This window comes from Pannus brasiliensis CCIBt3594 (assembly GCF_036688125.1).
Classification (GTDB): domain Bacteria; phylum Cyanobacteriota; class Cyanobacteriia; order Cyanobacteriales; family Microcystaceae; genus Pannus; species Pannus brasiliensis.
The window spans coordinates 1-57,671 of record NZ_JBAFSM010000006.1 but is presented as its reverse complement, the minus strand read 5'-3'; the positions used below and the strand labels follow the sequence as shown (position 1 = coordinate 57,671).

At 48.3% G+C, this 57,671-nt stretch carries 55 protein-coding genes, 1 tRNA gene and 1 pseudogene (1 of these 57 running past the window's edge); 34 read left to right on the top strand and 23 right to left on the bottom strand.

Going from position 1 to position 57,671, the window contains the following annotated elements; genetic code table 11:
• From V0288_RS04765 to V0288_RS04705, 13 genes are all read left to right on the top strand, one after another.
• A protein-coding gene (locus tag V0288_RS04765; RefSeq protein ID WP_332863885.1) for a hypothetical protein crosses the window boundary here: on the top strand, positions 1-510 show its end. The gene continues 2,742 nt to the left of window position 1, outside the view; only the last 510 of its 3,252 coding nucleotides appear in the window; the start codon falls outside the window, past its left edge; it ends in the stop codon at positions 508-510.
• A 68-nt stretch (positions 511-578) separates the two neighbouring features.
• The gene (locus tag V0288_RS04760) at positions 579-1,616 is read left to right on the top strand and encodes a hypothetical protein (RefSeq protein ID WP_332863884.1); all 1,038 of its coding nucleotides are present in this window, start codon (positions 579-581) and stop codon (positions 1,614-1,616) included.
• A gap of 230 nt (positions 1,617-1,846) precedes the next feature.
• Positions 1,847-3,256 carry a hypothetical protein gene (locus tag V0288_RS04755; protein ID WP_332863883.1) on the top strand — a complete coding sequence of 470 codons (1,410 nt, stop codon included), beginning with the start codon at positions 1,847-1,849 and terminating at the stop codon, positions 3,254-3,256.
• Between the two features lie 22 nt (positions 3,257-3,278).
• Entirely contained in the window at positions 3,279-4,478 is a 1,200-nt protein-coding gene (locus V0288_RS04750) for a coiled-coil domain-containing protein (RefSeq protein WP_332863882.1), read from the top strand.
• A gap of 173 nt (positions 4,479-4,651) precedes the next feature.
• Positions 4,652-5,359 carry a hypothetical protein gene (locus V0288_RS04745; RefSeq protein WP_332863881.1) on the top strand — a complete coding sequence of 236 codons (708 nt, stop codon included), beginning with the start codon at positions 4,652-4,654 and terminating at the stop codon, positions 5,357-5,359.
• On the top strand, positions 5,352-6,215 hold the full coding sequence (locus V0288_RS04740) for a hypothetical protein (RefSeq protein WP_332863880.1): 864 nt from the start codon (positions 5,352-5,354) through the stop codon (positions 6,213-6,215). The genes V0288_RS04745 and V0288_RS04740 overlap by 8 nt, the downstream gene beginning before the upstream one ends.
• 2 nt (positions 6,216-6,217) lie before the next feature.
• Complete coding sequence (locus tag V0288_RS04735; RefSeq protein ID WP_332863879.1) at positions 6,218-7,117, top strand: hypothetical protein; 900 nt, start codon at positions 6,218-6,220, stop codon at positions 7,115-7,117.
• Positions 7,118-7,124: 7 nt separating this feature from the next.
• Entirely contained in the window at positions 7,125-9,566 is a 2,442-nt protein-coding gene (locus V0288_RS04730) for a peptidoglycan-binding domain-containing protein (protein ID WP_332863878.1), read from the top strand.
• A gap of 13 nt (positions 9,567-9,579) precedes the next feature.
• Positions 9,580-11,172, top strand: a complete 1,593-nt coding sequence (locus V0288_RS04725; RefSeq protein ID WP_332863877.1) for a hypothetical protein — start codon at positions 9,580-9,582, stop codon at positions 11,170-11,172.
• A gap of 100 nt (positions 11,173-11,272) precedes the next feature.
• Positions 11,273-12,331 (top strand): hypothetical protein, encoded by a 1,059-nt coding sequence (locus V0288_RS04720; RefSeq protein ID WP_332863876.1) that lies wholly within the window; start codon positions 11,273-11,275, stop codon positions 12,329-12,331.
• A 121-nt stretch (positions 12,332-12,452) separates the two neighbouring features.
• Positions 12,453-13,640, top strand: coding sequence for a vWA domain-containing protein (locus V0288_RS04715; RefSeq protein WP_332863875.1), 1,188 nt, complete (start codon positions 12,453-12,455; stop codon positions 13,638-13,640).
• Positions 13,641-13,930: 290 nt separating this feature from the next.
• A complete protein-coding gene (locus V0288_RS04710) occupies positions 13,931-14,632 on the top strand; it encodes a DUF3120 domain-containing protein (protein WP_422661897.1) in 702 nt (233 codons plus the stop codon).
• 85 nt (positions 14,633-14,717) lie between these two features.
• Complete coding sequence (locus tag V0288_RS04705; RefSeq protein WP_332863874.1) at positions 14,718-15,740, top strand: adenylate/guanylate cyclase domain-containing protein; 1,023 nt, start codon at positions 14,718-14,720, stop codon at positions 15,738-15,740.
• 52 nt (positions 15,741-15,792) lie between these two features.
• On the opposite strand, the gene V0288_RS04700 is transcribed toward V0288_RS04705, so the two are convergent.
• The 3 genes from V0288_RS04700 to acsF form a co-directional block, all read right to left on the bottom strand.
• A complete protein-coding gene (locus V0288_RS04700; protein ID WP_332863873.1) occupies positions 15,793-16,323 on the bottom strand; it encodes a zinc ribbon domain-containing protein in 531 nt (176 codons plus the stop codon).
• Between the two features lie 150 nt (positions 16,324-16,473).
• Positions 16,474-16,605 (bottom strand): hypothetical protein, encoded by a 132-nt coding sequence (locus tag V0288_RS04695; RefSeq protein WP_332863872.1) that lies wholly within the window; start codon positions 16,603-16,605, stop codon positions 16,474-16,476.
• An 11-nt stretch (positions 16,606-16,616) separates the two neighbouring features.
• The gene (gene acsF, locus V0288_RS04690) at positions 16,617-17,693 is read right to left on the bottom strand and encodes a magnesium-protoporphyrin IX monomethyl ester (oxidative) cyclase (RefSeq protein WP_332863871.1); all 1,077 of its coding nucleotides are present in this window, start codon (positions 17,691-17,693) and stop codon (positions 16,617-16,619) included.
• A gap of 801 nt (positions 17,694-18,494) precedes the next feature.
• On the opposite strand from acsF, the gene V0288_RS04685 reads away from it, so the two are divergent.
• A complete protein-coding gene (locus V0288_RS04685) occupies positions 18,495-19,829 on the top strand; it encodes a hypothetical protein (RefSeq protein ID WP_332863870.1) in 1,335 nt (444 codons plus the stop codon).
• A 121-nt stretch (positions 19,830-19,950) separates the two neighbouring features.
• Here V0288_RS04685 and V0288_RS04680 read toward each other — a convergent pair whose 3' ends face one another.
• The 6 genes and pseudogenes from V0288_RS04680 to V0288_RS04655 all read right to left on the bottom strand — a co-directional run bounded on the left by V0288_RS04680 (position 19,951) and on the right by V0288_RS04655 (position 26,967).
• The gene (locus V0288_RS04680) at positions 19,951-21,807 is read right to left on the bottom strand and encodes a GTPase family protein (RefSeq protein ID WP_332863869.1); all 1,857 of its coding nucleotides are present in this window, start codon (positions 21,805-21,807) and stop codon (positions 19,951-19,953) included.
• A 183-nt stretch (positions 21,808-21,990) separates the two neighbouring features.
• A pseudogene (locus V0288_RS04675) lies at positions 21,991-22,447 on the bottom strand (DUF29 domain-containing protein).
• On the bottom strand, positions 22,447-22,914 hold the full coding sequence (locus tag V0288_RS04670) for a DUF29 domain-containing protein (protein ID WP_332863868.1): 468 nt from the start codon (positions 22,912-22,914) through the stop codon (positions 22,447-22,449). The pseudogene V0288_RS04675 and the gene V0288_RS04670 overlap by 1 nt, the downstream one beginning before the upstream one ends.
• 11 nt (positions 22,915-22,925) lie before the next feature.
• Positions 22,926-23,912, bottom strand: a complete 987-nt coding sequence (gene msrP / locus V0288_RS04665; RefSeq protein ID WP_332863867.1) for a protein-methionine-sulfoxide reductase catalytic subunit MsrP — start codon at positions 23,910-23,912, stop codon at positions 22,926-22,928.
• Positions 23,913-23,998: 86 nt separating this feature from the next.
• Positions 23,999-25,384 carry a cytochrome P450 gene (locus V0288_RS04660; RefSeq protein ID WP_332863866.1) on the bottom strand — a complete coding sequence of 462 codons (1,386 nt, stop codon included), beginning with the start codon at positions 25,382-25,384 and terminating at the stop codon, positions 23,999-24,001.
• Between the two features lie 209 nt (positions 25,385-25,593).
• Positions 25,594-26,967 (bottom strand): cytochrome P450, encoded by a 1,374-nt coding sequence (locus V0288_RS04655; RefSeq protein WP_332863865.1) that lies wholly within the window; start codon positions 26,965-26,967, stop codon positions 25,594-25,596.
• Positions 26,968-27,119: 152 nt separating this feature from the next.
• On the opposite strand from V0288_RS04655, the gene purD reads away from it, so the two are divergent.
• Complete coding sequence (purD, locus tag V0288_RS04650; RefSeq protein ID WP_332863864.1) at positions 27,120-28,385, top strand: phosphoribosylamine--glycine ligase; 1,266 nt, start codon at positions 27,120-27,122, stop codon at positions 28,383-28,385.
• Positions 28,386-28,399: 14 nt separating this feature from the next.
• Here the strand turns inward: purD and V0288_RS04645 are convergent, their stop codons facing one another.
• Positions 28,400-28,567, bottom strand: a complete 168-nt coding sequence (locus tag V0288_RS04645) for a hypothetical protein (RefSeq protein WP_332863863.1) — start codon at positions 28,565-28,567, stop codon at positions 28,400-28,402.
• Positions 28,568-28,672: 105 nt separating this feature from the next.
• Here V0288_RS04645 and V0288_RS04640 point away from each other — a divergent pair, with 105 nt between their 5' ends.
• Positions 28,673-29,011 (top strand): YnfA family protein, encoded by a 339-nt coding sequence (locus V0288_RS04640; protein WP_422661902.1) that lies wholly within the window; start codon positions 28,673-28,675, stop codon positions 29,009-29,011.
• A 36-nt stretch (positions 29,012-29,047) separates the two neighbouring features.
• On the opposite strand, the gene V0288_RS04635 is transcribed toward V0288_RS04640, so the two are convergent.
• Positions 29,048-29,587 (bottom strand): DUF2267 domain-containing protein, encoded by a 540-nt coding sequence (locus V0288_RS04635; protein ID WP_332863862.1) that lies wholly within the window; start codon positions 29,585-29,587, stop codon positions 29,048-29,050.
• 202 nt (positions 29,588-29,789) lie between these two features.
• Between V0288_RS04635 and pyrR the strand changes: the two genes are divergently transcribed.
• Entirely contained in the window at positions 29,790-30,323 is a 534-nt protein-coding gene (gene pyrR / locus V0288_RS04630; RefSeq protein WP_332863861.1) for a bifunctional pyr operon transcriptional regulator/uracil phosphoribosyltransferase PyrR, read from the top strand.
• 291 nt (positions 30,324-30,614) lie between these two features.
• The gene (locus tag V0288_RS04625; protein ID WP_332863860.1) at positions 30,615-33,212 is read left to right on the top strand and encodes a bifunctional acetate--CoA ligase family protein/GNAT family N-acetyltransferase; all 2,598 of its coding nucleotides are present in this window, start codon (positions 30,615-30,617) and stop codon (positions 33,210-33,212) included.
• A 26-nt stretch (positions 33,213-33,238) separates the two neighbouring features.
• Here the strand turns inward: V0288_RS04625 and V0288_RS04620 are convergent, their stop codons facing one another.
• Positions 33,239-34,159, bottom strand: coding sequence for an RpnC/YadD family protein (locus V0288_RS04620; RefSeq protein ID WP_332863859.1), 921 nt, complete (start codon positions 34,157-34,159; stop codon positions 33,239-33,241).
• Between the two features lie 517 nt (positions 34,160-34,676).
• Here V0288_RS04620 and V0288_RS04615 point away from each other — a divergent pair.
• A complete protein-coding gene (locus V0288_RS04615; RefSeq protein WP_332863858.1) occupies positions 34,677-35,408 on the top strand; it encodes a hypothetical protein in 732 nt (243 codons plus the stop codon).
• 120 nt (positions 35,409-35,528) lie between these two features.
• On the opposite strand, the gene V0288_RS04610 is transcribed toward V0288_RS04615, so the two are convergent.
• Both V0288_RS04610 and V0288_RS04605 read right to left on the bottom strand, forming a co-directional pair.
• A complete protein-coding gene (locus V0288_RS04610; RefSeq protein ID WP_332863856.1) occupies positions 35,529-35,921 on the bottom strand; it encodes a retropepsin-like aspartic protease in 393 nt (130 codons plus the stop codon).
• On the bottom strand, positions 35,914-36,132 hold the full coding sequence (locus V0288_RS04605; protein ID WP_332863855.1) for a hypothetical protein: 219 nt from the start codon (positions 36,130-36,132) through the stop codon (positions 35,914-35,916). Before V0288_RS04605 ends, V0288_RS04610 begins: the two co-directional genes overlap by 8 nt.
• A gap of 186 nt (positions 36,133-36,318) precedes the next feature.
• Between V0288_RS04605 and V0288_RS04600 the strand changes: the two genes are divergently transcribed.
• The 3 genes from V0288_RS04600 to V0288_RS04590 are packed head-to-tail and all read left to right on the top strand — an operon-like array spanning position 36,319 to position 37,128.
• Positions 36,319-36,456: a hypothetical protein gene (locus V0288_RS04600; RefSeq protein ID WP_332863854.1), complete on the top strand. Its 138-nt coding sequence runs from the start codon at positions 36,319-36,321 to the stop codon at positions 36,454-36,456.
• Between the two features lie 31 nt (positions 36,457-36,487).
• Positions 36,488-36,763 carry a hypothetical protein gene (locus V0288_RS04595; RefSeq protein ID WP_332863853.1) on the top strand — a complete coding sequence of 92 codons (276 nt, stop codon included), beginning with the start codon at positions 36,488-36,490 and terminating at the stop codon, positions 36,761-36,763.
• Positions 36,760-37,128 carry a hypothetical protein gene (locus V0288_RS04590; RefSeq protein WP_332863852.1) on the top strand — a complete coding sequence of 123 codons (369 nt, stop codon included), beginning with the start codon at positions 36,760-36,762 and terminating at the stop codon, positions 37,126-37,128. Before V0288_RS04595 ends, V0288_RS04590 begins: the two co-directional genes overlap by 4 nt.
• Here V0288_RS04590 and V0288_RS04585 read toward each other — a convergent pair.
• Positions 37,123-37,377 carry a hypothetical protein gene (locus tag V0288_RS04585; protein ID WP_332863851.1) on the bottom strand — a complete coding sequence of 85 codons (255 nt, stop codon included), beginning with the start codon at positions 37,375-37,377 and terminating at the stop codon, positions 37,123-37,125. The genes V0288_RS04590 and V0288_RS04585 overlap by 6 nt on opposite strands.
• Before the next feature lie 206 nt (positions 37,378-37,583).
• Here V0288_RS04585 and V0288_RS04580 point away from each other — a divergent pair, with 206 nt between their 5' ends.
• Positions 37,584-39,002, top strand: coding sequence for a hypothetical protein (locus V0288_RS04580; protein WP_332863850.1), 1,419 nt, complete (start codon positions 37,584-37,586; stop codon positions 39,000-39,002).
• A gap of 1,480 nt (positions 39,003-40,482) precedes the next feature.
• On the opposite strand, the gene V0288_RS04575 is transcribed toward V0288_RS04580, so the two are convergent.
• The 3 genes from V0288_RS04575 to V0288_RS04565 form a co-directional block, all read right to left on the bottom strand.
• Entirely contained in the window at positions 40,483-40,704 is a 222-nt protein-coding gene (locus V0288_RS04575; RefSeq protein ID WP_332863849.1) for a hypothetical protein, read from the bottom strand.
• A 3-nt stretch (positions 40,705-40,707) separates the two neighbouring features.
• A complete protein-coding gene (locus tag V0288_RS04570; protein ID WP_332863848.1) occupies positions 40,708-41,349 on the bottom strand; it encodes a hypothetical protein in 642 nt (213 codons plus the stop codon).
• 119 nt (positions 41,350-41,468) lie between these two features.
• Entirely contained in the window at positions 41,469-42,293 is an 825-nt protein-coding gene (locus V0288_RS04565) for a hypothetical protein (RefSeq protein WP_332863847.1), read from the bottom strand.
• Between the two features lie 65 nt (positions 42,294-42,358).
• On the opposite strand from V0288_RS04565, the gene V0288_RS04560 reads away from it, so the two are divergent.
• The 6 genes from V0288_RS04560 to V0288_RS04535 all read left to right on the top strand — a co-directional run bounded on the left by V0288_RS04560 (position 42,359) and on the right by V0288_RS04535 (position 48,694).
• Positions 42,359-43,039 carry a peptidoglycan DD-metalloendopeptidase family protein gene (locus V0288_RS04560; RefSeq protein ID WP_332863846.1) on the top strand — a complete coding sequence of 227 codons (681 nt, stop codon included), beginning with the start codon at positions 42,359-42,361 and terminating at the stop codon, positions 43,037-43,039.
• An 86-nt stretch (positions 43,040-43,125) separates the two neighbouring features.
• Complete coding sequence (locus V0288_RS04555) at positions 43,126-43,461, top strand: hypothetical protein (protein ID WP_332863845.1); 336 nt, start codon at positions 43,126-43,128, stop codon at positions 43,459-43,461.
• Positions 43,462-43,900: 439 nt separating this feature from the next.
• Positions 43,901-46,216, top strand: a complete 2,316-nt coding sequence (locus V0288_RS04550) for a hypothetical protein (RefSeq protein WP_332863844.1) — start codon at positions 43,901-43,903, stop codon at positions 46,214-46,216.
• A gap of 1,377 nt (positions 46,217-47,593) precedes the next feature.
• A complete protein-coding gene (locus V0288_RS04545) occupies positions 47,594-47,851 on the top strand; it encodes a hypothetical protein (RefSeq protein ID WP_332863843.1) in 258 nt (85 codons plus the stop codon).
• Positions 47,852-47,993: 142 nt separating this feature from the next.
• Entirely contained in the window at positions 47,994-48,248 is a 255-nt protein-coding gene (locus V0288_RS04540; protein ID WP_332863842.1) for a hypothetical protein, read from the top strand.
• Positions 48,249-48,394: 146 nt separating this feature from the next.
• Positions 48,395-48,694 (top strand): hypothetical protein, encoded by a 300-nt coding sequence (locus tag V0288_RS04535; protein WP_332863841.1) that lies wholly within the window; start codon positions 48,395-48,397, stop codon positions 48,692-48,694.
• Between the two features lie 467 nt (positions 48,695-49,161).
• On the opposite strand, the gene V0288_RS04530 is transcribed toward V0288_RS04535, so the two are convergent.
• Positions 49,162-49,235: transfer RNA gene (locus V0288_RS04530), tRNA-Pro, on the bottom strand.
• A gap of 39 nt (positions 49,236-49,274) precedes the next feature.
• The gene (locus V0288_RS04525) at positions 49,275-49,793 is read right to left on the bottom strand and encodes a GNAT family N-acetyltransferase (protein ID WP_332863840.1); all 519 of its coding nucleotides are present in this window, start codon (positions 49,791-49,793) and stop codon (positions 49,275-49,277) included.
• 147 nt (positions 49,794-49,940) lie between these two features.
• Here V0288_RS04525 and hisC point away from each other — a divergent pair, with 147 nt between their 5' ends.
• On the top strand, positions 49,941-50,987 hold the full coding sequence (gene hisC / locus V0288_RS04520; protein ID WP_332863839.1) for a histidinol-phosphate transaminase: 1,047 nt from the start codon (positions 49,941-49,943) through the stop codon (positions 50,985-50,987).
• Positions 50,988-51,215: 228 nt separating this feature from the next.
• Here the strand turns inward: hisC and lepB are convergent, their stop codons facing one another.
• On the bottom strand, positions 51,216-51,821 hold the full coding sequence (gene lepB, locus V0288_RS04515; RefSeq protein WP_332863838.1) for a signal peptidase I: 606 nt from the start codon (positions 51,819-51,821) through the stop codon (positions 51,216-51,218).
• A 100-nt stretch (positions 51,822-51,921) separates the two neighbouring features.
• Between lepB and V0288_RS04510 the strand changes: the two genes are divergently transcribed.
• From V0288_RS04510 to V0288_RS04500, 3 genes are all read left to right on the top strand, one after another.
• On the top strand, positions 51,922-53,238 hold the full coding sequence (locus V0288_RS04510; RefSeq protein WP_332863837.1) for a dihydroorotase: 1,317 nt from the start codon (positions 51,922-51,924) through the stop codon (positions 53,236-53,238).
• 120 nt (positions 53,239-53,358) lie between these two features.
• Positions 53,359-54,666 (top strand): TRM11 family methyltransferase, encoded by a 1,308-nt coding sequence (locus V0288_RS04505; RefSeq protein ID WP_332863836.1) that lies wholly within the window; start codon positions 53,359-53,361, stop codon positions 54,664-54,666.
• Complete coding sequence (locus tag V0288_RS04500) at positions 54,663-55,415, top strand: PaeR7I family type II restriction endonuclease (RefSeq protein ID WP_332863835.1); 753 nt, start codon at positions 54,663-54,665, stop codon at positions 55,413-55,415. The genes V0288_RS04505 and V0288_RS04500 overlap by 4 nt, the downstream gene beginning before the upstream one ends.
• A gap of 185 nt (positions 55,416-55,600) precedes the next feature.
• On the opposite strand, the gene V0288_RS04495 is transcribed toward V0288_RS04500, so the two are convergent.
• Positions 55,601-56,236: a DUF4335 domain-containing protein gene (locus V0288_RS04495; RefSeq protein ID WP_422661901.1), complete on the bottom strand. Its 636-nt coding sequence runs from the start codon at positions 56,234-56,236 to the stop codon at positions 55,601-55,603.
• Between the two features lie 8 nt (positions 56,237-56,244).
• Positions 56,245-56,871 carry a DUF3038 domain-containing protein gene (locus tag V0288_RS04490; protein ID WP_332863833.1) on the bottom strand — a complete coding sequence of 209 codons (627 nt, stop codon included), beginning with the start codon at positions 56,869-56,871 and terminating at the stop codon, positions 56,245-56,247.
• A 111-nt stretch (positions 56,872-56,982) separates the two neighbouring features.
• Here V0288_RS04490 and V0288_RS04485 point away from each other — a divergent pair, with 111 nt between their 5' ends.
• Complete coding sequence (locus tag V0288_RS04485; protein ID WP_332863832.1) at positions 56,983-57,501, top strand: adenine phosphoribosyltransferase; 519 nt, start codon at positions 56,983-56,985, stop codon at positions 57,499-57,501.
• Positions 57,502-57,671 lie beyond the last annotated feature (170 nt).

The following is a 57,671-nucleotide window of genomic DNA, read 5'->3' as shown; positions in this document are numbered from 1 at the left end:
AGTCGGATGATGAGTGAAGCTTCCGGCTTCCCGGACACCAACGAGATCAGCTACATAAGTGAACGTCCCAAAGATGAGGTAGCCTGTGGACTGGTACTAGACCGAACTCCCCTGGGAGGGCTAACCAGCAAGAAACCCGAACCGGTTATCGCGGGGGAGGATTGCGTGGTTAACGGTCAACCGATCGAGTGGAAAGACTATTTGGAATTGGAAGGCGATATCAAGGGTTTCGACATCCCTCGGTTAACCGAGATCCCTCAATTCCTGAACGAGTTTAACAGCGCGGTCAAGGAGTTAGACATTCAGGGATTGAAACCCCTACCCGCTTTCAAAAATGGCGAGCTAGAGTCTAGCTACAAAGATCGCTTGTGGCGCGAGGTTCAAAAAGAACTGAGAACCAATCTAATTCAGATCCGGGGGGATTCCGAAAACATCCGCATCGAGCCGCCCTTTATCTTGGGATTAAAAGCTCTTCTGCGAGTCTTAGGGAAGGAGTGGGCCGGCAAATAAAAACGAGAAGCTCGGGGAGATAGGACTATTTCCTACTCCCCCTATGGAAACCGAAGAGGGTAACGATTATGTTTAATTGTCCAATTTGTGATTCTGAATCTAACGAGGGACAAGAAACTTGTTTTACCTGTAGCTATCCCCTGAATGTAAACGGCGATTCGCAATTCATAAATTCAGAATTAGTTACTTGGGCGAGAAAGCTATGGCAAGAAAATAATTTTCTCAAGAAAAAACAAGAAAAATACGATAGCACTATCACTCAAGATACAAGTAATGAATTTTTAGAAAAAATAAAGATTGAACTGTTCACTCCCTTACAGGATCGATTACAGGTTTATAACGAAAGACTAGATAGATTAGAAAAATCTGAACCAACAGATCAATCGCTCTCTTTTCGCCTAGATTCGCTCCAAGAACAGGTGAATTGTTTTATTTCAGAGCGAGAAAATGGCTTGATCAATATTCAGAGACAAGTTGCCCAGATCCATCACGAGCAATCTCAGATAGAAAATCAATGGAAAAAACTTACCGACAATCTTTCTATTACTCAAAATCAATTGAATGAAATGCAAGATCGACTAGAAGAACTAAAATACAATATAGAACTCAACAATAGTATTAATAACTCAAAAAGTGCCAGAGATCTCTCTCAAGGCTCCACCGATACTTATCAAAGTGTTGGTTCCACGATCGAGATCGAGAACTTTTCATCGATGGAAAACCGTGGCTATATTGGTTTAGAAGAATCTCGCTTGGTCAAAAGATATAATCGAGATCTAAGCTCATTTTCACAACAATATGTAGAAGAAGTCAACGCAACCGAAGAAAGCCTTAACAACCTAAGAATCGGGAGTAACTCAAGCGTGATTTTTGAAAGAAAACGGAGAGGAAATTATTGGATTGTCAAGGAAAATGGCTATGAATATTTAGTACCGAGTAACAATCTAAGACTGAACCAGCATAACTACAAAACGGTTGAAGATCTATTCGAGTGTATTAATTTCAAGCTAGATAGCAATTTTCAACTCGTAAAACCGGCTAGAGTCTCCCCTTTGCCCGGAGGGGAAACCTGGCAGTTAGAGGAACGCGGCATCCTGCAATTTTAGTGTATCGGAATCGGTGACTCCCTATGAAAAAAATCAGCTATATTAAATTGTCCCTATCTTTACTCCTAGTTTCTACCGCGTTAACGGGATGCAAACCGGGGCTTTTTTCAAGCGGTAAATCTAATCCCGATAGTTCCACGGCGAAAATCGATCGTTCCTCTCAAGATAACTCGAAAATCGATAAAGCTCTTAACGACTTTATCTCCGAACAGAACAAGTTTTTAGGGCAGTTGAAAAATGCGATTGGTAATAAAAACAGTCGAGAAACGCTCACCAGTGCTAATCTGGATAAAACACTAGAAGCTTTTAAGACGGAAGTTAAAAACTTTCGGGAACAACAATTATCGAGGGGAAACCAGAAAGAAACCGTTGAAGAGGCATTGAACGAGATCGAAACAACCTTAACGGAAATCTCGCAAAAAGTCATCGATCCTTTAAAAAATGATTTTACGGAAACCTCGATCGAAAACCTTCAAAAAAAATTAGAGCAGTTAGGCTTTTTTCCATCGCAACAAGAATATGGCACGTATGGCCCAAAAACCTACAAAGCGATCGATGATTTTTTTCAAGCCAAGCAAAAGAATTTAGAAGAAAAACTTCAAATTATTAAATCAAATGTTAACCCGAACGCCTCCGCTCCAAACTTACAAGAACTATCCGATCGAGCGACACAATTAGAACTGGAATTAGAAACAGAAAAAGCGAAGGCGATCGGAATTGCCAATCGAGTGGCACAATTAGAAAAAGAAAAAACGATCGCTGTTGGAATTGCCGTATTAGCTTTCTTGGTGAGCGGTATCTCTTTTTTGAGAAGCCTCAAAGGGATCGATCGTCGCTCTCCGAAAGCTTCCAGATCGAAAAATATCAGGAATAAACCCGATATAAAAACAATTTTTCCCCAACTAAATATACCGCTTTTTGGGAAAAATCAAAACCAACAATCTGAAACTCCGGGAGTAGAAAATACAGAAATTCAAGCGGATGTACCGAAGGATATTCGGCTCGATATTCAAAGCTATAATCACCTTTATAATGAAATTTATAATGAGCTTGATCAAGAATTTTCTCAAAAACTTCAAAAAATAAAGCGATCGATCGAGTCGATCGAGTCAAAAGTTACGGACTTAGAAAATCGGACTCAAAAAACGACGAAATCCCAATCGAGGAATTACCAACCCCCTCAGATAGAAGAAGAAAAAGAACAAGCTAGAATATCACCTTGGTCATCTTATCCAGAGCCAGTAAGTACCCCGCCCGCGCGATCGGTCCCTACTTTTTCCAATCCTCAATGGGTCGATACTTATAATCGTCAGTCTCCTTCTTTATCTCTTACCGAAGTCTCTCCCACTGAAGAGAGTCTAAATAATCGTCGGTTGGGAAGTAGCCAACCGATTATTCTGGAAACTAGCCGTCGAGGTCACTACGGGATTTATATCGATGGGAACGAACATTATCTCGTACCTAGCCAACATTTTAGAATCAATCAACACAACTATAAAACGGTTGAAGCGTTATTTGAATGTCGGAACTATACTCCCGACTCCCCTGGAAATTTTCGGCTTCTCAAACCCGCGGTCGCTTATCCGATAACGGGTGGGAAAAGTTGGCAGTTATACGAACCGGGCATTTTACAGTTTTAGCGAGTAAACTCGATCGACAGGAGTGAATAAAGAAATCAAACCGATGATTAAACTCGATTTTGCCGTAGCGGAAATTATCGAAATTTATAATTCTGTTCCCAAGATTTTGACGAATAAAGTGGTCAAGGTCGCGGTCGATCCTTCTCGGCTGAGTAGCGATAGTAAGATCCCGATGCTGACCGAACAGAAAAATGGGAACTATTGGATAGTGCTAGTAGAGGACGATACTTACTGGTTGTTACCCAAACACGGGATACGGATCAATCAATTTAATCTAGAAACCGTGAGATCTCTCTTCGACTGTCAGGAATACCAACTTTCGGAACACGGGGATTTTATTTTACTCCAGCCCGCCGAGGTAACGATAATGCCCGACGGGAAAGAGTGGAGATTAGACACGAAAGGGATTCTCAATTTCGATCCGAGTTATCCCGCGGCCGAATCGCGAGCGCGAATTCAGCAAGCCCGACAAGAAATCGATCGCCTTCAATCCGAGTTAGCCGAGACGAAAAAACAAAACGAACAACTCAACGCGCGGGTCGCGGAATTAGCTTACGATAAGTTGCAGAATATCCCCGCTGATTTAGTCACGCGGGACGAGTTTACCGCCCAAAGTCAACAGCTAGATAGTTTGGAAGAAACTCTCAAAACTACTATCCAACGAGTTTCTCAATTAGAAAAATCGATGAAAGATGAAAGTTTACGCGAGAAACCGATCGATTCAAAATCTAAGAAGTATTCCCCCCCTCAGAGAAAAGAAGAAAGGGAACAACCTAGAATAGCTCCTCGGTCATATTATTCAGAGCCAGTAAGCCCCCGCCCCGCGCGATCGGTTTCGACTTTTTCCAATTCTCAATGGGTCGATACTTATAATCGTCAGTCTACTTCTTTATCTCTTACCGAAGTCTCTCCCACTGAAGAGAGTCTTAATAATCGCCGATTGGGAAGTAGACAACCGATTATTCTGGAAACTAGCCGTCGAGGTCACTACGGGATTTATATCGATGGGAACGAAAATTATCTCGTACCTAGCCAACATTTTAGAATCACTCAAAACAACTATAAAACGGTTGAAGTGTTATTTGAATGTCGGAACTATACTCCTGACCCCTCTGGAACCCACTCCTCTGGAAATTTTAAGCTTCTAAAACCTGCGATTGTTTATCCGATAACGGGTGGAAAAAGTTGGCAGTTATACGAACCCGGTATTTTGCAGTTTTAATTCAACGTGTATATTGATGATATCGGTTCATGATCGCTCTCGATCGAAAGGTCTCTTTCCGCTGATCTCTAATCCTTTTCAAGTTTCTATCTTCCAAAATCTCGAAACGTTTAGCTAATCATTCACGTATGAGTGTAATTATTATTGGGAATCGAAGTGTTGGAAAAACCAGTATGGTTGTCACCCTAGCGAAAGGGACGAATAATGTTAAGGTCATTCCTTCTAACCCGGAAAGTAAAATTGCCCAATTGCTGAAGATCGAGAAACCCGCGGGAACCGATCGCAAAGAAGAAGAATCTCTCCTGCTGAGAATTAACCTTCCTTCCGGTCGGGAACGCGAGGTTAAAGTTCGCTGGATCGATACTCCAGGTGAAGCTTGGTCTAAGACCGAATGGCGCGAGAGTCAGCCGGATGTCTATAAAGATTTACTTCGATCTCTCGGTCAAAGTCAAGCGGTTTTGTTGTTATTACCTCCCTATCGTTATCAAACTCGCTCTCAAGATTTAGATAACCAGGATGATACCGCTGAATTTCTCGATCCCGATACTTGGAAAGCGGAAATCAGCGAACGATTAGCCTTACTACGCGAGCATTGTCCCCGAGTACAACACATTTTGATCTCGATTCATAAAGCCGATCTATTTTATAATCTAGACGACGAAGAGAATAGATGGCAATACGATCCCGATCGCTCCTTCCGTTGGGCCGAACACGATCGACATATCCGAGAGACCTACTTTTTCCTAGCCGAAGACATTATCCGAGACCACAACTCTCATCCCCCCTATCTCAGCCCGAAATTTTTTGTCACTACCATTCACCGTCCCACTCTACTAGAATTACCTTGGATCTATTTAGGAGCCTATTTAGCCAATGCCTAAAGCGTCTACCGAAATTCGCGTGATCGGGGCGAGAAGTTCCGGGAAAACCACCTATCTCGCCACCCTAGCCGCTTGTCCCCAAGGATTGAACCGCAAATATCCCGGTTTAGAGGTGATCGCCCGCAACGATGAAGCCGAAAAATTGCGAGAACTAGCCTTAAATATCCTCTGTAATCAAAAAAAATTAGCGGGAGACCTTTTCAATTCCGAACAATTACACAACTTACGCTATTATGATTTTTTGCTAAAAATACCGGAAAATAAACATCGATCGAGCCTCAACCTAGAGGTAACGGCTAGGGACTTTCCAGGAGAATTTTTTGAAGATATTCCGATCTCCCACAAGTGGAAAAAAATCCAACCTTGGATCGATGATCTATTTACGACCACGAGCTGGATGGTGATGATGACCGATTGGGAACCCGAACGCGATACCTCTCTATATCAACCCGCGTTTACCAAGCTTTGTCAAGAAATTCGCGAGCGAGAATTCCGGGAGACGGAGTTAAAAAACCTGCGGATCGCGGTCGTTATGGCTAAATGCGAGCGCGGGGAACTCTGGCCCTGTCGTCTCGATCCCGACGAAGACCTATTTGAAGTGCGATTGCCCGAAACCTATAAATTACTCACGAAAACCTTTTCTCCCTCCCGATTACAATTCTTTGCCTGTTCCGCGTTCGGGGTTTTGGGAGATCGTCGGGATCGAGAGTTCGATCCCCGTCCCAACTGTTACCTACCCGACGACGGTTCCCCGGAAGATCGGAATGCCTATTTACGAGATTCCGATCGATGGTATCCCTACGGATTGATTCCTCCGCTATACTGGTTAGCGACCGGCATTCGACTCGAAGAGTGATCATGTGGAATTTCTGGCAAAAAGAAAACCCTTCCGACGCGAATCCTACCGAATTCCGGATTATCGGGCCGAGGCGATCGGGCAAAACCACCTATCTATCCGCGTTAGCCTATTGGCCGAACGCGAAGTCCGATAGTCCGATCGAAAAGGTCATTCATTTAGACGATGATACGGCTAAACTTGTCGGGATGGCGAAAGATATTTTAGAAAGTAACGCCATGCTTAGAGCGACCTATCTAGATGACGATCCGGACAATCTTCCCTCTTACAACATCTCGATTAAGATGAAACCTACTTTCGGGGGAGGAGGGCAATGGATTCACGTCACTTGTAAAGATTTTGCTGGAGAATTATTTGACAAACTTCGGAAGGGGAAAACAGCCGAGACAGAACTTTATCTAGAAGAATGCGCGGATGCTCTCGGGTTATTAATTTTGCTGGATGGCACTTTTTTCACGGAAGATGATCAATACGCCCGAGGACTAGAAACTCTAAAAAATCAATTAAAATGGCGTTTAAAAAACAAAAAAAAATCTTTATCTGACTACCGGGTCGCGGTCGTTTTTAACAAAGCCGAACAATCTCAAATTTGGATTCATCGTCACAATATTCATAAATTTATGAAGCTTAAATTCAAGAAAACCTATCAATTGATAGAAGGTTGGGGAAAAGAATGGCCTTGCCCCGTCAACTATTTTTTCTGCTCGGCTTTCGGAATGAAACCGGGGATAACCCCCGATACTCCCCCGAAAGCGAACGTTCAAGTAATCAGCCGCGAAAATGGGGTTACTTCTGGAGTGATCGAGGAAGCTAGAGTATGGAGACCCTTGGGTTTAGTCGCCCCGATTTATTGGTTGCACACGGGCATCGATCATCCTAAACTAAGAGACGTGGAGGAGTAAAAAATTAATGAGCGAACATTTAACGGTCAAAGAGTTTTCTCGAAAGTTACTCGAACCGAAACAAGACGGAGAACAATGGGTATCTACCGGTTTTGATAAAGAAATCGGATTGAGAACCGCCCAAGTTCCTTCCTGCATTGAAAACGCGGTTAATAACCACTGGTTTCGGATTAATGATAGTTATCCCCCGGCGGAAGGAGAAATCGCGTTAATCGCTAGGGAAATAGAACAGTATGCCGTTTTAGCCGTGGCTTCTCCTTTGATAGATGATAGCGAACGTCCTCTCGTGGGCTATCGTTATTTTTGGCTGGAAAAACCCGCGGATGGTGAAATTGACGCGGTAGGAACTCTATTAATCTGGTGGACAAGAAACGATCGCCCCCGCTTCGGGCTAAAATCTTTCCAAGAGATCGAGAGTATTCAAAGACAACATTATCAACAAGATTTTTATTCTACCAAGATCTACGCCTCCTATGATCTTCAGAGAAATTTACAATTTGAAAACCTTGCCTCAAGTATACAAAATACACCTTATATTTTTTACGGAAAAAATATTTTTACTCATTGGCACTTACATTTTTTTTCTTGGTATTTAAACCAAAAACACGCTCGACCGATCGCCTGGGCGTGGAACGCTACCGTTTTAGAAAATCCCGATCGATTCACGCTCATCGCCTGTGCCAATGAAGAATACTGTCAGAAAAACTTAGACGCTAATAAAATTAAATCTGGTTTAGTTACTACGAGTATCTTGCGAGATTTTTCGGATAATTCCCCCGTTCAGGTAAAATCGATACAAGCCTTAAAAAAAGCGTTCAAAGAAGTATCAGAAGATAAGAATATTCCAGAAAACTTCTCTACTTTAGTTCAAGAACTCCAACTCACGGACAGCACTCGATGGGATTGGTATACGCTCATTGATGCCACTTGGTTAAGCGGTTTACCCGATTCACACTCACCGATCGAGTCCAAAAGTATCGAGTCTAAATATAAATCCTTAATTTTATTGTTACATCCCCAACTACAGCATACCGATTTAAAGCTGACTATCTCGGATTGGATTGACGGCTTAAAATTTTCAGGAGAAACCGTATCGCGAAACGAGAAAAGTCTTTTTTCCTATCTTTCGAGATTTCGCCGATCGAGTCAACCGGTATTGCCGATTAATCGAGAAGGGAAAGTCGCTCTCGATCGACAACACGAGCTAATCCAAGCCTGCCGTGAAAATCAATTAGCTTACGCTCAAATTAAGAATAGACTCCAGAAAATTATCGCGAGTTTATTCCTCCTACTGCGATCGAGAAATTCTAGCGAAGACTCAGAAATTATCACTTGGCTACTGCTGGACTATTCAGATATCTGGAAAGAGTCTCTAGAAACCTACGCGAACGAGCTTTTCAAGAAATTGAATAAAGCCTACCTGAACCAAGAACCCTTAAGTTCTCAAGAAAGTGACGAATTTATCGAAAAGGTTCTGGACGATTTAAAGCATCGGAAAGAAAAAACAAATCCTCCCCCGGATAGTTTAGATTCCTACGATCGGATCGCGCGGATTCTGGAAAAAAATAAAGCCTATCCTATCGCGGCGTTTTTCTACCAACTCGGTACGGGAAAAGTTCCCGAAACTGTCTGGAAAAACTGCACCAATTTACCCGAAATTATCCCGCTCGAAAAACAGGTTAATCCTCCCGAAGCCGGTCAACCACATAAACCTGTCGTTATCCCGAATCTAGTAACCGCGGGTATAGTATTCGGAATCGGGGCTACCGCGCTAGGTATGGTATTAGAAGCTTGGTTACGACCGATCGATCGAGTTCTCTATTCCCCCCTTTCTGAGAATCAATCTGAAATTATTCCCCCCGATCCCGTTCGAGAATTATCTCTATATTTGAATCTTTTAGAATCGGGCGATCGAAGGAAAGATCTACAAGCTAAGAATATTCAAAATTTAGCGAATTTCCAGAAACAGATCGCGGACATTAAGCAAAGAGATCAGATCGTGAAATCCTCTTTATACAATTTCCTCCAACAACTGACTCCCCCGGTAAAACCTCAACTCGATCGAACCTATCCCGCGAACGAGGTAACGGCAGATCCCCCCCTGAAAAGTCCGGAGATCGCCCTCGCGAAAAGCTTTTTAAAATCCCTAGGATTGTATACCGGTGACATCACCCCCGTTTGGGATCAATCGACCTCGACAGCGATTCAGGAATTTCAAAAAAAATACGGGATAGAATCCGTGGGAGGAAACTTAGGAAACGATACCTGGCCAGAGCTTGCTAGAATGATACAGGCTCGGCAAATTTCCGAAGTGGCAAAAAACGTTCAGAAAATTTTGCAAGAAAGCGAAAATTATTCACAATTCAAAACCCGTTTCGACAAACTTAAACAGTGTAAAATCCCTAACTCTCAAACTTACTCTGACTGCCTAGCAAAAATATTCAAATAATAGAAATCGATCGATGAAAACACGAACACAATGCGAGATTTATGAATTCTCGCGAAAACTACTAGAACCCCGATGGTCTCGACGACACGATCGCTATGTTAGCACGGGATTCGATCGAGAGATCGGTCACGAAAACCGCGAGGTTCCCCACGAGATCGTTAATGCCGTGTACAATAACGCTTTTCGGATTAATGATAGTTATCCTCCCCCCGCGGGAGAAATCGCCCTGATGGCTAGAGAGATGGGAAAATACGCGGTTTTAGCCGTCGCGACCGGTTTAATAGACGATAGCGATCGACCCCTGATCGGCTACCGCTATTTCTGGCTAGAAAAACCCGCGGACGATGAGGGTGTAGACGGGATCGGAACCCTACTCGCGTGGTGGCTCGATCGAAAGTCTCCCTGTTTTCAATTACAACCTTCATCGTACTATAAAAATGCTTTTAAAAATGATTCTTTTGTCAGCTTAGATCGTAATAATTATATTCAAGAATATTGTACAGATTCGGTCGATAATTATTTACAGGAAATTTCCATTCAGCAAAATCTCGAAAATGTAAATTTTCCAGATTGTCGGGAATTTCACACTTTAGCCCTACTGTTACGGCAGAAATACTCGCTCCCGCTTCACTGGGCTTTTCAAGTCTCTCAACTAGAATGCCCCGAACAATTCTCGCTGATTCACTCGAAAGTTAACGGGCGAGAGCGATTGACCGTGAAACTCGATCGCTTTTCCCGCTCCTTCTCGAATGTCTCCGAATCCCTCTCCAACCCTAGCCAGATAAAACGGTGCTTACTAGAATTAGCGAGAAATAAAGATGTCGATCGTAACTTGCAAAAATTGGTGACTTATTTATCCGCGAGCGATAGTTATCATTGGGATTGGCAAAGCATCATCGACAAGACCGCGCTCAAAGGGTACAATCTAACCTCGGCAAGATATCGCGCTTTACTCGCGATCTTAAAACCCGTTCCCGAAATCTTTACCTGGCTGGATTGGCTCCGAAGGAAACGAGGGAATAAACGGTTATGGCGAGCGGGAATTTCTCTACAAAATCAATTAATCGAGGCTTGTAAATCTTCAAGTTCAACAGAAATAAATTTTATAGACAATCGATTTGATGATATAATTGATGCGCTTTTAATTTCAGAAAAATACAAAAATATACCTATATTTTTTCAAGAAAAGCAGTGGTTACTAACTCGATCGAAGAGCTTTTGGGTAGATTGCTTTTATGATTCCGCCGACTACTATTTGAGCGAACTATTAGCGCGATTAGATGACGGCAAATCTAGCGAAAACTACCCGCTCGATCGATTGCGAAAAAAAATTCTCGACTCTAGTACGGAACAGCCCTTATCGAAGCGAGAGAGAGCGCGCTATGAATCCCTAGCCCGTCTGTTCGCCCGGATTAAATCTTATGATCTAGCCGCCCTATTTTATCAATTCAGTCGGGGAGAAGTCCCCGCGTATATTTACCGCCGAGTGAAATTCCCATTCATCGAGCTAAAAAAAAGCTCCCGTTTCTTCAGTTCGATCGCTCTCGCTCTAGATGGATTGAAACACGATATTTCCCTTTTATTGGATAAGTTAACGAGAACTTGAGATTTTAAAAAAGTCGAACTATCTGAGGTTTTCCGGGATAATCGTGCTAAAATAAACGACAAAGCTCGACATCCTGTAAGCTAAGGGAGCGCGGAACATCGTGAGACTTGTCTTTTACATTTTAGGAGGGATCATTTCCGCGCTGATCGGCTGGAACCTTAGTTTACTGATTTTAGACTTCTTCAAATTTACTTTGAAAGCGATCGCCGGAAGCGAGATCCCCTTTCCCTCGGAATGGATTCTCTTCCCGATCGTCGCTACCTGTTTAAGTCTCACCCTCGTCTTAACCACCATTTACCTCAGTAATCCGACTCACGATAAAGCCAATCGGAGAAAACGGGGAAAGTATCTCAAATTGTCCCTGCAAACCGGCCTGATTGCTGGAGCGATCGCCGCCCTCTTTAGCGTGGTGATCTACCAGGGAAAATTTCCCCCCGAAAGTATTCGGATCGTGGGATGGAGCGCGATCGGTTTAGGAACCGGATTAGCCGAGGGACTCTGTTGGCGATCGCTGAGTACGGAAGGCCGGAAAAGTACCACGATCGAGAGACCGATCGCCTCCGCTCTTTTCGGATTTTTAGCCGGTTTGTTCGCCGCGATCTCGATCGAATTCCTCCGAAAAACGATTTCCCTCGGGGGATACGAGGACGCGCTCGGATTTACCCTCTTCGGTGCCGCTTTGGGCATCGCGCTGGCACTGTCCACGACTCCCACCTATCAAGTAGCCCTGAGAGCCGGCCGGGGATTCGGTTATCGTCAGCCCGGCCAACCATCCAACGAAGAGAAAAAATCTCTCCCCGAAATCCGCAACCGGTCTTTAAATATCGTCTATTTTCCCGATGAAAAAAGAATTGAAGAGGGATTGTCGATCCAACTCCCCCGCTCGTCTTCCGAATCCTTGATCGTCGGTTCGGACGAGTCGGCGGATATCTTCCTGCCGGAGATTCCCGCGAGAGCCGCCACGCTCACTCTAGAGGGAAAACAGTGGAAGTTAAAATGTCTTTTTGACGGAAAAATTCAAGTTCAAAGAAAACTTTTATCCGAGGATAGTTCGCAAGTTTTATATCACAATCAAATTTTGACATTTTATCATGAAAAAGATAAAAATCGATATTACCGATTTGTTTTTTATGATCGATTCCTCGATCCGGAAACGTGAAAAAAACAAAAGGATACCGCCGCTTCTCCGCCTCTCTCTCCTTGTCTCCATATCCCTCGCCCCGTTTCCCGCCCTGGCGAATTCCGTCGAGATTCTACGCGCGATTCCCGATAACGATCGAGTGACCCTGAAAGTTCGGGTTCGCGACGATCGACGCGCTCTCATTAGCGGTTTAAAAGCCGAAAACTTTGAAGTAAAAACCACGGCGGCCGATCGAAAGGAATTTCAATATAGTCTGACCTCCCCGGAAATGGAGATCGCCCCCCCCGATCGAGTTCGACCCGATCCCGCTTACCTGATTATCCTGCTCGATATGAGCGGCAGTATGAAAAATCGGGATCGTTCCGGACGGGTGAAACTCCAAGGAGCGATCGAGGGCATCCAAAAGTTTCTCGAAACGATCGAAACCCAAAAACTTCCCGCGGAAATCGCCCTCGTTCCCTTTGGAGAAGGTTGCGCGAATGCCTATCGGGTCGATCGGGAAACCCTTCAAAAGAGCCTAGAACCCGCCCCCTACACTGGAACGAAAGATCGGCTCGATGAACTCGCGAAAACCGAAGTCTGCGCGTCCACGAATCTCTATCAGCCCCTCGACGAAGCGATCGATTTTCTGGCCACTTCCGAACGCTTTCAGACGGAATCCTCGGGAACTCCCCCGCGTCTGAGCGTGATTTTATTCACCGACGGGTTCGATGCCGATCCCGATCGAGACAGTGAAGCGCGGCGCTTTCAAGATACCCTCGATCTTCTCGCCCGTTTCCCGCGGATCACCGTTCACACGATGGGATACGGCGAACCCCTCGATCGACTCCGCGCCCGCGCCCACTGCCGTCCCGACATCGATCGCCAACCCCTGACGGTGAATAACCTACTAAAATACTGCAAACTCCCATCCGGAGAAGATATCCGCGAGTTTATCGTCGATCGAGACCGATTGACGGCGATCGCTAGGGGAACGAAAGAAGGGATCGATCGATTCCCGCGCTCGGCCGCGGAGGTGAGCCGGGACTTGGTAGAGTTCCTGACCGCGCTACGGGAATACGAGATCACCTACCGACAGCCTACCGCCGATCGGGCGACCCTCCACCGGGCTAAAGTTATCGTTAACGCGCCCGATCGGGGGATCTCCTCTCTCGTCTCCGAACCCCACGAGTTCCGACTGCCGAATTTTCTCTATCGCACCCTGTCGGTTCCCGAACGCGTGGCGATTTTCCTCGGCACGATAGCGGCGGCCGCGTTCGGTACTCGCCGGTTCCGCGCCTGGAGCCAACAACTCAAAGAACAGAGTCGCCGGAATTTACAGGGGTAAGAGACCTCGAAGCGCGATTCGTTTTCGGAGGTCTATAAACTTCAAAAACTAGATTTTTACAAGATAAATAGGTGTTTATTGCAATTCTTATCGATAAGATTCTTGATTCTTCTTCCTGACTCCTATCTCCTGACTCCTGACTCCTGTCTCCCCGACCACACGACAATTTTTCGATTTCGGGCAGATGTCTAGGGTGCTTTGACTTGCCTATATCCCCCCGGAGGGGATAAAGTAGATAAAGAATCCTGTATGGTAGGATAAGTAAAGTTTTGTAACGATTCTGAAATCCTTTGCTAAACCCGACCCTGATCCCCCCCGTAACCCCCGAACGGACCACCGCGGCCGCCCCGCGAGAGGAACACAAATCCGTGTTTCTAGCGGCGGGATTTCTCGTTTCCGTCCCCGTTTTTCTCCAAGCTCCCCTAGTGCGCTACTATCCTTGGGTTAGCTTGGTATTAACCGCTTTTTGGGTGGGAATCGGGCTCATTCTCTGGCGGAGGCCGAGAACGCGGGTGTGGGGGGATTTACTGCTGGGATTTAGTTGGAGTTGGTTGGCGGGGGGGATTTACTGGGGCTGGTTACGGTGGGAACCGTCGATCCATATCCCGGTGGAAGCGATCGGACTTCCCTTCGCCCTGTGGGGATTACGACGGGGAATCGCGAAGGTAGGGAATCTGTTTTACCTGGGGTCATTACTGGGAACCGCGATCACCGATCTGTATTTTTACGTAACGGGCGTGATTCCCTACTGGCGGCAGTTAATGGCGGTCGAACTCGATCCGGCCCTGGTCACGCCGATCTTTCAGTCGGCCCTGGCCCGAATTCAAACCCCCTGGGGCATCTGTTGGGCGATCGTTTTGGTCAATATATTATTGGCGGTAGGGATATATCCTTTGGGAAAACGGGTATCCTATGGTTGGGCATTTAGTGGAGCCGTATTAAGCACAATTTTAGTGGATGGATTATTTTGGATTGCCGCCTCGCTGGCCTAAGCGACTCCTCTCCTAGTTTGCTCCCCGACCAATCAAGGGAATCAACTCCTAGGTAGCCCGGATTATCTAATGCCGCTCATGAATCGTGGATAAACTAGGACACAATCCCTACTTACTCCTGCACACCGAGAAGGGACAGCGTTTTTTTCCTCTCGTGGGTAGAAACTATTGGACGATCGGACGGAGTAAGGATAACGATATCGTGATCAAAGATCACTGTATTTCCCGAAATCACGCGATCTTACAGGCGACGGAATCGGGAGATTTCTATCTGATCGATCTCGGTAGTCGGAACGGAACTTTCGTCAACGGCCGACGGGTGGGAATCCCCGTGACGATCCACGATCAGACCCGGATTACCTTCGGGAAAACCCCGGTGGAATTCTACCGTCCCCTACCGACCCAAGCGCGGGCCGCCGGACGGAATCTCGATCGGGACACCCTGACCTCGGCGTTACACGAACGACGCTTGACCTCGGTGATGGTGGTGGATATGCGGAATTTTACCGTTCTGACCCGACAGTTAGACGAGAAGGTGTTATCTTCCCTGATCGGCAACTGGTTCCGTCACGCGGGGCAGATCATCCGCGGTTCCGGGAGTTGGGTGGATAAATATATCGGCGACGCGATTATGGCCATCTGGTTTCACGGGCAGGAAGAGGTCAATCAGGAGGATATCTTGCAGATTTTCGGGGCGGTGAATCAACTGTATAGTATGACCCGCGCCTTAAGCGAACAGTATCCCCTCCCCTTTCCCCTACGGATCGGCGCGGGGGTAAATACGGGTTACTCGATGGTGGGAAATACCGGGAGCGGCGAACACCCGGATTACACGGCGATCGGCGATACGGTAAACGCCGCTTTCCGTTTGGAATCGGCCACGAAAGAGATCGGTATGGATCTGGCGATCGGGGCGACCACGTATAGTTATTTAATCGGACTCTCGCAGTTACACGACGTTTTCCAGCAACACAACGTCACGCTGAAAGGGTACGATGACACGACGATCACCTACGGAACCACGTTCGAGGCGCTGGACGATTTTCTCGACGCGAACAGTATGGACGGGATCACGGGAATCGCGGGAGTCAGCTATTTCGAGGATTAGTTCCGGCGATCGCTTCTTCCCGGAACCTTGAAAACGGCCGGTCTCGATCGATCTACGCCAATCGATGACCGCAACGCGAGCAAAATCGATCGCTCTCCGCCACTTTCGCGCCGCATTGACTACAGAATTGGCGTTTCTCGGGACTCCGAGATCCCACTCCCATCGTCATATTTCCCATCCGCATTTCCATCGGTTGGAAACTCATACTCATATCTCCCATTTGCATGGGTTGCAGGGGTTGCATGGGTTGCAGGGGAGGCATGGAGAAACCCGCGGGATTTTCCTCGATCGAACTGGTCGGCAGTTTCGTCGCGCTGATTAAGGTCGGGGTTTCTCGTAATAAACGGGCGCTCGCTCCTTGGATCTGTAGGAAATTACTGCCGGTCGCGGTGATAATGGTAACGATGATCCCGCTCGTGGTTTGATAGATCTGCGGTTCCGCCGTCCAGCTTCCCGTTTGAAAGCCGGTACTCGATTGTTGTTGCTGTCCGGCCGCGCTACTGGCGAGGGTGACGATCGTTCGATCGCCCGGATTCTCTAAATATAACCGTTGCCCCGTCCCTAACTCGCAATAAATAGCCATCGATCTCGCGCGATAATTTTTCCTTTCTTTAGTCTAGCGAGCGCTCCCCTACCCCTCACGCTTCTTAAGGAAGAAATCACTACATTTCGCGCGGGAGCGATCGATCGAGATTTAAAAAAAAAGTCGGTAAAATATCATTTCCTAGGGATTTTACGGTTGATTATTCCTCCTGCCTCCTGACTCCTGACTCCTGCCTCCTGACTCCTGACTCCTGACTCCTGACTCCTCCTGCCTCCCGAAAACAGAAAAGGGCGGGACAAGCCCACCCTCACCATGTCTCAAGAAAAAACTCGTTATCGGACGCTTCCCGCTAACCGATCGACGCGGATCGGTTTCATCAGGTACAGTTTCAGGAATTGCCAGCCGTTGGAGACGTAGAGGGGCAATTTCTGGAGAAACTTCAGGGGCGCGGGGCTATTTCCGGCATCGATCGCCCGTAATCCCTCGTTATTGCGGATACAAACTTCCAGGCGATCGTAGAATTCCGGTTTGTCCACGTCGAGAATCACCGGGAACACGCGGCCCGCGGTCTCGTTGGTCTTCTCGATCACGTATTTATCGTAGTCGCGAGCGTCCAGACCGATCGACCGGTAGAAATCCGCTCGCTGGGTATCGTTGAGGTACATCGTCGCGAACACCGACAACAGGAAGAAACGACACCACAGACGCGCCCGCCAATCGTTGAGGGTATCGGGTTGCGCGCGCATGATCGCGTCGAAGAAATCGCCGTGACGGTTCTCGTCCTGACACCAGTTCTCGAAGAAGTTGAAGATCGGGTAAACTCTGTCTTCGGGATGTTGTTCTAAATGGCGATAGATAGTAATGTAACGCCAGTAACCGATTTTCTCGGAGAGATAGGTGGCGTAGAAGATAAATTTCGGTTTAAAGAAGGTATATTTCCGGCTCTTGGTTAAAAAGCCCAGATCGAGGGAGAGGCCGAAATCGGAAAGGGCTTTATTGAGGAATCCCGCGTGACGCGCCTCGTCGCGGGACATGAGGTTAAAACATTCGGCGAGGACGGGGCTTCTGTCTTTGAGCCGTCTGCCGAGTTCTTTATAGAGAAGGAAACCGGAGAATTCCGCCGTACAGGATCTTTCCAAAAACTCGACGAATAAACGACGGGTATCGCCATCGATGTGATCCCAAGAGCGATCGAACTGTTCGTCGCGGACGAAGTGATGGCGGTTATAGTCGGTACGGAACTCTTCCAGAATGGCTTGGAGTTCTTCCTCGTTCGCCGCGATCGACATCTCGGCCATCGCTTCAAAGTCGGTCGTGTAAAAGCGAGGGGTGAGGATCGTCTCTTTGGCGGGAACTTTAATCCCCGGACGGAGTTCCTCGAATTCGGGTTTCTGGACGGTGCTGACCATACGGTTATCGATTGTACTCTTGGATGATAATAGAAAAAAGAGAATGGCGAACGCCGGATAATTGCTGGCCGTTGCAAATTTGGCTAGGTTTCACTATAGCAAGGTCTACGCGCGAGACCCGACAATCGTTCATTAAAAGTTACAACACTTTATAAAGTTGCGTTAATGAACTTCGAGAGGCGCGAAAAGTTTCTTGACAAATGATCGTTTCTCCCCGTTGCCAGCCCCCCGAAATTCTTGATCGAACCGACCGGGGCCGAGCGGAATTCTCTCCTTTCCAGGAGAAGAGCGTTCGGTGAGAGGGGGGACACTCCGGCCGGAGTTCCCCTACCCCCTTCTCCCGCGAGATTCCTGTCAGGGATAGTTGACAGGGAGATCGTCCGCTCGCGGGTTATCGCGGTAAAAAGAATAGGAGGGCCGCGAGACCCGTCACCCTGTCCGGGACGGTTATTTTCCCGCTCGCTTGTAGATCGCTACAGATCGTCTACCGTTCGATCGGGCCGCTGTCAAGATAGACACGTCCCGCGCGACGGCAGGGTGAGTCCGGTAAACGCGAGCGAGGAACCCAAAAGGATAGCGAATGTCGGGATTATCCCCCCGATCGCCCGCCGAAGACGGGATAGGATTTTCTAAATTCTCCGGTATACTTTGTCTATTCGCTCGTTAACCGATTAGCTCTTCAGCTCGAAAGATCGTTGCCTTGAAAGCGTTACGGCTAGGGAAAAAGATCCTTGACTCGCGCGCTCCTTGACGTTATCCTCCAGGCTAAAACCAATGGTCGCTCTTAAAAAAACGAAGTCGATGAAAAAAAAAGGGAAAGTAAAAATATCCCGAAATTTTTATAAAATCGGTCTTTTAATTCTCGGTATTCTGGTCGCCATCCCGATTGTCTATTTATTGTTTTTCGATCGACGAGTGGAGGACGGCGAGCGAAGATTAGTTTGGCGAATGCCCTTCACCCCGAAAAATCTTCCCGACGAAAAACTGCCAGAAGCGGTTTCTCGATTTCCCGAAACAATTCGTAGCTTACGATCGGCGAGAGACGGCATCAAAAAAGAAGGATATGAATTGGCAGATCCCGTGAGCGAATCCACGATCGTCCGGAATATCTGTTCGTCTATCCCGAAAGAAAAAAGCGAGGGAACATCCGAAAAACTCAACGGCGATTGTCTGGATTTTACCCTGATATCTCGCTCTCTAGAAAATAGCGAGAGCCTTTCCCGAAAAACGAGACAAACGTGGGCGAACAACCTCTATCGCCTTGAGTACGAGCGGGGTCAAATGGATTTTTCCCCGGATGGAGTGCTGGACAAAAAAGAAGCGATCGTTCTTCGAGATAAAGCGTTAGTAACGTTAGACCAAGACTTTCTGACGAAAACACAACCCGCGCTCGTATCGCTCGTTCGGGATATCCAGAACCAGGATACCCTACTACAGGAAGATCTGATTTACAATGCCCTAGAAAATATTGTCAACGCTAGTGGCGCGCGGGAGGGAGTGATTACCGGCGAACCGCCCCGCGGGAAAACTATCAAGACGAGACGGAAGACGCTCGCGGCGTGGATCGAGGGAATTTACCGATTACAGGTGCAGAATAAATTATTTTTCCCGAGGGTGGATTACGGGGTGATTCGAGATGACAAAGATCCGACCTATGAAAAACTGAAAGAAGCGGTTCTTGACGCGCTACAAGTTCCCCGTCCCGTTTTACTGCCCGCCCGTAACCAATTTTCCACGACCGAACAGGGAACCGCTCGGATCATTCGATCGATCTACAATAACCTAGTCAACAATCCCGCTCTAGAAAAAAGTTTAGAAAATCGTTATATCGGGATTATCAAAGAGCGAACCTCGGGAACGGGAAAACTTCATTTCCAACTCGAAGAGGATATTAAAAATAAACTCTCTCAAGTTCTGCAAGTACGCGATTACTCCCTGTCCTACGATTTCGAGCCGACAATTTACGAGTCCACCACGACGAAACAAGATAAGTGGATCGCGGCGATCTATCGCTATCAAAAATACGCGTTAGGTTTGAAAAACCCCACGGGAATTCTCTCCGGTAACGATCAAACCTCCCAACACATCATCAAAGAAATTACCCAACAATTTAAAGATGAATTGCAATACTATTAATCGGTAGCTATTAGACCGAAGTTCTCGATTCCTAGCCTTGATACGGCTCGGGGGAAAGAGGAAGGGGAAAGGCCGAGCCGTCCACCTTTTCCTTTTCCCCTTACTGAAAAGCCTCCCGAACCTAACGTTCTAAATAATCCCGGTAACTTTTCTCGAACTCCTCGATCGAGAGATCCCGCATCCAGTATTCTACTAACGCGTGACCGAACGCGCTCGCGTCTTTGTCCGGGGGGGCGGGAGTTTTCACGGCGAACGGCCAGATGGCTTGTAGATCGAAGCTTTTGTCTTCGGGATTCAAAAGATTATAGAGATCGTAAGCCATTTGTAATTTACCGATCACCACGGGTAACTGTTCCACGGGAATCTGTTCGGCGAGAACGCGGGCTAATGCCGGGGAGCCGGTGGTTAGCGTGGCGAGAAAACTTAAAATCGGACTTTTTAATAGCGCGGTTAATCCCTGGGTCGTCGCCATCTGGAACGTGTAGCGATCGATAATTTTCGCCGTCGCCACCGCGCGCGTGTCCCGATCGCGCAAAAATCGCGCTAACCGATACTGTTTCGCGGGTTCGATCGAGTCCACCAGGGCGATCGATAACGCGTCGGTTCCCCATTCCGTCCGATTCTCATCCCCGGTAACGACGGGAAAGATCCGATCGCACAGATCCCCCAACAACCCCGCGCGATACTCGATACACTCGCGGATATTCACCTCTTTCGGCCGCTCCCCGGTCAACCAATCGTAAGGCGGTCGCCACTCCCGCACCGGCCGCAGGCGATCGACCCCGGAAACCACGACAAAAACCGGTAAATTCTCCACGTTCGTCTGTAAATCCCTCAAAAAGTCCACATCCATCTGTAGGGCGGGATCGAGCGCGGGAGTGACGAGCAGAACCGCGTCCGCGACCCCGGCGCGTTCTAACACTTCCTCGCGGTAATCGGCGCGATCGGCCTGTTCGTAACCGGGGGTATCCCAGAGGGTTAACTCGTCCCCCTCGTCCGCGCGCCAGTGATAGGACCGGATCTCGTCGGTACTCGGTAAAACGTCCACGCGGGCGAGATCCGATCGGAATAAAGTATTGATCAAACTGCTTTTTCCCGCGCCGGTGCGACCGACCAGAAGAATATTGACCGGCTCGCGTTCCACCTTCTCCACCGGTTCCGATCGCGCGAGAATTTCCTCGATCGTGGTCGTTTTCGGGGCGACGGCCGGACTTTCGAGGGGAATCGTGCCGCTATAGAGGAAAACGGACTGACGGCAGAGATTCCGCAAGGCGGTCTCCCGGAGAATCTGACCGAGATTGAGTAATAACTGTCGATCGGCCCGATCGCTGTAGCGTTGGCTGGCGGTACGGGCGACCGCGGCGGCGGGATTTAACAGCCATTGCGCCCAATTCCAGACGCGCCAGAGTTTTCGCGCCGAGGGTTCCAGTTTCTGGTAGACCTCGTAGGCGTTATAAGCCTGTCCGACGGTGATCTGATTGAGCGCGGGGGAGAGGTTCCGCATCCAGCGATCGGTCTCGTCCACGGTTCCCCGGATCAGGGTGTAGGCTTGGGGAATGTAAATATTTAATAACGGGTACTTGACATCGGGGTAATAGAGGCGGGCGATCGCCGTGACGAGATCCTGACAGCGTGTCCAGAAGGTCGCCCAATCCTCCCACATCGGTCGATCGTCGCGCGCGGCGGTTAAAATCGCCTGTAGGGTTTCCTCGACATTTTTCGCGGGCGCGCTTTTACTGGCGGCCTCTTCTAATTCTTCGGCGACCTCGGCGATCGCGGTCTCGATCTCGGACACCATCGGGCGCGTCCATTTAACGAGGAGAAACCGCCAGACGACGAGAACGAGGGTGAAAACCGCCCAGATCCAGTTAATTCCCCACCGATGGATCGTGAATCCCGCCGTGACGAGGAGAAAAAGGACGATTAGGGCGATCGGTAGGACGAGAATCACCCACTGCCAGGGTCGTAAACGTAGCATCGTTAGATTGTTTTTCTTTCCATTGTATCGAGCGGTTTTCTCTCGATCGACGAATTTTTTCCGCTCTCCGGAAACTCCCGCGAGAGATGAGGGGAATGTTTCGGCGACTTCTACGAGAAAAAAATCGGGGAATCGATCGGGGATTCGACACGAAATATCTCGAACTCTAGCGAAAGTTCGTTTTTAGAGTGTTGGAAACCATTCCGCGTCTAGTGTCTGTTCTAAAGAGGCGATCGCTGTCGCGGGGAAGGTTTCGATCTGGAGTCCGCATCGAATACTGGCCTCTAATCTCGCTTGAGCGTAGCAATCCTCAAAAATTTCCCGGATATAAGGTTTTAAACTGGGACTATCTTTCAGTTCCCGGTTAATCTGTCTCCGAAAAGTCAAGATTTCGCCTTTCCAGTGATTCGCGTTCCGCCGTCCAGTATTCTAGTTTCAGTAAATGCTCTAGAATTCGGATTAATAAATTCTCGATTTTATATTTCTGGCTCCTCCCCATATTCGCTAACTCTTCGATTAAATTTTCGAGATCTAAATCCGAGAACTGCTTTGTTTGCAGTTGCTCGATCGTCGTTTGAATCCAGATATAGAAATCTCGATCGTATAACGATTTATTTTCTAACTGTGTTTTCAGTTCCATTACCGTTCCTCCTCGCTTTCGATCGCGGGAAACCATTTTGTATCTAACACCTGTTCTAAGGAACCGATCGGGGTAACGGGAAAGGTCTCGATCGGGAGTCGATCGCGAACGCTCACTTCCTCTCTAGAGCGTTCGTAACCATCGGGAAAGATTTCTAGAATATAAGGTTTTAGACCGGGACTATCTTCGATTTCATCGGCTATATCCCGACGAAAAGTTAGAATTTCCCCTTTCCAGTGATTTTCGTTTCGCTCGCGTTCCGCTGTCCAATAACCGAGTTTTAATAGGTTTTCCAGCAGTCGGGTTAATAAATTTCTCATCGATCGCTTTTCCTGTCCTCCCATACTTTCCAATTCCTCGATGAGATTCGGCAGATCGACGCTTTGGAACTGTTTCACCTGTAATTGGTTAATCGTGGTTCCGATCCAGAGGTAGAAGTCTCGATCGTATAAAGTTTCCGCGTCCATTTTTCCCTCCCTCACGCGTATAAACTCGCCACGTATTCCCCGTATCCGTTATAGGGGAGCGTTTCTTTAATCTCCCAAGATAGATCCGGTCTGTTGCCGATGAATTTTTCCGTGGCCTGCGACCAACGGGGATGTGGTTTGCTCGGGTTTACATTCGCCTCGAAATCGTATTCGTGAGAATCGATCGTATTCCAATAGGTAGCTGGTTGTTCGGCTAGAAACTCGATTTTCACGATCGATTTCGCTCCCTTAAAACCGTACTTCCACGGGAGTACCATCCGGATCGGCGCGCCGTGTTGTTTGGGCAGATCGTGACCGAATAAACCGACGGCGAAAAAGGCGAGTTCATTGGCCATCTCTTCAATCCGTAACCCCTCGGTATAGGGCCAGGGTAACGCGCCGAAATGGATACCGGGACCGCGGGTGATTTCGGGATCGTAAAACGAGGTAAATCGGACGTATTTCGCGGTCGATGTCGGTTCCACCGCTTCGATAAGTGCCTTCATCGGGAAACCGATCCACGGTAACACCATCGACCAAGCTTCGACACAACGGAAACGGTAGATTCTCTCTTCTAGGGGAAAGGTTTTTTTCAGATCGTCGATGTCGTAGGTGCGGGGATTTTTGACCAATCCACTAACCTCTACTTGCCAGGGATTCGTCGGTAATTTCTGCGCTTTCAACCAGATATTTTTGCCGCCACCGAACTCGTAAAAGTTATTATACCGACCCGCGACACCCTCGTTAACGATCGGGCGATCGACCGTGGCGAACCGCGGATTTTTCTGAAACCCTCGGATTTTCGGTAGATTTAAACTTTCTTCTAGCGCGGCGCTCGACGAGGATTTCCCGCAGGCGCTCAGAAGCGAGGAAGCTCCCCCGGCGATTCCCACCCCGATTAACCCCCGCAGAAAGCGACGACGGTTAAAATACACGCTTTCGGAAGTGACTTCATTTTCGGGAATTTCCCACGATTTCGCAATCCGGATCAGAGGCATGATAGCACCAAGAGTATTGACAAAAAACAAGAGTTGTGTATTAAAGCAGTTGACACAACTCCGAATTATTTATCAGTGTAAAGTTTTCACGAGATCTCGGCGAGAGCGGGAGAGGGTTGAATCGCCTCGCGTCGTCCTTTGAGGATCATTCTCACCCCTCGCGCGGGGGAGAGGGTTAAAGCGCGCCGACGGGGTTTTTCGGGCGTTTTATCGGCTAATTCCAGATCGTAGCCGGCTAGAATCGTCCCCAGGGCGATTTTCATCTCGAATAATGCCAGCGCCTCGCCGATACAACGACGCGCCCCGCCGCCGAAGGGCATATACTCGAAGGGAGTGAACTGTCGCTCTAGAAAGCGTTCGGGACGGAAGGTGTGGGAATCGGGGAAAGTGGCCTCGCGGTGATTGGAGAGATACATACAACCGGTGACGAGGGTTCCTTTTTCGATCGAGTAGCCGTCGAGTTCGATCGATTCCTCGGCGACGCGGGGGAAAGTCAGCATTGTCACCGGATGAACCCGCAAAGATTCGGAACAAACGGCCGATAGATAGGGTAAACGGGTAATTTCCACCGGATCGGGATTATCTCCGAGGGTAGCCAATTCCTGACGTACTTTTTCCTTAATTTCCGGGTATAGGTGCGTCCAGTATAACCCCCAGGCGATCGAGGTGGCCGTGGTTTCGTGACCGGCTACCAGCAGGGTGATCAGTTCGTCGCGTAATTCGTTATCGCTCATCGGGTTGCCTTCCTCGTCGCGCGCGGACAGGAGGAGAGAGAGGATATCGGTACGATCTTCGCGCGGGTTGGCTTTCCGTTCGGCGATTTCCGCGAAGAGAATCTCGTCGATTTTCCGCCGCGCGCGGATATATTTTCCCCAGGGACTCCACGCGCCGAGATCTTTTTGAAGCCAGGAGAAAAAGAGGATCGAGGCCATCGCGGGAGAGCGGAAACCATCGAGCATTTCCGACAGTAAACCCTGAAGGGTTTGAAATCTCTCGCCCTCGCCGATGCCGAAAACCGTCTCTAAAATGACCTGTAAAGTCAGCGATTGGGTGACGGAACGCGCCTCGAAGACCCGATCGAGCGGTACCGATTCCATCACTTTTACCGTGAGATTCCGAATGATATCCCCGTAGGAACGCATTCTCTCGCCGTGGAAGGGCGGTAATAAAAGCTGACGGCGTTTTTTATGGGCTTCCCCGCTTAACATGATCACCGAATACTCGCCGAGGAGACTGGAGATGATGCGATTAACCTCGCCGGGGGCGGAAAATTGTTTGCGATCGCCGGTTAAAATCTGCTGTAACGCGGTGGGACTACTGACGAAAACGATTTTCTCGCCGGTTAACGACACCTTCGCGCCGAAAATATCCCCGTACTGACGGGCGTTATCTTCTAAAAACCCGGTCGGATCGAGTATCCAGCGCGCGAGTTGGATGGCGGAGGGGAGGGAGGAACCCGGAACTTCTTTCATAATAATTTAGTAGGGTGACGTTGATTAGACTCCGAAGTGCGATTCATTTTTGTGAATCTAAAATCGAGAAAAAGTTTGATTGAAAAAGATCGATCGATTTCGGGTTGGATTTTTGAGGAGATTATTCTGTATTCCCCCTCCTGACTCCTGACTACTGGCTCCTGACTCCTTAACCACACGACAAGTGTTGAATTCCGTACATCAATCTATCATGTCCGATTGTAAACCGGCGATCGGGTTCTCTGCCGTTTCGAGACCCGTAAGCTCACGCCACCGGACGGGGCGATCGTTACCCCCCGGCGGGCGGGGCGAACGGTTCGATCGCTGACAAAATCTAGATCGTGGTCCGCAAGAATCGTGCCGAGAACGAGTTTGAGTTCTAACATCGCCAACGCTTGACCCAAACAGCGACGACTGCCTCCCCCGAAAGGTAGAAATTCTCCCGGCCCGTAGGAACGATCGAGGAAGCGATCGGGAGAGAAACGCTTCGGTTCGGGGTAAATGTCCTCGCGTTGGTGAACCAGGTAGATACAGGGGGTTAATCCCACCGTTCCCTCGTAACGATAGCCGTCGAGTTCGATCGACCCTCGGGGGAAACGGGTAAACGCGACCGGGGTGACGGGATAGAGTCGTAAGGTCTCGTTACAGACCGCCGTTAGATAGGATAGCTTCGCGAGGGCTATCGGATCGGGATTCTCGCCTAAACTGTCCAATTCTTCCCGTAATTTCTCCCGTACTTCCGAATCGGTGGCGATCGAGTAAAAAGCCCACGCCAGACTCGTCGCCGTTGTCTCGTGTCCCGCGATCAACAGCGTGATCGACTCGTCCCGTAGTTCGACATCCGACATCGGTTTACCGTCTTCATCGGTGGCCGCCATCATCAGACTCAGCACGTCATCGCCGGAGCGATCGTCCCCCACCCGTCGCGCGTCGATCTCTTCCTGTAACAGCGCGTGGATGCGCTCTCTACGTCGGACGAACTGACCCCACGGACTCCAGGCCCCCCAATCGCGTTGGAAAGATTTAAAAAAGAGTAGGCTCGATCGAAGGGGAGAATCGGTAACATTCAGCATATCCGCCAACAGGGGCTTAATCTCCCGATAGCGCGCGCCCTCTCGCAAGCCGAAAACCGCCTGTAGGATGACTTCGAGGGTGATATCCTGCATGGCGGCGCGAGCGTCGATCACCTCGCTCTCTCGCCAACGCGCCATCACCTCGCGGGTCGCGTCGAGAATAATCCGGCTATAGGTTTGCACTCTCTCCCCGTGAAAGGGAGGCAGGAGTAATTTTCTCTCGCGTTTATGGCGATCGCCGTCCATGAGAAATAACGAATTCTCACCGACCAACGGTAAGACGATCCCGTTTCCCTTGCCCTCGTCGAATTGTTTCGCGTCGAGACTGAAAATCTGTTGGACGAGTTCGGGCCGGCTCGTGAAAACGAGCGGGGGAAAACCCTGTAAGCGGAAGGTGAAAAGATCGCCGTAGCGACGGCTACATTCGTCGAGATAGCCGAGAGGATCGCTAATCCAGCGGAAAAGTTGCCACCAGCGGGGGGCGATCGGCCCGTCGGGTAATCGGTTCATAAATTCGCGACCGGAAAAACTACTTGTAGTATAGATCTCTCCTTTCACCCCTCGCGGGACCGGAAAATCTTAAAGAATCGCGAAGTCCTCCCGATCGACCCGCTCGCGCCGTCGATAATAAAAGCAGTAATTCCCTTCATTTATCGCGATCCGTGAAAATTATCGTCATCGGCAACGGGGGCCGCGAACACGCCCTCGCCTGGAAACTTTTACAATCGAACGAGGTAAAACACGTTTACTGTATCCCCGGCAACGGGGGAACGGCTCTTTTGGCGAACTGCGAGAATATTTCCCTGTCGATCGAGGATTTCGAGGGAATCGCTCGGTTCGCGCTCGAAAATCAAGTCGATCTCGTGGTCGTCGGGCCCGAATATCCCCTCTCCCTCGGTATCACGGACGCGTTAATCTGTCAAGGAATTTCTGTCTTCGGGCCGACGAAAGAGGGCGCTTCGATCGAATCGAGTAAATCCTGGGCCAAGGAGTTGATGATCGAGGCGGGAGTTCCCACCGCGGCCTCCGGCACGTTCACCGACGCGGATAGCGCGAGAGCCTACGTTTTAGAGAAGGGCGCGCCGATTGTCGTCAAAGCGGACGGACTCGCGGCCGGAAAGGGCGTGATCGTCGCCGAAACCGTAGAGATCGCGTTAGAAGGGATCGACGATCTGTTCAATAGCGGGTACACGAAAGTCGTCGTCGAGGAATTTCTCGCGGGGGAAGAGGTTTCCATCCTCGCGCTCACCGATGGCGTTACCTGTCGCGCCCTAGTCCCGGCCCAAGATCACAAGCGTATCGGCGAGGGAGACACCGGCAAAAATACTGGGGGAATGGGGGTATACGCGCCCGCGCCGATCGCCACGGCCGATATACTTCGGAAGGTAGACGCGGAAATTCTCGCGCCCGTGGTAGCGACGTTACGGAAACGGGGCATCGACTATCGCGGGGTTCTCTACGCGGGGCTGATGATCTCGCCGTCCGGGGAACCGAAGGTATTGGAGTTTAACTGTCGTTTCGGCGATCCGGAAACCCAGGCGGTTCTTCCCCTGTTGGAAACGCCTCTCGCGCCTTTACTGCTGGCCTGCGCGCGCGGGGAGTTACGCGCGTTCCCCCCGCTACAATGGCGATCGGGTAGTGCCGTTTGTGTCGTGGCCGCGTCCGCCGGCTATCCGGACGCTTACGAGAAGGGGAAAGTAATTACCGGGATCGAGGAATGCGAGGCGGAAGGGGCGATCGTTTTCCACGCGGGAACGACGCTCAAACACGGGGATTTACTCACCGACGGGGGACGGGTGCTAGGAATAACGGCGCTCGGCGAGACTTTTTCCGAGGCGATCGATCGCGTGTATCGGGCCGTGGCGCGGGTTCATTTCGACGGCATCTATTACCGTCGCGATATCGGCCATCGCGCGCGGGAACGATAACGGGTTCGGGAATGCTATTTCCGCGCCTCTTCCCGGACGGGTTCGATCGGTAAATCGATCGATCGGCTAATATCTTCCCAACTCAATCCATATTCGAGCGTACAAGGGAGATTCTCTAATTTTCCTTCCAGTCGGGCTTCCCGATCGACCTTGGTTTGTTTGAGTTCACCGAGTCCGAACATAGCTTCGATTCCCTCCCGGCTTTTCCGGGATAATTTATGGCCCGCTCTGTTGGAAGTATTGACGAGCCTTGACGAAAATCGGAAGCTAGAGACGTGTTGCTTCAAATATTTCCCGCGCCCGTGTTCAAATCCCTCTTCTATTTCATTCTCTCCGGTCTGTGCGAGATCGGTGGCGGTTATCTCGTCTGGCTGTGGGTACGCGAGGGGAAAAGCGGTTGGCTCGCGGTAGCCGGGGCTATCCTACTGACGGTTTACGGCTTCGTCGCTACCGGACAACCCGCGAATTTCGGTAGAGCCTACGCCGCCTATGGCGGGGTCTTCATCGTTCTCTCGATACTATGGGGATGGTGGATCGATCGCGCCGCCCCCGATCATCTCGATTGGCTAGGGGGCGCGCTCGTCATCGCCGGTGTTCTCGTTATGATGTACGCGCCGAGAAATTGACTCCAGTCTAAGGTGGGCTGTACCCACCCTATCCATTTACGCGTCGCGCCATAATTGTTGAACCCGATCGGGCAACCAACCGGCGATTTCCTCGACGCGTTCCGGGGAAAGCTCGTCTTTCGTCGCGCTAAAAATCGCCCGGATCACCCGATCTCGATCGAGGTGCGGGGCCATTCCGGCCTCGTTGGCGACGCGGGTGAAAAACAGATCCGAGGTGATTCCCTGCCAACCGGGCCCCTTTAACGGGGGACGTAGGCGACTGAGAAAACGGACGAGGGGGTTCGTGTCGTGCCAGAGGTCGGCGATCTCCATATTCAGGGCTTTTTCTTTGGTGTGGGCGATTTCCTCGTGTAATTCCGACTCCACTCGATCGGATGTTTCCGTCGGCATGAGATCGCGCATCACCCGATAGACGACCTCGGTAATATCGCGCGCGTCGTAGGGATCGGCGATCCCGCTATTGGCCATCACTTTTTCGAGAAACGGGCCGTGAGGATCGAGATTTTTCGCGCGGGTGTCCTCGATCTCGGTGTGATCGATTTCCGGGATATCTTTTCTAAACGCTTGATCGGGCATCTGATTTTTCCTCCGATGTTTGCCGTAAAGCCTTAAGCTCGCATAAGTCAGGAAACCCTCACATCTCCCGCGGGATCGAGAGCCGGTTTCCGCGGGACGGATTTATCGATCGCCGGAGATCCTGGAAACTCTCCCGATCTGGCGCGTCCCCAACGGATCGCGGTAGCATCGAAACAGCAGAACGCGCGATCGATCGAAATCCATGAGCGAACAGTTAGTTGAAATCCTCTCCGCCGAAGAGATCCGGCGCACGATCATCCGTCTGGCCTCGGAAGTGATCGAGAAAGGCGGCGATTTGGAAAACGTGGTGTTAGTGGGCATCTATACCCGCGGGGTTCCTCTCGCGCGATCGATCGCCGCCGGGATCGAGATGTTGGAAGGGGTAAAAGTTCCCGTCGGGGCGATCGATATTACGTTCTATCGCGACGATCTCGATCGGGTGAAAACCCGCACCCCCGCGAAAACGAAAATCCCGATGGATCTCACGGGCAAAACGGTCATTCTCGTCGATGATGTCATCTATAAAGGACGCACGATCCGCGCCGCTTTAAACGCGGTGATCGAGTATGGTAGACCGCAGAAAATCCGCTTACTGACATTGATCGATCGGGGACACCGCGAGCTTCCCATCCATCCCGATTTCACCGGAAAAAATCTCCCCACCGCTTCCGAGGAACAGGTGAAAGTCTATCTCCAAGACATCGACGGACGCGACGCGGTGGAGTTGATCAAGTGACGCGATCGAGATAAGGCAGGAGGCAGGAGAAACAATTAAAGAGATAGCGCCCGCCCCCTGCACAAGTGGGTCAAAAACATTCCCGATCGGTTAATCGTTCACTCGATCTAACCCATGAAAGACGAACGATTGCATCGATTACATCTAGGGGAACGGCAAGCGAATAAGATCGAACGTTACCAACCTGACGAAAATAATTTCTAAGAAATCTTTCCCCTTGAAACGAGCTTAAAAATTAGGGGCTACAATAGCGAAAAAACCGTTGATTGTTGGAACGCCCGACGAATCCTTATGCCAGAATCGATCGAATCCTTTCTCTCTCCCGAACATCAAGCCCTAAAACCCTTTTTCGAGCCGAAAACCATTGCGGTCATCGGCGAGATCGAAAACACCGGGAAAACGCTACTGGAAAATCTATACCATAATCCAAGTAATCGCCAGATCTATTCTATTAATCCCGATCGACCCGACATTCCCCCGGCGCTCGATCTCGCCATTATTGCCACTCCCGCGCGCGAGGTTCCCGATATTCTCCGGCATTGTGTCGAGAGAAATGTGAAAGGCGCGATGATTCTTTCCACCGGATTCGACGCGGCCGGGGAGGAAGAAATTCGATCGATTTCCCGCGGAAAACTCCGGATTCTCGGCCCCGCTTGTACCGGCATTATTAACCCCCGCGTCGGTTTAAACGCTACCCTTGCCCCCATCCAGCCGAAAGCCGGTAATCTCGGTTTTATCAGTCAGAGTGGGGCGATCGCTTCCGCCGTTCTCGATTGGAGTTTGACCGAAAACGTGGGGTTTAGCTCGTTTATTTCCCTCGGTTCCCCTCTAGATATCGATTGGAGCGATTTACTCTACTATCTCGGTGACGATCCGCTCACCAAAAGCATCGTCATCTATGTAGAATCGATCGGGAACGCGCGATCGTTCCTCTCCGCGGCGCGGGAAGTCTCGATAAATAAGCCGATCGTCGCCATTCGTCGCCGCACTTCCGAATCCGCCACCGTAGCTCTCTCCCACTCGGGCCGGTTAGTCGGCAGTGAACTCGCCCTAGAGGCCGCCTTTAACCGGTGCGGCATCGTCGAGGTGCAACGGATTGCCGATCTCTTCAATATAACCGAAGTTCTCGCCAAACAGCAACGTTTACCGAGGGGAAAGCGTTTGAGCGTCATTAGCAACGGCGCGGGCCCGGCGGTTCTCGCGACCGACGCGCTGATCCTCACGGGGGGGGAACTGGCCCGATTCGCGCCGGAAACGATCGAAAAACTCGCGTCTTTCTGTCCCCCGAATAACCCGATCGATCTGCGTCGTAGTGCCACGATCGAGGATTATACGCTCGCTTTCGAGATCGCGCTCGCCGATCCGAACACCGACGGCGTTTTAGTCATTTTCACGCCCCGAGGTTCGATCGATCCCGCCGAGACCGCCCGCGCGATCGCCCCTATCGCCAAAAACGCCCGAAAAACCGTCCTCGCCAGTTGGATGGGGGGAGACGGCATCAGCGAGGGGGAAACGATTCTCAACGCGCACCGAATCGCCACCTATCGCTATCCGGACTCGGCGGCGGTTTTATTTAACCGGATGTGGCGGTATCAGTACAATCTTCGCGGCCTCTACGAAACGCCGGTTTTACCGGTCGCGGAGAGCGATCGCCAGCGATCGCGCGTGACGGAGATGATCGACAACATCCGAGGGCAAAATCGAACGATTCTCACCGAAGCGGAATCGAATCACCTTCTGGCCGCCTACGGTATCCCCGTCATCCCCACGAAAATCGCCCGCAACGAGGAAGAGGCCGTTACTCTCGCCAATTCGATCGACTATCCGGTGGCGATCAAACTTCTTTCGAGTACCATTCTCCACAAAACCACGGCTGGCGGCGTGCGTTTAAATATCACCGATCCGGAAAAAGTTCGGCGAGCGTTTCGATCGATCCGCGAGACGGTTGACGCGAGCGATTTTCTCGGGGTTACGGTACAGCCGATGATCCCTCTCGATAGCGGTTACGAACTATTTCTCGGCTGTAGTCCCGATCCCCGTTTCGGTCCGATTCTCGTCTTCGGAACCGGCGGAAAATTGGTAGAAATTCTCGGCGATCGAGTGGTTGCCCTCCCTCCCCTCAATACCACTCTCGCCCGTCGTTTTATGGAAGGTACGAAAATCTATCGGGCGTTTCAAAATCACGAATTAAATATCGACAATTTAGAACAGATTATCGTTACATTCAGTCAACTCGTTATCGAACAGCCGTGGATTGAATCGATCGATATTAATCCCCTTTTCGTCAATTCGGAGGGAGCGATCGTTCTTTCCTCCTCGATCGTTCTTCATGCCAACGATACCGAATTCGATCGACTTTCCCATCCCGCCATCCGTCCCTATCCGAGTCAATATATCGGCGAATGGACGACGAAAAAAGGCTTACCCGTAACCATCCGACCCATCCGCGCCGAGGATGAACCGTTAGTGCGAAAATTCCACGAACATCTCTCGGAAGAAAGTATCTATTTCCGCTATTTCCATCTCGTGAATCTGAACCGTCAAACCGCTTACGATCGATTAACCCGCGAGTGTTTTATCGATTACGATCGAGTGATGGCACTGATCGTCGAATCGGGCGATCGGGAAATGTTAGGATTAGGACGATTGAATAAATTACACGGGGTAAACGAGGCCGAATTCGACCTACTGGTGAGTGATGCCTATCAAGGTCACGGACTGGGAACGGAATTACTCCGGCGCTTGGTACGAATCGGTCGCGAAGAGGGATTAGAAAGAATCAGCGCGGAAATTCTCCGGGAGAATCGATCGATGCAAAAAGTCGCGGAAAAAGTCGGCTTTTCTCTACACCGTACAGGCGATTCTGTCAAGGCGGAATTGGAGTTATAATTTTAGCGATCGAGGGAATAAACTGCCTAAGAATCGAACCGCGCGATTAATTCCTCGCGCCCCGCTTGTAGGAGAAGACGACTCGACTCCGCGGGGGATAATTCTAAGAGACCGTTCACCACTCGATCGAGCGATTCATCTAACGGGCCGAAACGGACTTGTAGGAGGTTTTCGATCATCGATCGGCGTTCTTCCCTTTGTCCTTCTTGTCGTCCTTCTTGTCGCCCTTCTTGTCGCCCTTCTTGTTTCGTCGCTTCTTTCCACGCTAAATACTCTTGGGATAACGTCATAAATACCTCTCTATCTTCTTCATCGATCGAGTTTTGAATTTCGACACTCACTCGCCAACTAATTAACAGTTCCAGAACATTTTGGTGGAGAGAATCGTCTCTCGGTAGGGTTAACAATTCTCGCACCGCTTGGTTTTGAGTTTTTCCCCGTCCCAATAGTCTGAGCCACAGGGTTTCGGGGGTGACGGGTAGCCGATTGAGCGCCACCAGTGCCGTTCGGTGAAAGGGAGAGAAGAAATACACCCCTTCTCCCCAATCCTCTTCTAATCTAGCAGTAAACCCTTCGAGAAGGGAGGGACTAGCGGAAGGCGCGAGAATCCAGAGATAGGGTAAATTCTCCTCGCTATAAGCGGTATTCTCCCGTTTGGCCTGGCGTTGGATTTGAGAGAAGACGGTAAACAGTTTTAAGATACAGTTTCGCACTTCCGCGCGGGTGGGGGAATTGCGGTAGGGTTCGATGAGGGCGGATGAGCGAGCGATTTTTCCCAAGATTCCCAAGCGATCGAGATTTACGGTGCGATCGGGATGAGGGGAAAAGAAGATATCGATCTGTCGGGTTTCGTCGGTGACTTCTTTGCTAATCTCCACGGTTCCGAGTGGGGAGAGAAGTTCTTCTAGATATTGTTTGGCGAATCGATCGTGCGGTTGTCGCGTCATGGGGGAAAAGGGTTTTTCGGCTTTCTTCAGTATCCCAGTTCCGGGGAGTTTCGCACGGGCGATCGAGGTTAGGGATGTCGATCGTCTTCATGTTTTCTTTAGATCTCGCGAGGGTGTTTTTTGTTACGATGGAGCGAGCGGATCAATATAGGCTCGATCGGTGCGATCAAAGTAATGATAGGGGCGAATAATCTATCGTATTACGTTCAGTAGTTTTCTCGGCGGGGATACGATCATGACTGGCGGCTAATCCGTATAACATCCCTATCTGGGTATTATTAGGTCAAATTTCCCTATATCATCTCTGTCGGGGATGATATACAAAAAAATCTTAAAAAATAGCTATACTGAGGTACAGCCTTTCTCGTAAAGGTGAAGTACATACCAACCCTTACCGCTAAAAGATTCCAACCGCGAGAACGTACCTTATGTATCTGAGAAAGGCTGTAATATACGGAAAAAATCTATATACTACATAGTTAGCTATTATCAGACGTAATGTGTAGAGTTGTAAAATATGAAAAAAATTATAATTTTTACCTTCTACTTTATCTTTTACTTTTTATTGATAATTTTGCTAATTGTTGTTGCTAAATATGCCTGGTCTTGGCTCAAATCTGACAATAGTGGCGAAGCTGTCGTCGCAATTATTACAATGTTTTTCATTCCCCCTTTATATGTTGTTAAAGAACAATTTGAAAAACGTTACCTTGAAAAACCGCACTCTCCAAAAGAGGCTGAAAAAGATCTCGATCAATTAAGCGTCAATATAAATAGACGAGAGATCAGGTGCTACGGCGAGTATGTTGATTATGCGATTCAAATTGACTTGGAAATATATGCTCACAGAAAGGTTAGCATTAAAAGTATAAAACTTAGCTGTGAAGAGCCTTTTGGATATTCTAATAAGAGAAGGGATTTGAGTAAACTTCCAAAGCTAACGAGGATAAATTGTGATCTACTCTCTAATCAGCTAGACACTTTAATGTCAATAATTGAGAATTCAGAAAAATTAGAGAAAACGCCGTTTATTATTGAAGAATCAGAACATTTGTTATTAACGATTTCTGGATATGTGAGTGGAGAACGTCTTCCTGATGCTTGGGAGGGGCTAAGGCTTTCAGGCTGGAATTTAGAAATCGAATATAATGACAATAGAAAATATATTTCTGAATTCGACCTTATTCCTCATCAAAAAAGTCTAAAAGTGCCTACTAAATATCATAATATCGGATTCTATGATGCCTAACACGCACGATCGCCGATCGAGTAGTTCAATATAACGCGCCTCGTGAATTCTTCTCCGATCGAACGTTCGATCGCTCCGAATTTTCCCTTCCACAAATCGATCGATCCTAATTGACGCTGATTAGATGCGAGTAATTTCAATCGCGCCTCGCGATCGTTGAAAGCAGACATCAAACTCTCGAAAAAAATTCGTTTGCCCGAGGATTAAAGGAACCCGATCGGCTTGTGTCCAAGCAAAGGCTAAACGAACGGGTTCCAGACCGCCGATTTGAACATAGACGAATAAACCCCGCGCTTCAACCCTTGCCAGATTTCCGGCCAGTGGCAAGCGAACCGTTTGTTCCTCCCAAATCGCGCCTAATTGCCGTCCAATGTCATAAGGTAAGAGATTGACCGTAGACCCGGTATCTAGCAGTGCGTTCGCGGGGACAGAAAAGCCCGCGTGAATCAGGGTGATAGGGATTGTTGGTAATGCTTCCTCGTTAGAAAAGGGAAACTCGATCGTACTAGGCATGAGTAGATGCCTCTCGGTCATCCTGAATCATCTGCATCAGAATATTCGCCGCTTCCGTCGCGTCGTAAGGCGACCAGATCGGATACTCTGACGCGGAAAAGATGGCTTGTAGTTCAGCGTCCGGGATTTGCGCCGCTAGGAGTTTGAAGAGTGATAATTTGTCCGATCGGCTCAGATTGTTCACCAAAGGAATTAACTCGGCAAGAGACATGATTTACACTTCCAGATATACGAGAATGTATTGATCATAAGCGATCGACGAGATACAGTCTAACAATACCATCGCGTGCCGATCGTCGGAAATCGCTTCACCGAGTCCACAAACTTACTAGCGGCAGGTGAACGGGGTTATTATGCGGTACGATCGTCGATCGAGTGGTTCAATATAACGCGCCTCATGAATTCCTTCCCCGATCGAACGCTCGATCGATCCGGATTTTCCCTTCCAGAAATCGATCGCTCCTATCTCGCGAACCGCATCGATTCGCCTTCCACCCATAGCGATCGACCCGGAAGAGCGATCGAGGTAAAATAGAGAGGCCGTATTGAAAGCGAGAACAAATCTTATGGCAGTACGCCAACGACGTTACAGCAAAGAAGAAATCGCCCGACGCGGGCAAGAACTCTACAACTCCGGCATCCGACAACAAATCGAAGCGGGAAACGAGGGAAAAATCGTCGCGATCGACATCGAAACCGGGGATTTTGAAGTCGATGAAACCGTCCTCGCCGCGACCGATCGACTATTTGAACGCCATCCCGACGCTCAACCCTGGGGGATTCGGATCGGACATCGCGCCGTTTATCATTTCGGAGCGCGGAGTCTGAAGAAAAATCCATGATGTACGGAGTAGTAAATTCACGTTCCGAAGCGACACTTTCCCTCGTGGTCGGTAACTCTTCCGGACAACGGGAAGTCATCAATACCGTGATCGACACCGGATTTAATGGATTTCTATCTTTGCCCTCGGAAATTATCGTTCGCCTCGGGTTGCCCTGGACAATTTCTAATACGGCTACCTTGGGGGATGGTAGCGAAACCCTGTTCGATCTGTACGCCGGAACGGTTATCTGGGATGGACAATATCGCGCGATCGATATCGCGGAATCGGAGACCGAACCGCTACTAGGAATGGCGCTACTCTACGGTTATCGATTACAGAGCGATACGATCGAGGGCGGGATCGTAAAAATCGAAGCCTTATAATTCCGATCGGGTCGATCGAGTGAGGTACAACGGATTGTAACGCGCCTCGTGAATTCCTTCCCCGATCGAACGTTCGATCGCTCCGAATTTTCCTTTCCAAAAATCGATCGATCCTATCTCCCGAACCGCGTTACTTTTTCCCGTCTCTCCTTCCGCGGGAGGTATGAGGATAATCTCTCCAGCCACGTTTCGTTTGGCGTGTAAATCCCCGTTCAACTGACAGAACTCGAAAAAGCGATCGTCATCCATCTCGATCGCCGGGGACAATCGGAGAAAGAGAGGGGGAATTTCTATACCGATCCCGATCGATGAGCGAGAGAACGCCTCGAAAAGGAAAACTCTTATCCAACAAAAATCGGGATGACAGGATTTGAACCTGCGGCGAAATTAGAAACCGTGGCAGGTAAGCACTTCAAACTCTCTCATATCAACCATTTTGGAAGATTGAGAGACAAATGAGAGACAGTCTTATCGGTGGTCAAGGGAATTTCGACGGTTATAGCGACCTCATTCGCTTTTGGGACAGAAAACGAGCGGAATTAAAAGAACTTAAGGGAATCAGTCTCAAAAACGAGAAGGGGAAGACTATCGGGTTACAGTTCACTCTTGCGGGGAAACGAGTAGCGCGGTCATTGGGTGAGCCATTCACCGAGGACGGGATGGTTAAAGCTGTGGTAAAAGCTCGAAAGGTTTACGAGTTCTTGCAACGATGCGACAGCGTGACCGAGTTTGAATCGTGGTATCGGGACGAGATATTAGGTGAGAACGTCGTCAAAGATGACCGATTGACCTATCGCCAGATATTTGACCGAATAGAGACTGAATACTGGCAAGGTGTGGATAAAAACACCAAGAAACCACGACAGCTTTCTAATGGTCAAACATTAAAAAATCATGTAGTGTCGTATCACGAAACTTACGGACGATTCTTGAATTATTTCGAGGACTGGGACAAGTACCCATCATGGGAGGAACTAGAACGAGTGCTTTTTTCTTGGCAACAGGGTACTAAATCATTTAAAGACGCGTATAGCGTCATCAAAAAGATAGTTTTCTATTTCCCTAAAAGTTTTAAGGCTGACTGTCTCAATAAACTTGATTGCATTAATCCTCGTCAAACTATTTTCCGAGAAAAAACTCGCATCACCGAAAAAGAATTCTTAGATTGGCACAATCAAGCCTACGAAATAGCTTTAAATCATTCACAGAAATCACATGGTAACGCTCGATTGGGTTGGTTATGGGTAGCGTCTATGGCGTTCGTTTACGGGTTACGTCCCACGGAAATCGCCGCCGCTCAAAACTTGGTCAATCCCTATCAAACTAAATCAGGGGAAGTGATTAAGGCAATAAGTGACCCATCAAATAAAGACCTTATTCTCGTTTTAGGTGAACTAACTTACTTCGGTATCAAGATTAAGACAGGGGGACGTATCTGCAAGCCATTGACTTTAGACCGAGAAATCATTGAACAGTTAAGAATACAGGACGTAAGGCTACCGATTTATACTCCTCGCCCGAATTCTAACGAAAAATCCGTCGTTAACGGGTTTACTAATAATTTCCGAAAATCGATGATTTCGATGGGATGTCCTACCACTCAATGCTACGCGTTCCGTCACGCTGGTAACGCTCAGGGGGAAAAGTCGGGAATACCTCAAGAGATACGCGCCCGTTCGATGGGTCACAGCAAAGAAGTCAATGACCGTATCTATCGGGACGAAAGTAATGAGGATATAGCCCTGGAAATCCTAATGAATCATTCTCGTCAACCATTGACCCATAAAGAGGCATTATTCGAGCTAGAAGCCAATGGAATCGATGTTAATGACCCGATGGTAAGTGCGGTTCTCAAAATCATCTATCGAATGTAGAACGAGACAATCCCCCTCCCTGTACCGTCGCTCGATTATACGAGATGCTTGTCAGTGGTCAACGGTCTGACGATGCTACGCACTCCCTACGGTCGCCGTTGACAACTGCCTACACATCTCTATAATCGGCTTTTGGGGTCAGGGAGGGGGATTGTCTATTGTCTAATGGGGACGGCTACCGCCAATAACCACACAAGCATAGGGTAAAAAATAAGCTCATTAATAATGAGCTTATTAATGAGCTTATTATTGGGGTAATGCTCTATACCGTTTTCATTGAGTAAACTGCTCGGACAGTTAAACCCTTACAGGGATTAGGTTTTAGCTAAAATCACGAGAAAGTGATCGCTTAGTTTAACTATGGATACTTCGTGTCGTTACTCATTCATTTTTTTCTTGTTCCTGGTAAACACGATAGGAAGGCTATAGAGCATTACCCCAATAATAAGCACCTTATTAAGCACCTTAATAAGGTGCTTATTTTAAGACATGACCTTTACTTGATACCTGTATACCCTTTTCTTTTAGTGCCTGTATGCGCCTTCCATCGCAAAAGAGACATTCCCCTCCCCAAAAAAAGAATATGCCCGTCCCTAGTCTAGACAGTCAAGGGTGAGGAACGAACCGAAGGGAACCCTTGACGGGATAGACGGGACAAGGCATAATCTCCCCTTTGGGAAGGGAATGTCATTTCCTTGATTCGCTTAACCCTTGATTTGTCGTTATTTCGAGCATATTCCCCGAAATAAGTAGCTTAAATAAATAGCTTAAATAAGCTACTTATTTCGGGGATACACCCCTACTGCTTACATCTCCTATTTTCCAGCGTGGTCAACCGAAACTTGATTTCAGCGTACTCAGCAGTTTGAGCCTCTAACTTGACTAGCCGCGTATTGGTGTCGAATGCGAGTCTGAAGACGGGCGAAACAATTTGATTGACTCCCACGAGGGTAGTGATGACAGTGCCAATAAGACCGATCGCCAGATGTTTGTCGCTCATTTTTCGTTGATTAGTAGGGTTATTCATGGCATTAGGGAAACGGGATTGGATTTACATGGCTAGTCAATAATTTATCTAGGGTTTACGGGCGATATTCGTATATCAGTAGCTGAATTCGTTCTAGTCGCTTATAGGGTGTAAACGAGAGCGAATAGCTACCTAATAGGTCTTGAGAAAATCGAATGATTCGCGACCCTCGATAAATCTTTCTTACAGCGATTTTGGCATTCGTGATATTCCCCGCATTTTGAGACTGACTAAGAATGCCATGATAATTAACATTCGGATTATTCACGGCGAATGTCCGCACGAGTAAAATCGGTGAATTAAAGCTCACGGGTAAAAATTGTTCACCAATTGGATTATAAGAACCTTCCCCCTCCGATATAGCAACAAAAAAATTGCTGTACATCAATTGCCAAGCATCAGGAGCCTGTAGGTCGATAGGAACGTCATCGGGAATCAGAAGGGGAAGACTACTCATACTAGGTTTAACGTAATTGCCATGTTTTCAAGATAGGCATCGATGTCTATTGGCAAAGAAGATAGAGCATCGATATAGTCGCGGAAAGATAGTTTTCTAACTAGGAATAAGTCCCGATATTTCATGGCTTGTTGATAAGCGACAAAATCGTCGGGACTCACTTCATCACCTAACTGAAGTTCCATGTCTGTAGCTTCAAAGATTAGTTGATGATTCATAAATTAGCTTCCAGGCGCGACGGTACTGCTAAAGTCCACAAGGTCAGGAGCGTCTACAAACCTTTCGGACTTAAACGAGGCAGAAAATCCGTTAGGAGTTTTTAACTCAATGTCTCTTTGACGCGTGATTTCCGCTTCCGTTGCCGATACCCCGAAAGGTAAGACGTAGCCCTGAGACGACGAACTCGTGCGACTTTTGTAGGTTTCGTTAGTAATCCGCGATCTTCGTTCGACGGGGTTCGTTAACCGTTCGCGAAAGATAGCTTTCGCCGATTCAAAACCTTTAATAGTGTTCGGTTTCGTAGTCGCATTAGCCGCGGGGATATTTTGCCAGTGTAATTCGCCACGAAGGTCGGACTGTCCTTTAATCCAATTAAACGCACGATTCGAGACGGTGGTAACAACTAAAATCGTAGGATTACCGAAAGGTTTAATGATACAGTTTTTAATACCCCCTCGGTCGCGAGTAGACGATTGAGGTAAATCGCGAGGTTTGGCACTGGCATCATTCGCCTCACCTAATTTCCATAACGCGTAATTTCGTAATTTCGCATTCGGAATAGTGGTAGGACTCGTTCCAGGAGCGGCGGCGGCTAACCATGCCTGGAATTGTTCTTCTAAATCGTTAAATCGTCTTCTAGCCATATAGCAGGTCTCCAGAGAGATGCGTTTGAATTACTTAGTATCATAGCATCTCAACCATCATAGGTTTCCTGGAAGGTCTAGACCTTCCGCGCGGAGTGTAGCCCATTTTATGGCTGATTCTAGGTATCGATTAAAGTCGTTAAATCGACTAAATTCGCCTGCACTAAGGTGATAGGCTTTTCAAAAGCCCAGGCATCGGCAACGGCACGAGAAAACAGCAGATTTACATTCGGACGCTTGCGCGGTTCCTTTCTTGATTTTCCGAGAACACGGATTGTTCGCGGAGTTTGAGGATACTTCCTATTCTCATCTCCTGATTTACCGATGCTTAGATTTTCCCAATCTGGCGTATGCCCTTGAATAGCCAAAACACGGCGAATTAGTTCTTTGACGTTTTCCTCATCTCGACTTAACATCTGGAGTTGATAGCCTTTATCTTTCTCACCGTAATAATAAAGCTGTTTTCCGCGTTTCCAGACGAACTTCGTACCCGTCATAAATTCTCGCTGAATAGCTGTAGCGATAGTTCTTAATTTCGCTAAAGTAATCGTCTCGCTAGTTTCGCCCATAAGACGAAAGCTAAACGTTCCCTCGATAGGACGATAACCATATTCAATTTCGTCCTCTGGCTCAAGCCAATAAAAAGTTATCTGTGGTACAAATCGTCGCGTGGCGTGTATCTCGTCAAGGGGAATCGCGTAATAGATGGGCATCAAATCACGCGCTTTTCTTAGATGGAAGAAAAAAATGATAATTCGCAAAATAACAATGAGTGCGGAATCATTATCGGAGATTAAGCAAGCGATTTTCAGTGATGAACGAGGGACGGTTATATCATCCAAGTCCTTTACATCATCGAATTCATCCCGCACCCAGGCATTATGAATTTTACGAACAAGATCGAGCAAGTGTTCAACGGCTCTAAAATCATTAGGTAATCCCATAAAATAAACAAAATGGTAAATTGTGGTATAAATGTATTATAGAAAATTACAGACAACAATAAGCCATGAAACTTAAGGACATCGCGAAACACGAACAGATTGACATCACGACGCTCGGAAAAAACGATGAACAATTGATTAAGGATATTCAGCAACATTTGATGAATGCTGGATACCTAAGCAGAGCGAGTGCGGTCGATGGCATCGTTGGCAACAAAACCATCGAGGCATTTAATCGATTCAAAAAAGATAGTGACCTTGAATATCCCAATCTGTTAGGGTACACGACAGCACAGCAATTAATGGAACGAAACGGGATATTTCCGTGGTTAATGCCTACCCGTGGCGAGGGATGGATTTCCTCGCGGTTCGGAATGAGACACTTGAATGGACGGACTCGTATGCACACCGGTGTAGATGTGGCGGCTGACAAGGGAACCCCCGTAGTGGCTATTCGAGACGGGGTAATCATCGCCCTAGTTAGACACTGCAAAGAAGGAAATTATTCTTGCGGTGGGGGATACGGAAACTACGTTCACATCAAGCACGATGACACGGGATATGAATCGCTATACGCTCATCTGGACAAAGTTGCCGAACACCTAGCGGTCGGAAAAAACGTAAACCCTGACGAGATTATCGGAACCGTCGGGAACACGGGACATTCATTCGGTTCTCACCTTCATTTCGAGATTCGGAAAATGGGTGAGCCTATCAATCCCATAAGTGTTATGCGAGTCGTGTAAGCATTGTCCCTGAAATAAGCTCATTAACAAGCTTATTAATAATGAGCTTATTTTAACCACACACCCTATCATTCGGAGAAGCGAAAATGAAAATACCTGTAGATGCCAATGGAAACCTAAGAATTCCCGCTAGTGCGAGAAAATCGGTAGAAAGTCTTGTGGCGTGGGGGATAGACGCTTTACTCAATAAGCACTCTCAAGAGGCTATTCTCGAAAATATCGGGGACAGGGTAGCCACTTATCAAGTTCAACGGAACACGAAAATGAGCGGAGAAGGCTACGAAGTCCATATTATGCGACTGGCAGTTAAGATTGACCCCGAAAGAACCTTTAACGGAAAACCCAATTGGGAAAACATAGAGGAAATCGCACCGGGTCAAACCGTCTATGTCCACAATAGTATGCTTGCGCCTTTAACATAATGAATCCTAACGCTATCGCCATTATCTTCGCATCGATGTCTGTCGGATGCTATTTAATCGAACTCAAATCGGGCATTTCTGACCATCGTTACCCTGAGTTGATAATGACGATAGCTTCTACACTATTGGCACAACAAGCAACACAACGAGGTAAATAACAATGCCACCAAGACAGCCATCGGTGTTCGATGAAAGTAAATCGGGATGGGGATTTGGACGATCCTCGAAATCGTCGGGAAACATAAGCGGCTCTGTCAGCAATATTCGAGGGAACGTACCATCGGTTCCCAATTACGGAAAATGGACGCGCGGTAATTATTCATCTGGCGGTAACGCATCATCATCGGCGCGCCCCGTTTACGGTTCAACAGGAGTTACAGCGTCAAAATCAGCACCTTCCGCATATAGCAGGAGTGTTCCATCGGCGGGCTATAGAAATATGCCAGGAAGTTCGCCGAATCGATTTGATGGACGCGCGGAAAATACCCCACCGCTATCGAATGTAAATTTTAATAATCCTTACACGAATCAGTACATCAAGTCAGCGACAAATATACGCTCGGTTTCCGATGCAGTATCAGGGAATAGCGTACCGACTTCTAACGGATTCGTTTCGCAAAATCCATTCGGAAGTATTCAACCGACAAACGTGATGAATATAGGGGCATTTTCACCTTATGAAGAAATCGATGATTTATCGCCCAAAACGACAGCGGAAAGCGAGGATATTAACCGTTACATAGGGGAAGATGTATCCCCCGAACTGGACTTCGATGATGAAGCATTTTTGAATGGACAGCGAATGTTATCGGCGTTACAGAATGTATCAAGTCGAGTAATTGAAGAGGCAGAATATCCATTCACGGGCGGACAAATGCCCGGTGTACTCTATCAAGTCCTTCTAGAATACCTTCACCCTAATTTTGGGTGGCTGAGTGCGGGAGGCGATATTTATCTCGGCCCGATCACTTTTGAGAAAATTGGTGATCGATGGTATCTGAACGGAATAAGACTTGGAGTTTCGGAATATCGAATAAAAACCGTATATCGGGTTGACGGCCAACCCGATACGGGAGGGAATCCCCCACCTACAAAAGCGGAAGTTACTTACACTCCTGTCTTGAGTAGCCGACAGCAAGAGGCAACGAGTAACAAACCCCTTCCTCTTGAATATCCCAGCGTCCTAAATCAAATCGTTTCGGGCATTCCTAAAAATAACTCGACACAAGAAATAGTGTCGGGATTATCGGATTACAGCGATGCGGAATTAGAAAGGATACTCGATGAATATGGAATCGAATCCATACAGGAGACCCTATCACGAGAAATTAATCGTTCGGAGGCTTTAAATAGTCAATTGGCAGAATTAAACAAGCAATTGACGGAGGTTAATGAACGATTAAAGACAGAACAGGAAAATCGCCAGTTAGAACAATTGAAAACCGATATAGAACGCCAAATCACTATCACTGAAGCCAATAAACAAACTCAGCGAGAACTATTCGGAAGAATGACCGTTGATGCCAATACACAGCCAAGTACCAATCCGTTGATAAACCCGACCACTATCGCTACTGGACTCGCACTAGGGGCGATCGCCACGGGAACGGGAGCGAACATAAATCCATTCGGGAACCCATCACCGACTATCCCGAATGCGAGTACGGGAAGTCGTGTACCACAGTCCACGAACACGAGTCCCAATAATGTCATTCAATTCCCCAAAACGCCAGAGCAAAAAAATCGAGAAAACATAACCGACAAGAAAACAACTAATGAGGCTCCGAAGGTTCAACCAACCCCGAATACCTGCCAAAACACCGATGACCCGATGTATAAGTGCATCGGGAATATCGAAAGAGGAATGGCGAACCAAAAAGGCACACTTGACGAAATTAAAGACTTTTTCAAGAACAAACTCGATACCGCGCTAAATGCTCTCAATGCCTTTCTTCAGGCATTCGATATAGGGTTATTGATGCGAATTGACAATAAACTCGGCGCGCAACTTCCAGGGGGATTATCAGGGTTTTTGACTGACGTATTTACTCGATTGTGGAACTCTCGAATAGTTGACAGAGCGTTAAATATTATCGGGGTAGCCGCGTCTATCCATAACGCCGTAATGCTATCGAGAAACGTCGGGACAACGTTAGGGGCAGTAATCTCGAATGTATTGGGAATCTTCGGAGTTAAAGACCCCGAAGCGACTACGGATAAAATAGGGGAAATCATCAACGGAACAATCGAAAACCTTGTCAAATCGATTGTAGGTGCTGAAAACTACGAATCTTTAACGAAAACGTGGGCTAGTGCAAACCGCATTTATCAAGCGGCTACGAACATCTATCAGATGATGACCGATTCAACCTATGCTATCGCGGAAGGTCTAGGGAAATTGGGAGAGCGTACAGGGAAGATTGGGAATGCACTTAAGGCATCGGGAATCTTACTGGAAAATACGCTTGAATGGCTTGATGAAAACTCAAACATTCACATCGGGAAAAATCGCAAGCTAAACGCCTTGATTAATGGGTTACAGGGAGCGCAGGAGGTAGCATCCGACCTAGAGGATATAACTTCTAATTTCCGCGAAGCGACCGAGAATGTGACTGAGATTAAAGAGGAAATGGGGAATCTGAAAAAAGAAGTGGATGACCTTACCAAAGTGAAAAAAGAAGAAGAGAATAAGGCTAAAACTGATAGCCAGGGTGCGAATATTACCCGTACTGACCTAGTTAAACCCGAAGGGTGATAAATTAAGGAAAACCTTCCAATTACCTTCGATATAAGCCACGAGATAATGAGAGTATCAAGTGGCTTATTTTTTATTCACAGTAAGGAAGGAAAAAAGGAAAGTGAAACATCCCCCCCAAAAGGGACATTGTAACGGTCGCAGTCATTCCGTCAAGGGTTCCCTGACGGCTCGTACCTCGCCCTTGACGGAATGCCTTAGCGACCCTGTTTTTCTTTTTTTTGGGGGGAGGGATGTTCCTACCCCGAGAGCAAAGACAATGGCAAGGCAAGGGAAAACCGAGGCAGTGAAAAGGTAAGCCAGTAGAAGGGTAGGCGACTAGGTAAAGGTCATGTCTTAAAATAAGCTCATTATTAAGCTTATTATTAATAAGCTTATTATCAGGGTAATGCTCTATAGCCCTAATCGGGGTACACCGACACGAGGAAAAAATGAATGAGCGATGACACGGGTATCATCACAAATAAGCTATGCGGAGAGTTTTGAATAAATACAGTGAAAACCTAATCCCTGTGATGGTTTAACTGTGCGGAGAGTTGTATCTATCCTTTTGGTCGTTAGCCGTATCCCTAAGATAATGAGCTTAATAATGAGCTTATCTTAGGGGATATGCTCTACAGTCAATGCTTACCGCTTATCGGCGATAGCCGTGCCTATCTAGGAACAAGGAAATCCCCTCCCCTTAACCCCAAAAGCCGATTATAGGTGTACGCGGGAGATCGTCAACGGCGACCGTAGGGAGTGCGTAGCATCGTCAGACCGTTGACAATCTACAAGGACACCGTAGAATCGAGCGAGGGTTAAGGGGAATGATTTCCCTCATCATCATTGATTAATTTCTCAATATCACAGTGATACATCTCATTTAGCAAGCGAATCACTTCTCTTTTATTGCTAATGACTTCTAATTACTTTCTGTCCTATGCACATTTCATGAATTCTGTCAAATCTAAAAATCATCTCCCCGAACAGGAGAGATACCCATAAGTAAAGCTGATACGGATGTATATCTAAATTTGATAAATTCTCAAGTGCTAAACAAACATCGATTTTGCGATGGGTTTAAGGCATCTAGAAGACACGACAGGGTAGCCAATGAAGGAATACCCCACCGTCTCGGATTACGCGCCTTCCTGGCGAAATCGTTGAAACGTATATATAGCAATACTTTTGACACAGTACATATGTTCTATATATACATATGTAATATATAAATATAAAAAATATAAAAAATATAATATATATGTACTCTTGACGCTCGTATACGTTTAGAGTTTACGCTAGTAATGCAAATCAAATATCCGATTGATGCTGTACGCCAATACAGAGTTAATCGATGTTCTACCGACTAAATCCACTAGTCAGGAGATTATTTTTATGACTGTTCTTAGTTCGTCAGAATGGGTACGCTATCACGAGAAATGCACAGCCAGAGCGAAACACGGTAAATTAGCTCGATTGTCTGCTGGCTTTTACTATACTCGCTCTCCTAAAGGGCATTTACTGAAAATCTTTCAGATTGACGAAGGATATTACGAGGGTTGGTGGTTGGTTGAATCTGCCAATATTTACGCCTACAGTGACCCTGTAGCAACGTTGAGAGAGGCAAAGGAAATCGCATGGAACTGGGATTAATGAAGCGGTTACAGAATAATCCCGAACCCCTGTCCGTTATCGAATAAACTTCAAAATGAAAACGCGCCTAGCGGTGATACGCCAATACCATCGCTAGGTGACTTCCATCGCAACTAAATCCACTAGTCAGGAGATTATTTTTATGGCTTTTCTTAGCGATTCCGCATGGTATGACCATTATCAACGATGCCTAAAGAATGCGAAACATGGCAAAGTTACCCGTGTTAGTGCGGGACAGTACCTTACTCGCTCTTGGAAAGGGACGTACTTGAATATCAATCAAATCAATGAAGGTTTTGGTAAAGGTTGGTGGATTGTGGCTTCTGAGTTTGGCAATGGCTGTAGTGAACCGATTCCTACCCTGAAAAAAGCGAAAGATGTAGCATTCTACTGGTGATAAACCCAATAGGCGAGGGACTTTCAGCCTATACCCTCGCCAGACAGACCCTATATATATAGAATGCGCCTATAGCCAGTACGCCAATACCGACTATAGACGACTTCCATCCCGACTAAATCCACTAGCCGAGAGGCAACATCATTATGACACGCGCAAAAGCCAAGCAACAAGCCAAGAAACCGTTAACTCCCATCGAACGCTTACGCCGATACAACCACCTAACCGCGAAACTTCAAACGATCGAAGTGGCACTAGAACGCTCGAAAGCCTTACAGGAAAGCATCATAGGGGTTATCAATGACCTTCAGATTTCCATCAAGTCCGATGATATGACGACGATTACCGCTCACGGAATCGCCCGTACCCATCTCGAACACTTGCTAGAGACACATCAAGCTCGAATCGTGAAGGAAATGGAACGTCTCGCTAAAGGACTCGACTAACCCTACTCTCCTACCTAACTCATTCGGGCATTACCTCTAAAATAAGCTCATTATTAAGCTCATTATCAATGAGCTTATTTTTTACCCTATGCTCGTGTGGGTATTTCGTCGGGACGGTGTATAGTCTTGGATGGAAGACAGGGGAAGGCTTAGAAGGTCAAGCCAAGAGAGGTATCACAATCGCCGTCGTGATACCGTGAGTATCGGGATGTTAGAGACCATGCCCGCCATGTTCCCCCATCGGGATAGGTTCCGTGGCTAATAGGGCTATTTTTAGCGTGACCACGTTACCGCCTAGAGAGTTGCCAGTGTGATTATCGACTGCTACCGATTAGGAAGTGACCGTGGTAGTTGACAACTTTTCAGTTTTATGCTAGTCGTGGGATTGAGAGAGTTGTGAGAGCGCGCCTGCTTTGGGAGATGGATGACACGGGCGAAAATCCCTATCCTGACGTAATTTTGTGAAGTCGGGATGACAGGATTTGAACCTGCGGCATCCTGCTCCCAAAGCAGGCGCGCTACCAAGCTGCGCTACATCCCGAAAAATCGCCCTTCTAGTATAACGCCCGTCGCGTCGATTTCAATCGGGATACCAGAACATTCCCTTGATCCCCTCCGGATCGAGGACGAAACCGAGACGACGGTAAAAATCCACGACGTGAGGATCGGCGAACAGGGTGATATTGCTGATATCCTCGCCCCGCAACTTCTTGATCGTGAACTTCATCAACGCCTTACCGAAACCCTTATTCTGAAACCCCGGATGTACCACCACGTCCCAGATCGTCGCGTTAAACGCGTGATCCGAGGTGGCGCGGGCGAAACCGATCAAGCGTCGCCGGTTGCCCCGTACCTCCCACATCGAGACGACGAGAAAACTACACTCGATCGCCTTTTTCACTTTCCGCAGGGGACGACGCGCCCACCCCACCGCGTCACACAGTTCCTCCAACTCGTAAAGATCGAGTTCCCGATCGGTACTGAAAAAAAATCGCGACTGCCCCGAACTCTCCCCTCGGGCGACTTCTACCAACTCCCCCATCTCGTCGGGCGACGCGGTGACTTCGGGACTATTAAACAATCTCTTCCAAAAAACCATGCCGGTGGGCTTCCGCCTTGATATATCTATCTCTAAGCTAGGATATTTCCCCTACCGTGTAAACCCCCGCGGACCCGATCGACCCACCCGAAAACCGGGCATTCGATCGTGGTAATATTAGAGATCGTCTACATCGAGACCGATCCGATGCTACCGATCCGAGACTGCGTTCGTCAAACACCCGGCTACACGCCGGGGGAACAGCCTCAAGGCGAGGGTTTCACCAAACTCAACACCAACGAGAACCCCTATCCCCCCCCACCGGAAATTTTTCAAACCCTCCCGGCACAATTAGAGAAAGCGAGACTCTATCCCGATCCCGTCTCCACGGAATTGCGGAAAGCGGCCGCGGAAGTGTACGGTATCCCATCCGATCGAATCCTCGCGGGTAACGGTTCCGATGACATCCTCAATATCGCCCTCCGCACCTTCGTAAACCCCGGCGAAACCGTCGCTTTTCTCGATTTAACCTATTCCCTCTACGAGACGATCGCGCGGGTACACGGCGCGAATATCGTCGAATTCCGAACGAACGAGAAATTTGAACTCGATCGCCCCGTCATCTGTCCGGAGGCGAATCTTATTTTCCTCGCTTCCCCCAATCCCCCGCTAGGCAAACATTTACACCGCGAATATCTAGAGGAAACCTGCGCGCGCGCGTCGGGAGTCGTGCTAATCGATGAAGCCTACGTCGATTTCAGCGACGAGAACCATCTCGATTTTCTCGATCGCCACGAGAATGTCATCATTAGCCGCACCATGTCCAAAAGCTACAGCCTCGCCGGTTTACGCGTGGGTTTCGGCCTCTCTTCCCGCGCCATTATCGAGCAGATGGACAAGGTGCGCGACTCCTACAACCTCGATCGCATCGCCCAAACCCTCGCCACGTCCGCGTTACAACAAAACGAACATTTCCGGGAAATCTGGCGGAAAGTCCGCGCCACCCGCGAGCGTCTGATCGCGTCTCTACGGGAATCGGGATTCGTCGTTTTCGACTCGGAAGCGAATTTCGTCCTCGCGTCCCCGTCGTGGATCGCCGCGAGCGATCTATATACCGAGTTGAAAGAGCGGAAAGTCCTGGTACGCTACTTCAAACACCCCCGAATCCGCGATCACGTCCGCATCTCGATCGGCACCGACGCGGAGATCGATCGACTCCTCGACGCGATTCAAGAGATTCAAGCGACGAGATAAAGGAGTCAGGAGGAGGAATAAAGGATAATACGCTTAAACCTCTACATTCGATCGATCTTGAATCAATAGGGGAAAACAAATCCGCGATCTCCAGCAGAAATCGCGGATCTCGATCGATTTCGTGACTGAGAAGCAACGGGTTACAAGCCGGACGGAGGGTAAAAGTTTTCGTCGGTCGTCTTCGATTCCCTCCCAAAAAACACCTCCTGCCTCCTGCCTCCTGCCTTCTCATTTCGTCGGATCGACTCCCGTATCGGGTCGATCGAACGTACCCACCCGATTGAACGGCCAGAAACGCACCACCGCGCGACCGATCAAGTTATCCTTCGGTACGAAGCCCCAGGCGTGGGAATCGTAGCTATTGTTGCGATTATCGCCGAGAACGAGGTACTGATTATCGGGAACCGTCACCGGACCGAAATCGTAATTCGGTTTCTCGTTAATATAATTTTCCTTCAAAGCTTCCCCGTTCACGTACACCGAACCGCCTTTGACCTCCACGCTGTCCCCCGGTAGTCCGATGACGCGTTTGATAAAGGCATCGTGAAAATTCTGCTCCTGTAAACGTTTCGTCGGGCTAAAAACGACAATATCGCCGCGTTCGGGTTTTTGGAAATGATAGCTAACTTTCTCGATAATCAAGCGATCGTTCACCTGTAGCGTGGGAACCATCGATTCGGAGGGAATATATCGGGCCTCGGCGACGAAAGTACGGATACCGAAGGCGAGAATCCCAGCGGTGGCGATCGTTTTGACCGCCTCGATCCACGGGTTTTCTTCTTGGGGTTGGCGTTGGGAGGAGTTATCGGAATCTTCTTTAAAGCTAGGGGCCATAGAATTTAATCGATTGAGAATCGTTGCAATAAAGACGGTACTCGCTCTTATAGTTTAGCGATAGTGGCAGAATAAAGAATAAATCCAGGGAAATTTATCCATGTCTAGCAGATCTTCGCTCATTTGTCAAGCCAGAATTCTCCTGAGCGACGGAAATTTTCAGATCGGGGACGTGGCGATCGAGAACGGGAAGATCGAGCGGATCGCCGGCGAGATCGATCGAGCGGATCACACCATTATAGACGGGCGGGGATTGACATTGTTGCCCGGCGCGATCGATCCGCAGGTACATTTCCGCGAACCCGGCCTAGAACACAAGGAAGATCTCAACACCGCCAGCCGCGCCTGCGCCCGAGGGGGAGTCACCTCTTTCCTCGAAATGCCCAACACCAAACCCTTAACCACCACCCAGGCGATTCTCAACGATAAATTAGCCCTCGCCGCCCGTAAATCGCTGGTTAACTACGGTTTTTTCATCGGGGCGACCCCGGCGAACCTCCCCGATCTCCTGACCGCGCGCCCGACCTGCGGCATTAAAATCTTCATGGGATCGATGCACGGCGATTTATTGGTGAGTACCGAGGAAGAATTAGAACCGATTTTCGCCAACGGTAGCCGTTTAATCGCCGTCCACGCCGAAGATCACGCCAGAATTCTCGAAAGAAGACAATTATTCGCCGGTAACACCGATCCCGCCATTCACTCGGAAATCCAGGACGAAACCGCCGCCCTCAACGCCACGAAACTCGCGCTCAAACTCTCGAAAAAATATCAACGTCGTTTACACATTTTGCATCTATCCACGGGTATAGAAGCGGAATACCTGCGGGAAGATAAACCGAGTTGGGTATCGGCGGAAGTAACCCCGCAACACCTGTTACTGTCCACGGAAGATTACGCGCGTATCGGAACCCTCGCCCAGATGAACCCGCCGCTTCGATCGCCCGGAAATCAAGAAATTCTCTGGAAAGCCTTACTAGACGGCGTTATCGACTGCATCGCCACGGACCACGCGCCCCACACGTTAGCGGAAAAAGCGAAGGGCTATCCGAACACACCCTCGGGAATGCCGGGGGTAGAAACCTCCCTACCGTTAATGTTGACGGAAGCCATGAAAGGACGCTGTAGCGTGGCGCAAGTATCGAATTGGATGTCCACCGCGCCTGCGAGACTATACAAGATTAAAAATAAAGGAGTCATCGCGCCCGGTTACGACGCGGATTTAATTCTCGTCGATCTCGACAATTATCGTCCGGTTTTACGGGAGGAATTACAGACGAAATGCGGCTGGAGTCCCTTCGAGGGCTGGAACCTGACGGGATGGCCGGTAATGACAATGGTAAACGGTTCGATCGTTTTTCAAAACGGTCAATTCTTCCCGGAAGTACGGGGCAAAGCCCTAGAGTTCGAGGAATAAAGCTTACGGGTCGATGATTCTCGATCGGGCGGGCCGGTTCGAGCGTGTAGTGAATGACGAGGCGATCGGCTTTTGTTTTAAGGGTTTTACCGTTCAAAAATTCGTGGGTACTCAATTAAAATGCTCCAAAAATCTCTCTTCACAACGATTGCCAGCGCGAAAAGAGGTGCGCTAGAACGGTCGGGAGTCCATTCGTGGCATCCTTACTACGCGGGATATAGCGAAGCGTTCGTGAGTTCCGCTATCGAATACTTAAATCTCGATCGTTCCCATGTTTTACTCGATCCTTGGAATGGAAGTGGAACTACCGCGCTCGTTGCATCCAGGTTAGAGATACCCACGCTCGGATGCGATATCAATCCTGTCATGAATATATTTGCCTGTTCAAAAACTGGTTTTTTAATTAAAAACAGTCAGTTGCTTATAGATTTTTTAAATGAAATCGTAGATCTATCTATAAATCTAACCGTTCCGATTCAAGAAAAAGATCCTTTATTAGATTTTATGTCTATCAATCTCGCTCGGGGTCTTCGCTCTTTATATCTGAACATTAATTCTTGGCATTATCCAAAAGTTGATGTAAGCTATAGCTTGATAAATTTCGCACGAGAAAATATAACTTTTTTGAATCCTTTCGAGGCATTTTTAAAAGCCGCTTTATTTATAACCGGCCGAGAATTAGCCGGTTATAAGGGAGGCTCTAATCCAACTTGGATTAAAACTCTGTCCGAAAAACCCGACTATAGTATCGAACACGTAGGGATAGAATTTTCTAAAACGGTTAAAACGATGCTTCATCATTTAAGGGTTAGTTCCCTACCGAGTCTTGATAATTTAACCAACATAACTATCGATGCTGACTCTAGAAAATTGCCATTTCAAGATAATTGTATTGATGGTATTATCACTTCTCCTCCCTATCTAACTCGTATTGATTACGCTATGTCAACCAAGCCAGAGATTCTGATGATCGGCGATCTTTTGGAATTGCGAAAAATTCGAGAAAAAACCATCGGTTCCCCCGTTATCGTCGATAAGAATATCTCGATCGATCCGATATGGGGAAAGACGTGTCTTGAGTTTTTACAAAATGTAGAAAGCCATAATAGTAAAGCCTCTCGCTCGTATTACCTCCCTAACATTCTGCAATATTTTAGAGATATAAAATACTCGTTGATCGAGATTAAGCGTGTCTTAAAGCATCGAGGAAAAGCCTTGTTAGTAGTACAGTCTTCTTATTTTAAAGAACATGAAATAGATCTAGGAAATATCTATGTTGAACTTTGCGATAACTTAGGATTAGATAGTCAAATCGTGAGTCGAGAAATTGTTCGGAATCACATGGCTAACGTCAACAAAAATTCTAATAATTATAAAGCTGGCAAAGTATATCACGAGGATGTAGTTTCTGTCCAAAAAATAAAATGAATACCCTAGAAAATTTTGAAGAATTAATACAAGAGGCGATCGAGTGTTTTTGGGATACCCGTAAACGTCAAGGCGAGAAACAGGAAACGAGCGGTAAAAAAGATATGGGAAACCGTGGTAATGTTACGGGGGGAAAGCACATGGAAGGTTTTGAACATCTTGTCGTCAGGATCGCTCGAGAGTGCGGGATCTCTGAAAACTCGATTTTTTACTCCCAGAATGTCGAACTTCCCGGATATTTTCGCCCGACGAAAAAATGGGATCTATTGATTGTTGATGATGGATTTCTCGTGGCGGCGATCGAGTTTAAATCTCACACTGGCCCCTCTTTTGGAAACAATTTTAATAATCGAACGGAAGAAGCGATCGGTACCGCTCAAGATTTATGGGTAGCCTATCGAGAACGCGCTATCCGCTCGATACTTCGACCTTGGCTGGGATATTTATTATTACTTGAAGATCATCCAGACTCGACTAAACCTAGAAAGCCTAAAGAACCGCATTTCGCGGTTTTTCCAGAATTTAAAGGGCCTTCTCCAGAATATCCAGGATCTTCCTACGCGAAGAGATATGAAGAATTGTTACTGCGATTGATTTACGAGCGTCTGTATGATTCGTGTTGTTTACTTCTCTCGTCCGCGACCAGTCCTTACACAACAATAGAACCCAATGAAACTCTAATGGCAAAACATTTCTTTTCTATGTTGACCGGGCATTTAGCAACTTATGTAAAAATGAAAAATGAATAATGAATAGTAATTAAAATCGAAATAATTCTTGTTTCACAACACATCTAGTCACCTCGCTTTAACCCTCTTTTATTACGATAAAAGAGGGTCGTGCTAATTTTCAAAAAACCCACGATCGATCGATTGTTTCTATTGCCCGAAACGTTTATCTAAAGGGGGTTTATGTGCCGGATACCTTTCGATAACTAGGGAGCGCGATTGGGAAGGGTGGGCGCGGGAGTGGGCGCGGCGACGGGTTTATCGACCGGTTTCTCGATGCGAGGGACGGGGATGAGGGAGAAAAGAAGGGCGCAGAGGGCGAGACTCCCCACCCCGGCGAGAAAGGGGACGGCGCGACCGGCCGCGGATTCCTCCACGGGACGGTAACGACGGGAAACCGGCTGGATTTTTAAGGTGAGATCGGGTAACGTGCGATTATCGGCGAAAAACTGATCGATCGCTTCCACGAGGTCGAATAATTGTACCGTGGTGATTTCTATCTTGACCGGATTCTCGGGTTCGTTGAGATCCGGGGAAGGATACCAGACGAGACGGTGTAGATGATCCTCGGCTTTCTCTAAATATACGTGATCGGGTTTGGTTTCGGGATCGATCGGGTGACGGATGCCGCTGAGACATTCCTGCGCGTAGCTACTGACCGCGTTCGCCAGATTTTCCAGAAAAACCCGTCCTCCCTGCAAAATTTTGGGAACGCCGACGAACCGACACTCGGCGTTAGTCACGATCGATAATACCGGTCTCCCGTCCGCGGGGGGCGCGAAATCATCCGTCAGGCCGTCGAGGACTAAAAGGCAATTCGGTAAACTATACTGTCTTCTCACGTTCATCCTTACACTATCTCTCCATCGAACAGACTGATCCAGAATCTCTGCATTCCCGCCGTACCCGTACAGAATAGTAATCGATCGAGGAGCGTTAACGCGAGTTCGTTCAGCGCGTCTTCCGAGGCCAGATACACGGACACTTTCGCCCGGCGCGCGTTCATCCGACTGCGGAAATTCGATCGAAATCGCTCTAAATACTCCGATAACAGGAAATTATTATCGACCGGTAAATTTTTCGACTCCATCTGTTGCCGGGCCAGCAGTAATTGACGGATAGTAATCGCCAGGGGTTTGGCGCGATAGCTGGCGACGATGACGAGGGCCTTCGCTTGGTCGAGAGTGAGATTATCGAGAGTGTAGGAAACGCGCCAGGGATTGGTACAGCGCAAACGCCAGAAAATAATCCGGTTTTTGATAATTTTATCGAGTCCTAATTCTTTGCCGAGGGCTAACATCGCCTCCCCCGCGCCGACTTCTAGGGATTCTAAAGCTAACAGCATCAAATCGATTTGCTGTTGTAGATGCGAGGCACAACGCTGTCCGGCAATCGGGAAATCCGGTAAAACGCTAAGAATCGCCGGTTTCGTGTCCCCGACAGCGGGGGTTTCGGGCGTTACGCTAGTAGAGGTCATCGTCAAGATTCGGGGAATTGGGTCGGGATCGCCGTCAACGGGGGATACTATGGGGATACTATACAGTAAAGATAATCAGCCGTACTCCATTTTACGAGACACAGGAACCGAATGGATCTCAAATCACTGATTCGCGATATTCCCGATTTTCCCAAACCGGGCATCATGTTTCGCGATATTACCACTCTACTCAATGACGCGGAAGGATTGCGCTACACGATCGATACCCTAGCCGAAAAGTGCCGGGACAAGGGACTGAACCCCGATTATATCGTCGGCATGGAATCGCGGGGCTTTTTATTCGGGGTTCCTCTCGCGTACCAACTGGGGGCCGGTTTTATCCCCGTCCGCAAACCGGGCAAACTTCCCGCGGCCGTCCACTCGATCGAGTACGATCTAGAGTACGGGACGGACACTCTAGAGATCCATCAGGACGCGGTAGCGGCCCATCACAAAGTTCTCATCGTGGACGACCTCATCGCTACCGGCGGAACCGCGAAAGCCACCGCGGAATTATTACAGAAAATCGGTTGCGAGGTCTTGGGATTCGCTTTCATCATCGAGTTAACCTTTTTAGAAGGCCGGAAAAAATTGCCCGATTTACCGATTATCACCCTCGTCGAGTATTAAATGAAGGCGGGAGGTGAGGGGAAAGGGGAAAGGAGAAAGGAGAAAGGTAAAGAGTAAAGGCTAAAGGTGAAGGGATGAAAAGTCGTCTTTTCCTAAAAACTTCCCAATTTTCCCCATCTCCTGACTCCTGACTCCTGACTCCTGACTCCTGACTCCTGACTCCTGACTCC

Bases quoted from the DNA above. Each gene is read 5' to 3' on its own strand.
- V0288_RS04760 (WP_332863884.1), top strand. From the start codon at position 579: ATGTTTAATTGTCCAATTTGTGATTCTGAATCTAACGAGGGACAAGAA.
- V0288_RS04745 (WP_332863881.1), top strand. From the start codon at position 4,652: ATGGTTGTCACCCTAGCGAAAGGGACGAATAATGTTAAGGTCATTCCT.
- V0288_RS04740 (WP_332863880.1), top strand. From the start codon at position 5,352: ATGCCTAAAGCGTCTACCGAAATTCGCGTGATCGGGGCGAGAAGTTCC.
- V0288_RS04735 (WP_332863879.1), top strand. From the start codon at position 6,218: ATGTGGAATTTCTGGCAAAAAGAAAACCCTTCCGACGCGAATCCTACC.
- V0288_RS04730 (WP_332863878.1), top strand. From the start codon at position 7,125: ATGAGCGAACATTTAACGGTCAAAGAGTTTTCTCGAAAGTTACTCGAA.
- V0288_RS04725 (WP_332863877.1), top strand. From the start codon at position 9,580: ATGAAAACACGAACACAATGCGAGATTTATGAATTCTCGCGAAAACTA.
- V0288_RS04700 (WP_332863873.1), bottom strand. From the start codon at position 16,323: ATGGCTATTTATTGCGAGTTAGGGACGGGGCAACGGTTATATTTAGAG.
- acsF (WP_332863871.1), bottom strand. From the start codon at position 17,693: ATGGTCAGCACCGTCCAGAAACCCGAATTCGAGGAACTCCGTCCGGGG.
- V0288_RS04685 (WP_332863870.1), top strand. From the start codon at position 18,495: ATGAAAAAAAAAGGGAAAGTAAAAATATCCCGAAATTTTTATAAAATC.
- V0288_RS04680 (WP_332863869.1), bottom strand. From the start codon at position 21,807: ATGCTACGTTTACGACCCTGGCAGTGGGTGATTCTCGTCCTACCGATC.
- V0288_RS04670 (WP_332863868.1), bottom strand. From the start codon at position 22,914: ATGGACGCGGAAACTTTATACGATCGAGACTTCTACCTCTGGATCGGA.
- msrP (WP_332863867.1), bottom strand. From the start codon at position 23,912: ATGCCTCTGATCCGGATTGCGAAATCGTGGGAAATTCCCGAAAATGAA.
- V0288_RS04660 (WP_332863866.1), bottom strand. From the start codon at position 25,384: ATGAAAGAAGTTCCGGGTTCCTCCCTCCCCTCCGCCATCCAACTCGCG.
- V0288_RS04655 (WP_332863865.1), bottom strand. From the start codon at position 26,967: ATGAACCGATTACCCGACGGGCCGATCGCCCCCCGCTGGTGGCAACTT.
- V0288_RS04645 (WP_332863863.1), bottom strand. From the start codon at position 28,567: ATGTTCGGACTCGGTGAACTCAAACAAACCAAGGTCGATCGGGAAGCC.
- V0288_RS04635 (WP_332863862.1), bottom strand. From the start codon at position 29,587: ATGCCCGATCAAGCGTTTAGAAAAGATATCCCGGAAATCGATCACACC.
- pyrR (WP_332863861.1), top strand. From the start codon at position 29,790: ATGAGCGAACAGTTAGTTGAAATCCTCTCCGCCGAAGAGATCCGGCGC.
- V0288_RS04625 (WP_332863860.1), top strand. From the start codon at position 30,615: ATGCCAGAATCGATCGAATCCTTTCTCTCTCCCGAACATCAAGCCCTA.
- V0288_RS04620 (WP_332863859.1), bottom strand. From the start codon at position 34,159: ATGACGCGACAACCGCACGATCGATTCGCCAAACAATATCTAGAAGAA.
- V0288_RS04615 (WP_332863858.1), top strand. From the start codon at position 34,677: ATGAAAAAAATTATAATTTTTACCTTCTACTTTATCTTTTACTTTTTA.
- V0288_RS04610 (WP_332863856.1), bottom strand. From the start codon at position 35,921: ATGCCTAGTACGATCGAGTTTCCCTTTTCTAACGAGGAAGCATTACCA.
- V0288_RS04605 (WP_332863855.1), bottom strand. From the start codon at position 36,132: ATGTCTCTTGCCGAGTTAATTCCTTTGGTGAACAATCTGAGCCGATCG.
- V0288_RS04600 (WP_332863854.1), top strand. From the start codon at position 36,319: ATGAATTCCTTCCCCGATCGAACGCTCGATCGATCCGGATTTTCCCTT.
- V0288_RS04595 (WP_332863853.1), top strand. From the start codon at position 36,488: ATGGCAGTACGCCAACGACGTTACAGCAAAGAAGAAATCGCCCGACGC.
- V0288_RS04590 (WP_332863852.1), top strand. From the start codon at position 36,760: ATGATGTACGGAGTAGTAAATTCACGTTCCGAAGCGACACTTTCCCTC.
- V0288_RS04585 (WP_332863851.1), bottom strand. From the start codon at position 37,377: ATGGATGACGATCGCTTTTTCGAGTTCTGTCAGTTGAACGGGGATTTA.
- V0288_RS04580 (WP_332863850.1), top strand. From the start codon at position 37,584: ATGAGAGACAGTCTTATCGGTGGTCAAGGGAATTTCGACGGTTATAGC.
- V0288_RS04575 (WP_332863849.1), bottom strand. From the start codon at position 40,704: ATGAATCATCAACTAATCTTTGAAGCTACAGACATGGAACTTCAGTTA.
- V0288_RS04570 (WP_332863848.1), bottom strand. From the start codon at position 41,349: ATGGCTAGAAGACGATTTAACGATTTAGAAGAACAATTCCAGGCATGG.
- V0288_RS04565 (WP_332863847.1), bottom strand. From the start codon at position 42,293: ATGGGATTACCTAATGATTTTAGAGCCGTTGAACACTTGCTCGATCTT.
- V0288_RS04560 (WP_332863846.1), top strand. From the start codon at position 42,359: ATGAAACTTAAGGACATCGCGAAACACGAACAGATTGACATCACGACG.
- V0288_RS04555 (WP_332863845.1), top strand. From the start codon at position 43,126: ATGAAAATACCTGTAGATGCCAATGGAAACCTAAGAATTCCCGCTAGT.
- V0288_RS04550 (WP_332863844.1), top strand. From the start codon at position 43,901: ATGCCAGGAAGTTCGCCGAATCGATTTGATGGACGCGCGGAAAATACC.
- V0288_RS04545 (WP_332863843.1), top strand. From the start codon at position 47,594: ATGACTGTTCTTAGTTCGTCAGAATGGGTACGCTATCACGAGAAATGC.
- V0288_RS04540 (WP_332863842.1), top strand. From the start codon at position 47,994: ATGGCTTTTCTTAGCGATTCCGCATGGTATGACCATTATCAACGATGC.
- V0288_RS04535 (WP_332863841.1), top strand. From the start codon at position 48,395: ATGACACGCGCAAAAGCCAAGCAACAAGCCAAGAAACCGTTAACTCCC.
- V0288_RS04525 (WP_332863840.1), bottom strand. From the start codon at position 49,793: ATGGTTTTTTGGAAGAGATTGTTTAATAGTCCCGAAGTCACCGCGTCG.
- hisC (WP_332863839.1), top strand. From the start codon at position 49,941: ATGCTACCGATCCGAGACTGCGTTCGTCAAACACCCGGCTACACGCCG.
- lepB (WP_332863838.1), bottom strand. From the start codon at position 51,821: ATGGCCCCTAGCTTTAAAGAAGATTCCGATAACTCCTCCCAACGCCAA.
- V0288_RS04510 (WP_332863837.1), top strand. From the start codon at position 51,922: ATGTCTAGCAGATCTTCGCTCATTTGTCAAGCCAGAATTCTCCTGAGC.
- V0288_RS04505 (WP_332863836.1), top strand. From the start codon at position 53,359: ATGCTCCAAAAATCTCTCTTCACAACGATTGCCAGCGCGAAAAGAGGT.
- V0288_RS04500 (WP_332863835.1), top strand. From the start codon at position 54,663: ATGAATACCCTAGAAAATTTTGAAGAATTAATACAAGAGGCGATCGAG.
- V0288_RS04490 (WP_332863833.1), bottom strand. From the start codon at position 56,871: ATGACCTCTACTAGCGTAACGCCCGAAACCCCCGCTGTCGGGGACACG.
- V0288_RS04485 (WP_332863832.1), top strand. From the start codon at position 56,983: ATGGATCTCAAATCACTGATTCGCGATATTCCCGATTTTCCCAAACCG.